This is a genomic window from Corynebacterium sp. HMSC058E07 (assembly GCF_001809885.1).
Classification (GTDB): domain Bacteria; phylum Actinomycetota; class Actinomycetes; order Mycobacteriales; family Mycobacteriaceae; genus Corynebacterium; species Corynebacterium macclintockiae.
This window is the reverse complement of record NZ_KV799281.1, coordinates 1-54,894: the sequence shown is the minus strand read 5'-3', so window position 1 is coordinate 54,894 and position 54,894 is coordinate 1. Positions and strand designations below refer to the sequence as shown.

General features: G+C 61.6%; 56 protein-coding genes and 4 pseudogenes. 33 read left to right on the top strand and 27 right to left on the bottom strand.

Going from position 1 to position 54,894, the window contains the following annotated elements; genetic code table 11:
- Positions 1-66: 66 nt before the first annotated feature.
- Both HMPREF2678_RS08345 and merA read right to left on the bottom strand, forming a co-directional pair.
- Positions 67-417, bottom strand: a complete 351-nt coding sequence (locus tag HMPREF2678_RS08345; RefSeq protein ID WP_005293255.1) for a hypothetical protein — start codon at positions 415-417, stop codon at positions 67-69.
- Positions 414-1,835 (bottom strand): mercury(II) reductase, encoded by a 1,422-nt coding sequence (gene merA, locus HMPREF2678_RS08340; RefSeq protein ID WP_070551962.1) that lies wholly within the window; start codon positions 1,833-1,835, stop codon positions 414-416. The genes HMPREF2678_RS08345 and merA overlap by 4 nt, the downstream gene beginning before the upstream one ends.
- A gap of 98 nt (positions 1,836-1,933) precedes the next feature.
- Here merA and HMPREF2678_RS08335 point away from each other — a divergent pair, with 98 nt between their 5' ends.
- Entirely contained in the window at positions 1,934-2,323 is a 390-nt protein-coding gene (locus HMPREF2678_RS08335; protein WP_005293249.1) for a heavy metal-responsive transcriptional regulator, read from the top strand.
- Between the two features lie 46 nt (positions 2,324-2,369).
- On the opposite strand, the pseudogene HMPREF2678_RS10650 reads toward HMPREF2678_RS08335, so the two are convergent.
- Positions 2,370-2,615, bottom strand: a pseudogene (locus HMPREF2678_RS10650) (alkane 1-monooxygenase); the annotation flags it as partial.
- A gap of 205 nt (positions 2,616-2,820) precedes the next feature.
- Between HMPREF2678_RS10650 and HMPREF2678_RS08325 the strand changes: the two are divergent.
- The 3 genes from HMPREF2678_RS08325 (at position 2,821) to HMPREF2678_RS08315 (ending at position 4,689) form a co-directional block, all read left to right on the top strand.
- On the top strand, positions 2,821-3,795 hold the full coding sequence (locus HMPREF2678_RS08325) for an NAD-dependent epimerase/dehydratase family protein (RefSeq protein ID WP_070551960.1): 975 nt from the start codon (positions 2,821-2,823) through the stop codon (positions 3,793-3,795).
- 301 nt (positions 3,796-4,096) lie between these two features.
- Positions 4,097-4,375, top strand: coding sequence for a type II toxin-antitoxin system RelE/ParE family toxin (locus HMPREF2678_RS08320; RefSeq protein WP_035012352.1), 279 nt, complete (start codon positions 4,097-4,099; stop codon positions 4,373-4,375).
- Positions 4,376-4,383: 8 nt separating this feature from the next.
- Complete coding sequence (locus HMPREF2678_RS08315) at positions 4,384-4,689, top strand: HigA family addiction module antitoxin (RefSeq protein WP_035012354.1); 306 nt, start codon at positions 4,384-4,386, stop codon at positions 4,687-4,689.
- 7 nt (positions 4,690-4,696) lie between these two features.
- Here HMPREF2678_RS08315 and arfB read toward each other — a convergent pair whose 3' ends face one another.
- The 4 genes from arfB to HMPREF2678_RS10095 are packed head-to-tail and all read right to left on the bottom strand — an operon-like array spanning position 4,697 to position 6,107.
- Positions 4,697-5,140: an alternative ribosome rescue aminoacyl-tRNA hydrolase ArfB gene (arfB, locus tag HMPREF2678_RS08310; protein WP_035012355.1), complete on the bottom strand. Its 444-nt coding sequence runs from the start codon at positions 5,138-5,140 to the stop codon at positions 4,697-4,699.
- A 19-nt stretch (positions 5,141-5,159) separates the two neighbouring features.
- Positions 5,160-5,420, bottom strand: coding sequence for a hypothetical protein (locus HMPREF2678_RS08305; protein WP_237745411.1), 261 nt, complete (start codon positions 5,418-5,420; stop codon positions 5,160-5,162).
- A 45-nt stretch (positions 5,421-5,465) separates the two neighbouring features.
- Positions 5,466-5,816 carry a VOC family protein gene (locus HMPREF2678_RS08300; RefSeq protein WP_035012356.1) on the bottom strand — a complete coding sequence of 117 codons (351 nt, stop codon included), beginning with the start codon at positions 5,814-5,816 and terminating at the stop codon, positions 5,466-5,468.
- Between the two features lie 45 nt (positions 5,817-5,861).
- Positions 5,862-6,107, bottom strand: a complete 246-nt coding sequence (locus HMPREF2678_RS10095; RefSeq protein WP_080716819.1) for a CopG family ribbon-helix-helix protein — start codon at positions 6,105-6,107, stop codon at positions 5,862-5,864.
- Positions 6,108-6,323: 216 nt separating this feature from the next.
- On the opposite strand from HMPREF2678_RS10095, the gene HMPREF2678_RS10090 reads away from it, so the two are divergent.
- A complete protein-coding gene (locus HMPREF2678_RS10090; protein ID WP_246817921.1) occupies positions 6,324-6,560 on the top strand; it encodes an oxidoreductase in 237 nt (78 codons plus the stop codon).
- A 78-nt stretch (positions 6,561-6,638) separates the two neighbouring features.
- Here the strand turns inward: HMPREF2678_RS10090 and HMPREF2678_RS08295 are convergent, their stop codons facing one another.
- The 4 genes and pseudogenes from HMPREF2678_RS08295 to HMPREF2678_RS08280 all read right to left on the bottom strand — a co-directional run bounded on the left by HMPREF2678_RS08295 (position 6,639) and on the right by HMPREF2678_RS08280 (position 11,308).
- Positions 6,639-8,531, bottom strand: a complete 1,893-nt coding sequence (locus HMPREF2678_RS08295; RefSeq protein ID WP_070551958.1) for a heavy metal translocating P-type ATPase — start codon at positions 8,529-8,531, stop codon at positions 6,639-6,641.
- Positions 8,528-8,887, bottom strand: coding sequence for a Cd(II)/Pb(II)-sensing metalloregulatory transcriptional regulator CmtR (locus HMPREF2678_RS08290; protein WP_012359887.1), 360 nt, complete (start codon positions 8,885-8,887; stop codon positions 8,528-8,530). Before HMPREF2678_RS08290 ends, HMPREF2678_RS08295 begins: the two co-directional genes overlap by 4 nt.
- Before the next feature lie 296 nt (positions 8,888-9,183).
- Positions 9,184-10,661 (bottom strand): annotated as a pseudogene (locus HMPREF2678_RS08285) (multicopper oxidase domain-containing protein).
- Positions 10,662-10,732: 71 nt separating this feature from the next.
- A complete protein-coding gene (locus HMPREF2678_RS08280) occupies positions 10,733-11,308 on the bottom strand; it encodes a CueP family metal-binding protein (RefSeq protein WP_070552202.1) in 576 nt (191 codons plus the stop codon).
- Positions 11,309-11,712: 404 nt separating this feature from the next.
- On the opposite strand from HMPREF2678_RS08280, the gene HMPREF2678_RS08275 reads away from it, so the two are divergent.
- From HMPREF2678_RS08275 to HMPREF2678_RS08235, 8 genes and pseudogenes are all read left to right on the top strand, one after another.
- Positions 11,713-12,435 carry a response regulator transcription factor gene (locus tag HMPREF2678_RS08275; protein WP_141747080.1) on the top strand — a complete coding sequence of 241 codons (723 nt, stop codon included), beginning with the start codon at positions 11,713-11,715 and terminating at the stop codon, positions 12,433-12,435.
- Complete coding sequence (locus HMPREF2678_RS08270) at positions 12,432-13,559, top strand: sensor histidine kinase (protein WP_070551954.1); 1,128 nt, start codon at positions 12,432-12,434, stop codon at positions 13,557-13,559. Before HMPREF2678_RS08275 ends, HMPREF2678_RS08270 begins: the two co-directional genes overlap by 4 nt.
- Positions 13,560-13,655: 96 nt before the next feature.
- The gene (locus HMPREF2678_RS08265) at positions 13,656-13,982 is read left to right on the top strand and encodes a heavy-metal-associated domain-containing protein (protein WP_070551952.1); all 327 of its coding nucleotides are present in this window, start codon (positions 13,656-13,658) and stop codon (positions 13,980-13,982) included.
- A 52-nt stretch (positions 13,983-14,034) separates the two neighbouring features.
- Positions 14,035-16,218, top strand: coding sequence for a copper-translocating P-type ATPase (locus tag HMPREF2678_RS08260; RefSeq protein ID WP_070551950.1), 2,184 nt, complete (start codon positions 14,035-14,037; stop codon positions 16,216-16,218).
- Positions 16,219-16,306: 88 nt separating this feature from the next.
- A pseudogene (locus HMPREF2678_RS10645) lies at positions 16,307-16,991 on the top strand (DUF305 domain-containing protein).
- Positions 16,992-17,499: 508 nt separating this feature from the next.
- Positions 17,500-17,781 carry a type II toxin-antitoxin system RelE/ParE family toxin gene (locus tag HMPREF2678_RS08245; protein WP_034973762.1) on the top strand — a complete coding sequence of 94 codons (282 nt, stop codon included), beginning with the start codon at positions 17,500-17,502 and terminating at the stop codon, positions 17,779-17,781.
- Between the two features lie 34 nt (positions 17,782-17,815).
- Positions 17,816-18,076 carry a HigA family addiction module antitoxin gene (locus HMPREF2678_RS08240; protein ID WP_051873987.1) on the top strand — a complete coding sequence of 87 codons (261 nt, stop codon included), beginning with the start codon at positions 17,816-17,818 and terminating at the stop codon, positions 18,074-18,076.
- Positions 18,077-18,263: 187 nt separating this feature from the next.
- Positions 18,264-18,920, top strand: a complete 657-nt coding sequence (locus HMPREF2678_RS08235; protein WP_141747078.1) for a DUF2625 family protein — start codon at positions 18,264-18,266, stop codon at positions 18,918-18,920.
- Positions 18,921-18,989: 69 nt separating this feature from the next.
- Here HMPREF2678_RS08235 and HMPREF2678_RS08230 read toward each other — a convergent pair whose 3' ends face one another.
- The 4 genes and pseudogenes from HMPREF2678_RS08230 to HMPREF2678_RS08215 all read right to left on the bottom strand — a co-directional run.
- Complete coding sequence (locus tag HMPREF2678_RS08230) at positions 18,990-19,811, bottom strand: hypothetical protein (RefSeq protein ID WP_034979313.1); 822 nt, start codon at positions 19,809-19,811, stop codon at positions 18,990-18,992.
- A gap of 98 nt (positions 19,812-19,909) precedes the next feature.
- Complete coding sequence (locus HMPREF2678_RS08225; RefSeq protein ID WP_034979311.1) at positions 19,910-20,536, bottom strand: hypothetical protein; 627 nt, start codon at positions 20,534-20,536, stop codon at positions 19,910-19,912.
- A 71-nt stretch (positions 20,537-20,607) separates the two neighbouring features.
- Positions 20,608-21,174 (bottom strand): TetR/AcrR family transcriptional regulator, encoded by a 567-nt coding sequence (locus tag HMPREF2678_RS08220; RefSeq protein ID WP_034979309.1) that lies wholly within the window; start codon positions 21,172-21,174, stop codon positions 20,608-20,610.
- 81 nt (positions 21,175-21,255) lie between these two features.
- Positions 21,256-21,623, bottom strand: a pseudogene (locus tag HMPREF2678_RS08215) (ATP-binding cassette domain-containing protein); the annotation flags it as partial.
- A gap of 305 nt (positions 21,624-21,928) precedes the next feature.
- Here HMPREF2678_RS08215 and HMPREF2678_RS08210 point away from each other — a divergent pair.
- Positions 21,929-22,168: a type II toxin-antitoxin system Phd/YefM family antitoxin gene (locus HMPREF2678_RS08210; protein ID WP_034994200.1), complete on the top strand. Its 240-nt coding sequence runs from the start codon at positions 21,929-21,931 to the stop codon at positions 22,166-22,168.
- A gap of 27 nt (positions 22,169-22,195) precedes the next feature.
- Here HMPREF2678_RS08210 and HMPREF2678_RS08205 read toward each other — a convergent pair whose 3' ends face one another.
- Complete coding sequence (locus HMPREF2678_RS08205; RefSeq protein WP_034994197.1) at positions 22,196-22,873, bottom strand: YoaK family protein; 678 nt, start codon at positions 22,871-22,873, stop codon at positions 22,196-22,198.
- Positions 22,874-22,934: 61 nt separating this feature from the next.
- A complete protein-coding gene (locus HMPREF2678_RS08200) occupies positions 22,935-23,711 on the bottom strand; it encodes a MerR family transcriptional regulator (protein ID WP_034970919.1) in 777 nt (258 codons plus the stop codon).
- A gap of 166 nt (positions 23,712-23,877) precedes the next feature.
- Between HMPREF2678_RS08200 and HMPREF2678_RS08195 the strand changes: the two genes are divergently transcribed.
- From HMPREF2678_RS08195 to HMPREF2678_RS08180, 4 genes are all read left to right on the top strand, one after another.
- On the top strand, positions 23,878-25,188 hold the full coding sequence (locus HMPREF2678_RS08195) for a metallophosphoesterase family protein (RefSeq protein WP_202805475.1): 1,311 nt from the start codon (positions 23,878-23,880) through the stop codon (positions 25,186-25,188).
- Between the two features lie 91 nt (positions 25,189-25,279).
- The gene (locus HMPREF2678_RS08190; protein WP_070551946.1) at positions 25,280-25,783 is read left to right on the top strand and encodes a 2'-5' RNA ligase family protein; all 504 of its coding nucleotides are present in this window, start codon (positions 25,280-25,282) and stop codon (positions 25,781-25,783) included.
- A 128-nt stretch (positions 25,784-25,911) separates the two neighbouring features.
- The gene (locus tag HMPREF2678_RS08185) at positions 25,912-27,111 is read left to right on the top strand and encodes an MFS transporter (protein ID WP_070551944.1); all 1,200 of its coding nucleotides are present in this window, start codon (positions 25,912-25,914) and stop codon (positions 27,109-27,111) included.
- Between the two features lie 75 nt (positions 27,112-27,186).
- Positions 27,187-27,843 (top strand): hypothetical protein, encoded by a 657-nt coding sequence (locus HMPREF2678_RS08180; RefSeq protein ID WP_034973741.1) that lies wholly within the window; start codon positions 27,187-27,189, stop codon positions 27,841-27,843.
- A gap of 20 nt (positions 27,844-27,863) precedes the next feature.
- Here the strand turns inward: HMPREF2678_RS08180 and HMPREF2678_RS08175 are convergent, their stop codons facing one another.
- From HMPREF2678_RS08175 to HMPREF2678_RS08155, 5 genes are all read right to left on the bottom strand, one after another.
- Positions 27,864-28,739, bottom strand: a complete 876-nt coding sequence (locus HMPREF2678_RS08175) for a patatin-like phospholipase family protein (protein WP_034973739.1) — start codon at positions 28,737-28,739, stop codon at positions 27,864-27,866.
- Positions 28,740-28,823: 84 nt separating this feature from the next.
- Positions 28,824-29,753 (bottom strand): DUF808 domain-containing protein, encoded by a 930-nt coding sequence (locus HMPREF2678_RS08170; RefSeq protein ID WP_035008527.1) that lies wholly within the window; start codon positions 29,751-29,753, stop codon positions 28,824-28,826.
- Positions 29,754-29,786: 33 nt separating this feature from the next.
- Positions 29,787-30,485 (bottom strand): NAD(P)H-binding protein, encoded by a 699-nt coding sequence (locus HMPREF2678_RS08165; RefSeq protein WP_034994184.1) that lies wholly within the window; start codon positions 30,483-30,485, stop codon positions 29,787-29,789.
- A gap of 79 nt (positions 30,486-30,564) precedes the next feature.
- Complete coding sequence (locus HMPREF2678_RS08160) at positions 30,565-32,430, bottom strand: hypothetical protein (RefSeq protein WP_246817920.1); 1,866 nt, start codon at positions 32,428-32,430, stop codon at positions 30,565-30,567.
- Between the two features lie 21 nt (positions 32,431-32,451).
- The gene (locus HMPREF2678_RS08155; RefSeq protein WP_070551942.1) at positions 32,452-33,174 is read right to left on the bottom strand and encodes a DUF4232 domain-containing protein; all 723 of its coding nucleotides are present in this window, start codon (positions 33,172-33,174) and stop codon (positions 32,452-32,454) included.
- A gap of 232 nt (positions 33,175-33,406) precedes the next feature.
- On the opposite strand from HMPREF2678_RS08155, the gene HMPREF2678_RS08150 reads away from it, so the two are divergent.
- The 3 genes from HMPREF2678_RS08150 to HMPREF2678_RS08135 all read left to right on the top strand — a co-directional run bounded on the left by HMPREF2678_RS08150 (position 33,407) and on the right by HMPREF2678_RS08135 (position 36,578).
- The gene (locus tag HMPREF2678_RS08150) at positions 33,407-34,576 is read left to right on the top strand and encodes an acyl-CoA dehydrogenase family protein (RefSeq protein ID WP_070551940.1); all 1,170 of its coding nucleotides are present in this window, start codon (positions 33,407-33,409) and stop codon (positions 34,574-34,576) included.
- Positions 34,577-34,664: 88 nt separating this feature from the next.
- Positions 34,665-34,964, top strand: a complete 300-nt coding sequence (locus tag HMPREF2678_RS08145; protein ID WP_034994178.1) for a hypothetical protein — start codon at positions 34,665-34,667, stop codon at positions 34,962-34,964.
- Between the two features lie 391 nt (positions 34,965-35,355).
- A protein-coding gene (locus HMPREF2678_RS08135) for an IS3 family transposase (RefSeq protein ID WP_141747076.1) occupies positions 35,356-36,578 on the top strand; the annotation gives its coding sequence in 2 pieces (ribosomal slippage) (positions 35,356-35,632 and positions 35,632-36,578; 1,224 coding nt in all).
- Here the strand turns inward: HMPREF2678_RS08135 and HMPREF2678_RS08130 are convergent.
- From HMPREF2678_RS08130 to HMPREF2678_RS08120, 3 genes are all read right to left on the bottom strand, one after another.
- A complete protein-coding gene (locus HMPREF2678_RS08130) occupies positions 36,545-37,210 on the bottom strand; it encodes a DUF3800 domain-containing protein (protein WP_051891410.1) in 666 nt (221 codons plus the stop codon). The two genes, HMPREF2678_RS08135 and HMPREF2678_RS08130, sit on opposite strands and share 34 nt — an antisense overlap.
- 281 nt (positions 37,211-37,491) lie before the next feature.
- Positions 37,492-38,127, bottom strand: coding sequence for a DUF402 domain-containing protein (locus HMPREF2678_RS08125; protein WP_070551936.1), 636 nt, complete (start codon positions 38,125-38,127; stop codon positions 37,492-37,494).
- A gap of 133 nt (positions 38,128-38,260) precedes the next feature.
- A complete protein-coding gene (locus tag HMPREF2678_RS08120; RefSeq protein WP_070551934.1) occupies positions 38,261-38,947 on the bottom strand; it encodes an Rv1157c family protein in 687 nt (228 codons plus the stop codon).
- A gap of 325 nt (positions 38,948-39,272) precedes the next feature.
- Here HMPREF2678_RS08120 and typA point away from each other — a divergent pair, with 325 nt between their 5' ends.
- From typA to HMPREF2678_RS08085, 7 genes are all read left to right on the top strand, one after another.
- A complete protein-coding gene (gene typA, locus HMPREF2678_RS08115) occupies positions 39,273-41,189 on the top strand; it encodes a translational GTPase TypA (RefSeq protein WP_034970910.1) in 1,917 nt (638 codons plus the stop codon).
- A gap of 8 nt (positions 41,190-41,197) precedes the next feature.
- Positions 41,198-43,093: an ABC transporter family substrate-binding protein gene (locus HMPREF2678_RS08110; protein ID WP_083303449.1), complete on the top strand. Its 1,896-nt coding sequence runs from the start codon at positions 41,198-41,200 to the stop codon at positions 43,091-43,093.
- Positions 43,094-43,096: 3 nt separating this feature from the next.
- Positions 43,097-44,128, top strand: coding sequence for a PIG-L family deacetylase (locus tag HMPREF2678_RS08105; RefSeq protein WP_070551931.1), 1,032 nt, complete (start codon positions 43,097-43,099; stop codon positions 44,126-44,128).
- 46 nt (positions 44,129-44,174) lie between these two features.
- On the top strand, positions 44,175-44,651 hold the full coding sequence (locus tag HMPREF2678_RS08100) for a hypothetical protein (RefSeq protein ID WP_070551929.1): 477 nt from the start codon (positions 44,175-44,177) through the stop codon (positions 44,649-44,651).
- A gap of 69 nt (positions 44,652-44,720) precedes the next feature.
- On the top strand, positions 44,721-45,038 hold the full coding sequence (gene fdxA, locus HMPREF2678_RS08095) for a ferredoxin (protein ID WP_034970907.1): 318 nt from the start codon (positions 44,721-44,723) through the stop codon (positions 45,036-45,038).
- A 76-nt stretch (positions 45,039-45,114) separates the two neighbouring features.
- On the top strand, positions 45,115-46,251 hold the full coding sequence (gene dapC, locus HMPREF2678_RS08090) for a succinyldiaminopimelate transaminase (protein WP_070551927.1): 1,137 nt from the start codon (positions 45,115-45,117) through the stop codon (positions 46,249-46,251).
- Positions 46,252-46,338: 87 nt separating this feature from the next.
- Positions 46,339-47,271 (top strand): pseudouridine synthase, encoded by a 933-nt coding sequence (locus HMPREF2678_RS08085; RefSeq protein ID WP_070551924.1) that lies wholly within the window; start codon positions 46,339-46,341, stop codon positions 47,269-47,271.
- Here the strand turns inward: HMPREF2678_RS08085 and dapD are convergent.
- Together dapD and HMPREF2678_RS08075 are read right to left on the bottom strand one after the other, a co-directional pair.
- Positions 47,268-48,275, bottom strand: coding sequence for a 2,3,4,5-tetrahydropyridine-2,6-dicarboxylate N-succinyltransferase (gene dapD / locus HMPREF2678_RS08080; protein ID WP_043012696.1), 1,008 nt, complete (start codon positions 48,273-48,275; stop codon positions 47,268-47,270). The genes HMPREF2678_RS08085 and dapD overlap by 4 nt on opposite strands.
- An 11-nt stretch (positions 48,276-48,286) precedes the next feature.
- A complete protein-coding gene (locus tag HMPREF2678_RS08075; protein ID WP_051879501.1) occupies positions 48,287-49,702 on the bottom strand; it encodes an amino acid permease in 1,416 nt (471 codons plus the stop codon).
- A 91-nt stretch (positions 49,703-49,793) separates the two neighbouring features.
- Between HMPREF2678_RS08075 and dapE the strand changes: the two genes are divergently transcribed.
- The 5 genes from dapE (at position 49,794) to HMPREF2678_RS08050 (ending at position 54,822) form a co-directional block, all read left to right on the top strand.
- Positions 49,794-50,921 (top strand): succinyl-diaminopimelate desuccinylase, encoded by a 1,128-nt coding sequence (gene dapE, locus HMPREF2678_RS08070; protein ID WP_070551922.1) that lies wholly within the window; start codon positions 49,794-49,796, stop codon positions 50,919-50,921.
- Positions 50,922-51,107: 186 nt separating this feature from the next.
- Positions 51,108-51,962, top strand: a complete 855-nt coding sequence (locus HMPREF2678_RS08065) for an LOG family protein (RefSeq protein WP_034979252.1) — start codon at positions 51,108-51,110, stop codon at positions 51,960-51,962.
- Between the two features lie 29 nt (positions 51,963-51,991).
- On the top strand, positions 51,992-52,366 hold the full coding sequence (locus HMPREF2678_RS08060) for a DivIVA domain-containing protein (RefSeq protein ID WP_083303448.1): 375 nt from the start codon (positions 51,992-51,994) through the stop codon (positions 52,364-52,366).
- A 2-nt stretch (positions 52,367-52,368) separates the two neighbouring features.
- Complete coding sequence (locus HMPREF2678_RS08055) at positions 52,369-53,847, top strand: leucyl aminopeptidase family protein (protein WP_070551920.1); 1,479 nt, start codon at positions 52,369-52,371, stop codon at positions 53,845-53,847.
- Positions 53,848-53,946: 99 nt separating this feature from the next.
- On the top strand, positions 53,947-54,822 hold the full coding sequence (locus tag HMPREF2678_RS08050) for a methyltransferase domain-containing protein (protein WP_043012698.1): 876 nt from the start codon (positions 53,947-53,949) through the stop codon (positions 54,820-54,822).
- Positions 54,823-54,894 lie beyond the last annotated feature (72 nt).

The following is a 54,894-nucleotide window of genomic DNA, read 5'->3' as shown; positions in this document are numbered from 1 at the left end:
CTTCTCCCGTCGGGCTTCGATTTCAGCGGCCTCCGCAGGTGGCAGTGATCGCTGGATCCGCTCGAACTACCGGTTCCGATCAGCGGTCGAAGGATTTTCGCAGCAGCCGGACCTGCGGCGCCGGTGCCGCCGCCGTAGCCTGACGAGCATCCCCGCCATGACGGCCATCACGACGGCGGTCCCGGCACCGATGATCCAGGGATTACCGAGGAGCCCACCGACGCCTGCGAGTGCTCCGCCCGCCGCGATGAACGGCAGGCCGCAGCAGAGCAGCGACGGAAGCGCGCAGCATGCCAGCAAGAGCAGCCCGGTCACTGCAGCGACGACGGGACCGGCGCGCCATTCGTCGCGGTCCTGATCGGCGCTCATCGTCTGCTTCAGGATGAGATCTCCCCGATTGCCTGCGTTGCCGTTCATGCGCAGCACGACAGCAGCGACGGGTCGGTGGTGAAGGCCTTCGCGGCGATCCGGATGCCCTCGGCCATGGTCAGGTAGGGGGCCCAGGCGTTGGCGACCTCGGCGACGGTCCTGCCGAGCACGTGGACGCCTGCGGCGGCGAGCTCCCCGGCGTCCTTGGCGACGGCGGTCAGGCCGAGGATCTCTTTCGTCTCGGCGTTCACGACGATCTTGATGAACCCGCGGGTGTCGCGGTTCACCAAGGCGCGGGGCACGTGGTGCAGGGGCAGGACGCGGCAGTCGCAGCGGATCCCCGCGGCGAGGACGTCCTTCTCGGTCATCCCGACCGCGCCGATCGCGGGCCCGGTGAACGTCACCCGCGGCAGGTGGGCGTAGTCGACGGACCGGTCGGCGTCGGCGAACGCGTTCTCGGCGACGAGGGTGCCGTGGTGGGCGGCGACGTAGACGAACTCGGGGTGCCCGGTCACGTCGCCCGCGGCCCAGACCCGCGGGTTCGAGGACTGCAGCCGGTCGGAGACGACCACCTCACCGGAGTCTCCGGTATTCACCCCGACCGCATCGAGGTTCAGGCCATCGGTGACGGGACGGCGTCCGAGGGCGACCAGGACCTGGTCGGCGCGTAACTCCTGCGAGCCGCCGGACAAGGCGGCGGTCACGACGGCCTCGCCTCCCGTGCCGCGGGAGACCCGGGTGGGCACTGCGCGGCTGACGACGCGGATGCCCTCGTCGGCGAACACCTCCTGGAGCGCCTTCGACACCTCCGGCTCCTCCTTCGACGCGAGCCGGGACCGCACGAGCAGCGTGACCTGCGAGCCGAGGCGGGCGAACAGCTGCGCCTGCTCCAGGGCGACGTAGCCGCCGCCGAGCACCAGCAGCGACTCGGGGACCTCCGTCAGCTCCATCGCCGTGGTCGAGGTCAGGTATCCGGTCTCCTCCAGGCCGTCGATCGGCGGTGCCCACGGGCGAGAACCAGTCGCGACCAGGTAGTGGTGGGCCTCGATGGTCTCGACGCTTCCGTCGGATCCGGCAACATCGAGAACCGGCGCATCAGGGGTGCCCACGAACGAGGCGTCGCCGCGGAGGACCTGCCAGCCGTAGGAGTCGGCGACGTCGGCGTACTTCTCGCCGCGCAGCGACTCCACCAACGCTTGCTTCCCAGCGATCAGCGCGGGCATGTCGACGGGATCCGCCGTCGTCGCGATCCCGGGGAACCGGGTTGCGGCGTCGACCGCGACGTGCCGCGCGCCGGCCGCGGCAATGAGCGCCTTCGACGGGACGCAGCCCGTGTTCACGCAGGTGCCGCCGAGCGTCCCGCGCTCGATCATCACCACCGACTTCCCGAGCGTGCTGGCGCGGATCGCAGCGGCGAACGCGCCGCCTCCCGATCCGATGATGGCGAGATCGTACTTCGTAGGCATCGCTACTCCTGTCAACTCTTGGCTTTCTGCTCTGTCTCAGCCATACTGGACCTTCCAGTGCAGGGGAAGGTCAAGCGCGGCCACGGAGGGAGACAGCAATGTGGATCGGAGAACTCGCCGAGAGGGCGGGCACTACCGCGAAGACCCTTCGCTTCTACGAGGAACAGGGCCTTCTACCCCCGACCGAGCGCACGCCGTCCGGATACCGCGACTACGCGCCCGAGACGGTCGCCCGGATCGACTTCATCCACCGCGGCCAGGCCGCGGGCCTCACCCTCGCCCAGATCCGCCAGATCCTCGACATCCGCGACGGCGGCCATGCGCCCTGCGGGCACGTGCGCGACCTGCTTGACGTGCGCCTCGCTGAGATCGAGCAGCAGATCGCGCAGCTCTCCGTGCTGCGCGACACTATCGCGGACCTTAGCCAGGACGCCGCGCACCCGGATCCTGAAACGTGCAGCACCGATCAAGTGTGTAGGTACTTGTAGACGGCGGGAGTCAATGACTCAAACGCTACAACCCCGATATGCGCTAGCGCATGTCGATGCCGCCGGTGCCCACCTCGATGATCTTGGTGGTGGCCGCGATAGCACACAGCAGCGGCATCGGGGCGGAGGCCTGCAGCGCGAAGTGGTGGACTCGGAAGGACGCGTTGTTCACGCCGATTTCGTCCGCAGCCTGGGTGATCTCCAGACGAGTCTTGGCGATCTTTTCCGCAGATGGCCCGCACTAGCTGCCGAAGGCGTAATGCCCGAAGCTTAAGAAGCCGATCGCTTTCATTGAATAACACTCCTTTTGATGGTGTTAACGAGAGGGGGTAACTTTGCAACGACATACCGTTGAATTTAAGTTCAATGTGCAGGTTAGCCGCATAAGAAGCTCTGGCAGATGGTGGGGTAACCCTGCTCTGACATCTGAATCTAGCTTTGATGCGCTGGGATTAAGACTGGTCACGTGTGAGAAGGTTTCGTGTACAACTAGGTACATGAACTTTTTATTGCTCGGTGGTACCGGTTTCCTTGGAGGACACATTGCGTTTGCAGCAGTCGAGCGAGGACATCAAGTTACTTGCCTTGCACGGGGTAACGGGAAGGTTCCCAACGGAGCTGAGTTTGTGAGTTCAGACCGTGACCGTGACGGTGCGTACGATGAGGTTGCGGGGAAAACTTGGGACACCATTGTGGATCTGACGAGTCAGCCGAAGCATGCGCGGGATGCGGCGGCGAAACTCCAGGCCAAGCATCGTATATTCGTGTCTTCGAGCAGCGTATATGAGGACCAGGGAAGTATTTCTTCCGAGTCTGATTCCGTAGTCGCACCGCTTGAAAATGACTACATGGAGAACATGGGGCAGTACCCAGCCGCAAAGTCTGCTTGCGAAACGATTTATCGCAGCACAAATCGGTCGGTAATGGTAGTTCGACCCGGTCTGATTGCCGGCTACGGCGACGAAACAGGGCGCAGTGGTTACTATCCGTGGCGTGTCGCGCATCCCACGGGTGAGAACGTGATCGTCCCAGACCCGGCGTTTCCCGTCGCTATGATTGATGTGAAAGACCTTGCAGGCTGGATAGTTGAGTCTGCAGAAGTTGGGACTTTCGGAACCTTTAACGCTACGGGGTTTGCTACTTCCTTGTCTGATGTGTTCAAGATTTCGCGTGAGTTAACCGCATCGGAGGCTACTGAGCGACCTTGCTCTGATGAACTGCTTCTCGCTAATGATGTAACCCCGTGGATGGGTCCAAAATCGTTGCCGTTGTGGGTACCAGGTGAACAGTTTCGCAACATCGCGCTACTCGATTGCGCCGCAGCCTACGAAGCTGGCCTGCGGATTCGCCCGTTGAAAGAAACATTGGCGGATGCGCTGCGATTCGAAGAAGAACGGCAGGGTGAAAGACTCGCTGGACTCAGCGATGAAGAGGAAGTCGTGCTTCGCCAGCGGTTAGAAGATGGTATTTAGCTTCGGAGGAACAGTTTTAGTTGCAGTCGGGACCGTGCTGAGTTGTTCTTGTTCCGCGACTGACTGTGAGGTTTCTTCAGGAACGTCCATTACACGCGAGTCTCAAATGGGGCCCACGAGCTGGCAGTCACGGGTAGAGCTTGAAGACCGTTTACGCTCCTGCCCCCGCAGCTGCCGGGCGACTGCGGCGGAAGCGCCACCTATCGATTCAGCGGTTACCCTGTACTGAAACGTGGTGGAGTTCAAATCTAACGTGTAGCGTTATTGACGCTTCGCGTTATGGGGGATAGGGTGAAGCACGATTCAGTCGTTCGGGAATCGACAAACAGAACTGGTGTTTCTGCGTGAGCCGGTTCCGAAATTGGATCCTCGGATCCACAAGTCGGCGAACAAGAAACTCCACCAGCTTGATGCGGCAGTCTCTCTTGACTCCCTCGGTGTGCCGCCTGGGAACCGTCTAGAGGCGCTCAAGGGCGACAGGAAAGGGACTTTCAGCATCCGGGTCAATGACCAGTGGAGAATCACTTTTCGCTGGACGAGCGCGGGGCCCGAGCAAGTGATCATCGAGGACTACCACTAAGGAACGCCATGTCGGAGAAGCTTTACCCACCGATTCATCCTGGAGAGATTCTTCTCGAGGATTTCATTGAGGGATTTGAAATCACTCAGCACAAGCTTGCCGTATCGATCGGGGTGCCCCCTCGTCGAATCAACGAGATCGTGCACGGGAAACGCGGAATTACAGCTGACACCGCGCTCAGGCTCGGAAAATACTTTGGCGTCGAGCCGATCTTCTGGATGAATCTGCAGAACCAGTATGAGATTGAGGTGGCGGAGGATAAGGCCCTCGCTGAGATCGAGCGGATTCAGCCGATCCAAGCTGCCTCGGCATAGGCCCGAATTAGGGAATCTGGGGCCGTCGCCTCGTCGACTTCAGCTCCGAGCGCCGTTTCTTCGCTTCGAGACGGCGCCGTACCGAGCCCCTCGTCGGCTTCGTTTTGCGCCGCGGGGGAGGGGGCGGAGCTAGGGCCTCGCGCAACAGGGCGGCCATGCGTTCGCGTGCCTCAGCTCGGTTGCGCACCTGCGACCGCTGGGTCGACGCAGACACGGTGAGGACGGAGCCGTCCAAGCGGTGCTCGAGGTTGCGCAAGATGCGGCGGCGTTGGGCGTCGGTAAGCGATGCGCTTTCAGTGATATCGATGGAAAGCTGGACCTTGCTGTCGGTCGTGTTGACGCCCTGGCCGCCCGGACCCGACGACTTCGCGAACCGCTCCGTTAGGTCGGCAGCGGCGATGACTGCACCGTCGGGGATCCCCGGGCCGGGCGCGATGGTCAGGTCGTTCATACAGCCCAGTCTAGGTGTCCTACGAGTCGTTCTTGTCTCGGCGGAAGCGGAGACCGCGTCGCGACGGACGGGGTTCAGCCTCAGAATTATTCTCGTCGTCGGTTGAGTCGAGTGCTTTTCGCTCTTCCTTCTCCCGTCGGGCTTCGATTTCAGCGGCCTTCGCAAGTAGCCGGTCGTCGTTCATGTCGCGAATTTTCTCGGTGGCTTTCTGCGCCTGATCCACCGCAGCCTGACGGGCGCAGTTCGCGACATTGACTGTGTCTCCCGCTAGCGACATCACAGATTGACGCCAGCCTTGGACCTAGAGACGCTCCGCGTAGTGTAGCTAGTCCCCGGGGTTACCCACGCAGAACTCGTTGCCTTCCGGGTCCTGCATGACAGTCCACACCAATCCCGGCGCCTCGTGGGTGGTGAGTTCGGTAGCGCCTAGGTCTTTGAGGCGTTCTATTAAAGTTTCGCGCTCCGCCCCGCCAACGTCGATGTGCATGCGGTTTTTCCCAGGTGTCGGATCCTTGACGCGCTGAAATCCCAGCGCCGGGGTGGAATCAACCATCACAAAATCGCCGTAATCCGCGGCGATTTCGCAACCGGTTGCGGCGGACCAAAACTTGGCGAGCTTTGAGGGATCGTGGCAGTCGAAGGTGATCTGCCCGATCGTGAGATTGGCATCATTCATGGTCTCTATTATGAGGATGGGATCTGACGCTTGCTACGTGCATTTCTAAATAGCATTCTTTAGCGCTTCGCGGATTGCCTGGGACCGTGACCATCCGTGGGCGGCTGCGTATTTGTCGAGGTCCAAGATTTCGCGAGGAGAGAGCCGAATGGAGATAACCTTCGCAGTATCTTCGTTGCGAGGTTTCCTTCCTCGTCGACGAAGTATTTCTACGTCGTAGCCTTTCTCGGCTTCGGTTACCCACGCATCGATTTGCTCTTCGCTGACTGGCTTTCCGTTGATAGTTTTCATGAACATAATCGTAATACGGAAAAGGGCTTGGCGGCTCGGGGGAGGTTATAGTCTTTCGACAATCCGTGGAGTTCAAGTTCAACGTTTAACGCGGGCAGCCACCGCCGGATTCTCGGTGGCGATTCCGGCCCGAACCTCGGGGACATTGTCGCGCTTCCTCATTTACGTGAGCTCCGCGACTCCGGCCAGCTCACCGCTACCCCCATCTTCGATAGCTTGAGCGAGCTCGACCACGACCATCTGATCTGGTGCACTGGTTTCCGTCCGGCCCTCAGTCCATTCCGCCACCTCATGCGTGGCCGCGAAACCGCAGTGAAGAATCTGCATCTAGTCGGTTATGGCAACTGGACAGGCGACGGATCGGCAACCCTGATGGATGTGGGGCTCTTTGCCAAACACACTGCCCAGGTAGTCGCGGACCGTGTCGATGAAGCTCGGCAGCAAAAGTTTTGAGGCGACGCTTGGTCCCTAAGCAGCTCGATCCTTCCAAGATCCGCGCTGGAGAGCCAGCGCGCTGGGCGAAAGTGTGTCTCAGCGCTTCGCTCGTGCAGCCCGCAGTCCGTTCAAGATCACGATGACTTCGGCGACTTCGTGTACCAACACGACGGCGGCCAGGCCCAGCACACCACTGATCGCCAGTGGCATCAACACGATGATGATGGCCAGAGACAGCACGATGTTTTGGTTGATGATCCTGCTGCCTCGGCGAGCGTGCTGCAGCGCCTGCGGGATCAGTCGGAGGTCGTGGCCGGTGAAGGCTACGTCAGCGGACTCGATTGCGGCGTCAGAGCCGGTCGCTCCCATCGCTATGCCCACCGTCGCGCCCGCCAGCGCAGGAGCGTCGTTGATGCCGTCGCCAATCATCGCCGTCGGCGTCTTGGAGGAGAGTTCGGCGACGATGCTTGCCTTGTCCTCCGGGCGAAGCTCGGCGCGCACGTCGTCGATTCCGGCGATTTCAGCCAGCGCCCGGGCGGTACGAGTGTTGTCGCCGGTGAGCATGCTCACTTCCACGTCGTTGGCGTGCAGGGTCTGCACGGCTTCGGGCACCTCGGGCCGCAGCTCGTCGCGGACCCCGATCGCCCCAGAGAGGGCGTCATCGACGGTGACAAGGACGCAGGTCTGGCCCTCGGACTCCATGCGCTCAACGTCTGCCTTTAGTGGCCCGGCGTCGATCCACCGGGGGCTGCCCACCAGCACCCGTCGACCTTCGATAGTGCCGCCGATGCCATGTCCGGCTTCCTCGCTGATGTCCTGGGCGGCGGGCGCTTCGGGCACCGCTGCCGCGATCGCCGCAGCGAGGGGGTGCGTCGATTGCTGCTCAACTGCCGCCGCGAAGGCAAGCACCTGCGCCGGATCGAATCCGTCTGCCGGGACCACGTCGGTAACCTCGGGCTGGTTGCGGGTAAGGGTTCCGGTCTTGTCCACCGCCAGGTGACGGATGCCACCGAGTCGCTCGAACGCCGCGCCGGACTTGATGACCACGCCGAACTGGCTGGCCGCGCCGATGGCGGCCACGACCGTCAGCGGCACGGAGATTGCCAGCGCACACGGGGATGCTGCGACCAGGACCACCAACGCGCGGGTGATCCACGTCTCGGGGTCGCCCAGCAGCGAGCCGATCACGCCGACCAGCACCGCCAGGATCATCACCCCGGGCACTAGGGGTTGGGCAATTCGGTCGGCGATCCGGGCGCGGTCGCCCTTTTCCGCCTGCGCCTGCTCGACCAGGTCCACGAGTGTGGTCAGCGAGTTGTCCGTTCCAGCTGCGGTCGTCTCGACCTCCAGCACGCCGGCGGAGTTGATTGCTCCCGCGGGCACCTCGTCGCCGGGCGCAACCTCCTCCGGAATGGATTCTCCGGTGATCGCTGAGGTGTCAAGGCTGGAGCGCCCAGACCGAATGATGCCATCCGTGGCGATCCGCTCTCCGGGGCGCACGAGCATCAGCTCGCCAGCCACGAGGTCCTTCGCGGCGACCTCGACCGCCGTGCCGTCGCGCAGCACCGTCGCGGTTTGCGGTACCAGCTTCAAGAGTGCCCGCAGTCCGCCCTGGGCCCGGTCCATCGCCTTGTTTTCCAGTGCCTCGGCGATCGAGTACAGGAACGCTAACGCCGCGGCCTCCCCGACGTAACCGAGGATCACCGCGCCGACCGCGCTGATCGTCATCAGCAAACCAATGCCGAGCTTGCGCTTCGTGGCAAGGTTCCGGATAGCGCCGGGCGCGAACGTATACGCCCCTAGCAGCAGGCCGACCCAGAACAGTACTGTCGCGGGTGTCTCTAGCCCGGACCAGCCCAGTGCCAATCCTATGCAGAGGGCTACGCCGGAGAAGATCGGCAGTAGCAACTCGGGGTCCTTCCACCATGGCCGATCGAGATCTTCGATCTCCGTGGCTGGTTCGTGTTCGCATCCACATGCTGAACTCATGCGTCCGCTCCTTTTCCGTCGCAGCCGGGCACCGAGCACTCAGGGTCGATGCACGGGGCGTTTTCGTCGACAGCCAACGTCGCGTTCACTAGCGCGTTGAGCGCTGTCGCGAGGTGCGGATCGGCGATTTCGTAGCGTGTCTTGCGGCCCTCCGGCTCGGCGACGACGATGCCGCAGTCACGCAAGCAGGTCAGGTGGTTCGAGACGTTCGAGCGGGTCAGGTCCAGGTCGCGCGAAAGCACGGCCGGGTAGCTCGGGCCGTCGAGTAGGGTGATTAGGATTCTGGAGCGCGTCGGATCCGCCATGGCCCGGCCGAGCCGGTTCATGACGTCGAGGCGTGAAGCAATGGTCAGCATGTGCTGAATAATACATCGTGTGCTGAACTATTCAAAATGCGCTGAACTGACAGTTACGCAAAGGTCCTGCGACCTGCAAGAATTAGTCGATGGGATAGCAGATGACTGATCCTTTGTGGTTCGGCTGCCACCCAACGCGGGAGCGACGTGGGCGGCGAGGTTCTCGAGAAAGTAACTTTGCGACTACATACCGTGGAGTTCAAGTTCAACGTAACCTAAGGCGCGCTAGTGTTAGTCGTATAACAACACGTGCTGCCATTTACCTTCGCATCTCGCTCGATACCCTGCTGTGGGGGTTACTCGTAGCGAAGCGAGCTGAGCATCCCGGTTGCCATGTGATAGGCGTTATGGCAGTGAAATGCCCACTCACCGGGGTTGTCAGCGATCAGGTCGGCGATCATGGTTTCACCGTGGCGGAGAAGGACGGTGTCCTTGCGTAGTCCGCCGCTGCCGGGCAGCGCCCACGTGTGGCCGTGGATGTGCATGGGGTGGGGCATCATGGTCCTGTTGCGCATGACCATCCGCAGGCGCTGGCCCTCCTGCACGGTCGCGGAGGAGGATTGGCCGTCGGTGAGAATGCTCCATTCATACGGCATCATCTGCCCGCCCAGGTCGATGCTGACTTCTCGGTCTGGTGTGTCCTCGGGTAGGAGTGCACGGTCTGCTGGCTTCAGGGAGGACAGAAGCAGTCCGGTGGACGACAACTCGGGGAAGTCGACATCGGGGTGGGGGGCCTGGCCGCCGGCGGTGCGGATGACAGCGAAGGCGCGGTCGTCCTTACCCACTGCCAAAGCCGTGAGCGGGAAGATGCCGTCGCCGAGGATGACCTCGACGTCGACACGCTCGCCCATCGACAGGTAGATCGATTCGGTCTCCCGGGGCTGGACGGGGAAGCCGTCGGTGTGGGTGACGGTCATGCGGTGACCACCGAGGGCCACCTTGAAGATGGTGTCACCGCCGGAGTTGATAAACCGCAGGCGGGCCTTGTCGCCCGGGCGAGCCTCGAAGGTCCGGTGAGCACGGGGGATACGTCCGTTGATGAGGTAGTGCGGATACATCACATCGCCGGCGTCCCCGCCCAGTACCCGGTCCGGGGTGCCGTGCATCATATGGCCGTGACCTCCCATCCCGTTCTTCCCGTTATGGTCGCCCGAACCCATTTTGGTGAGCTTGTCGAGCTCATCGTCGGGAGTGCCCTGAATGCCGTCGACCCAGTCGTCGAGCACGATGGTCCACTCGACGTCCTGGTCCTCAGCGTCTTGCGGGTCACGGATGATCAGTGGGGCGTGGAGGCCGCGATCAAGCTGCAGGCCGGAGTGGGAATGGTAGAAGTAGGTGCCACCGTGGGGGACTTCAAAAACATAGGAGAAAGACTCGCCAGGTTCAATGGGGTCCTGGGTCATGCCGGGCACACCGTCGGCTGCGTTGTGGAGTGCGATGCCATGCCAGTGGATGGAGGTGCTCTCAGGCAGTTCATTGATGATATCGACCTGGAGGACGTCGCCGGCGGTGGCCTCAATGGCCGCATCCCCGGTGTCAGAGACGTATCCCCACGTCTTGGCTTCGATACCGCCGATATCCAGAGAGAGAGGGGCCGGGCGGTCAGTGTCCTGCGCACCGTCGGCTCACCGAGCGCAGTGGGGGTGGGGCGAAGGGAGGGACCTGGTGCCGAGGCAGCGGGTCCAGGGGCGCTGGTGCAGGCGGCCACGGCCCCGGTGCCGGCGAGGACGAGCCCGCCGAGCAGAAACTGTCGTCGGGAAAACGCGTTCGTCATGATTTAACCTTTCTTGGTGCAAGATTTCAGTGACACGGGAGACAGGCGCAGGTGAGGATCCTGCTGAGCCATCACGTCAGGCGCAGGTCTGTGACACAGGTGGCACCGTCGTCGGTGGTGGAAAACTCCGTGGTGCCGGTACGCCCCTGGTAGCTGACCTCAATCAGGCCGGTGACATCATCGGGAAGCCAGAAGCCGACAAACCCGTTGTCGAAGGTGGTTGTCGCCTCGTCCACCAGCACCTCACCGGTCGCCTCATCGGTGATCGTGACCTGGATATCCTCATTGTCGAGTTCCCCCTGGCAGGTCGTGAGGCTGTGGTAGAAGCAGTCGTGGGTGGAGGTGAGATAGGGTGCGATCGAGACATACGTCTGATTGTCGGGAAGATCAACCACGACTTCCTGGTCATCGCTCGAGAGCAGCAGTTCATCGTTACGCACTGAGGCGATCAGATCCGTGGGACGCTCAGTGACCTTCTGCCGGTCGAGGTGATCAATAATCTCCACCGCGTCCATGCCGGCCAGGCCATGGGTAGTCAGGAATGTGCCCTGGGACACCGTCCCATCGGCGGTGGGTTCCGGGTCGGCGGCCGAACACCCCGTGAGGGCGAGGGCAAGGGCGGCGGCTGCGATCGCTGCTCGTTTCACGTCAATCTCCTTGGATCGTGGCTGGGCCATGAGAAGACACCGCCTCAAGGTCGATGCCATACCTTTATCTAGCACGGGTGCCTGACGGACTAGAATTCAAAAACCCTGCTCACAGTCTTATAACAGGGCGAAAAGGGGGGTGAATTCGGTGGGCTGGGTCACCACCGGAACACCACCCCACAGCTGTGGGCTATGGCCTTCTACCCGCCCCGGGTATGCGGTGCAGACAGTGAAATCCCTGGTGGCGCCTGCTGAACCGACCAGGGGAGGCGATGCCGCCGGCCCGGGGCGGGGCACAGGGGTGACGGCGGTCGAAGGGTGATGTTTGAAGATTTGATGAAGATTCCCCGCCGGGCACTGAGCGAGGATGGTATTCCCCCTTGGCCGGAGCGATACTGGGGTCTATGGCTGACCACACACCGACCACCGCCACGCCCCCGGGGCGGGTGCTGGTCGTCGATGATGAACAACCCCTGGCTCAGATGGTGGCCTCCTACCTCATCCGGGCCGGCTTCGATACCCGCCAGGCGCACACCGGCACCCAGGCCGTGGACGAGTCCCGTCGCTTTTCCCCCGATGTCGTGGTGCTGGATCTGGGGCTGCCCCAACTCGACGGCCTGGAGGTGTGCCGACGCATCCGCACCTTCTCGGACTGCTACATCCTCATGCTCACCGCGCGTGGCAGCGAGGACGACAAGATCAGCGGTTTGACCCTGGGGGCGGATGACTACATCACCAAACCTTTTAGCATCCGGGAACTGGTGACCCGGGTGCATGCGGTGCTGCGCCGTCCACGCACCAGCACCACCCCACCGCAGGTGACCACCCCCTTGATCGTTGGTGACCTCATCCTTGACCCCGTCGCCCATCAGGTGCGGGTGGGGGAGACGACCGTGGAGCTCACCGGCACGGAGTTCGAGCTGCTGGTTGCCCTGGCCCTGCGCCCCGGCCAGGTGCTGACCCGCCACGACCTGGTCACCGAGGTCTGGGACACCACCTGGGTCGGTGATGAACGCATCGTCGATGTCCACATCGGCAACTTGCGTCGCAAGCTCGGCACCGACACCCGGGGCCGGGGGTTTATCGACACCGTGCGTGGCGTGGGCTACCGGGTGGGGCAGCCATGAATCACGGACCCGGCCTGACCTTCCGCTTCCTGGCCGCCCAGGTGTTGGTCGTGGTGATTAGCCTGCTGGTGGCCGCGGCCGTGGCCACGATGGTGGGCCCGACCCTGTTCCACGATCATATGTTGATGACCGGCCGGGAGGACCCTTCGCTGGAGCTGTTCCATGCCGAGCAGGCCTACCGGGGCGCCAACCTGATCACCCTGGCCGTCGCCCTACCCACCGCCTTGATCAGTGCCCTGCTGGCCAGCCTGTGGTTATCGCGTCGTCTGCGCCCCCCCCTGCAGGATCTCACCCGCGCCGCTACCAGCCTAACGGCCGGCAACTCCCGTATCCGCGTGCCCGCCGGAAAAGCAGGCCCCGAGGTCACCACCCTGGCGCATGCCTTCAACACCATGGCCGACCGGCTGGAACACACCGAACAGGTCCGCCGCCAGATGCTCTCTGATCTGGCCCACGAAATGGGCACCCCCTTATCGGTGCTCACGGTCTACCTCGATGGTCTCCAGGACGGGGTCGTGGACTGGAATAATGCCACCCACACGATCATGGCTGACCAACTCACCCGCCTGACCCGGTTGATGGAAGACATCGACGATGTCTCCCGGGCCCAGGAACACCGGATCGATTTGGACCTGGCGGAGGAAGGGCTCGGGGATCTGCTCCATACCGCCGCTGCTGCCGCGGGGGAAGCTTATGCTGACAAAGGCGTCGATTTACAGGTCGAGACCATTACAGAAACCGCCCGGGTGCTCGTGGACCGGCAACGCTTCGGCCAGGTGATGAGCAATCTCCTGTCGAACGCGCTACGGCACACCCCGGCCGGCGGGCAGGTCCGGATTAGCGTCCACCGACAGGGGGCGTCCACCGCGCTCATCCACGTCGCCGATGACGGCGAGGGCATCCTACCTGACCAGCTCGGACACATCTTCGAACGCTTCTACCGGGGAGATGCCGCCCGCAGCCGGGACGCCGCCGGGGCCGGTATCGGTCTGACCATCTCCAAGGCATTGATCGAGGCCCACGGCGGCACTCTCACAGCCACCTCCCCCGGACCCGGTCGCGGAGCGGTGTTTGCCCTCCGCCTTCCGCTGTCCCCTCCCGACAGTGAGGAGGCTGCCCGGTGATCACACCCTGCCCCGCGCGAGGGCCGCGCCCTCCACCCCTTGAAGATATACCCCAGATAGCATCGCCGAATCCCACCGACCCGTAGGAGCTTTCTCATGATCACCTCCCCGCCCCGCCTCTTGCCGATGGCCTCCCACGGCTGCAGCTGTTGCGGACCTGCCTCACGTGCCGACACCGCCTCCATCCCTGCCGCCAGCGACTCGTCAGCAGGAGGATCCTCCCCTAGCTACCAGGTCACCGGCCTGACCTGCGGCCACTGCGCGAAAAGCGTGACCCAGGCCCTTCAGGCCCTCCCCCAGGTCGACGACGTCCAGGTTGATCTCGCTGCTGGTGGTGTTTCCACCGTCACGGTCACCGGTGTCGTACCTCCGGAGATGGTTCGCCGGGCCATCGAGGAGGCCGGCTACACCGTCTTATCCTGATCAGTTTTACCCATCATCTCGACCCCGACCGGGTTGAGTGGAAAGGAACGTCATGAGCACTCCCCACCATTCGGGTGATCACCCCGCTCCGGAAACAGACCACACCTATCACCCGGATCATGCCGGCCACGAACAGCACGCGGATGCCGACACCCACGGCCAGGCGATGCCCCACGATCACCCGCATTCCGCCCTGGACGACGACCACCACGTTCATGGTCACGGCGAACACGCCGGACACAGCACCGCAATGTTTCGGGACCGCTTCTGGTGGTCGCTGGTTTTGTCCATTCCCGTCGTTATTTTCAGCCCCATGGTCGCCCACCTGCTCGGCTACCACCTCCCGGCATTCCCCGGATCCACCTGGATCCCCCCGGTGCTGGGCACGATCATCTTCGTCTACGGCGGAACGCCTTTCCTCAAGGGCGGATGGAAAGAACTGAAATCCCGCCAACCCGGGATGATGCTCCTGATCGCCATGGCCATCACCGTGGCGTTTGTCGCCTCCTGGGTCACCACTCTGGGGCTGGGCGGTTTTGACCTGGACTTCTGGTGGGAGCTGGCTCTGCTGGTGACCATCATGCTGCTGGGCCATTGGCTGGAGATGCGCGCTCTCGGGGCCGCGTCCTCCGCGCTTGACGCGCTGGCTGCCCTGCTGCCGGATGAGGCCGAGAAAGTCATCGACGGGACCACCCGCACCGTGGCCATCTCCGAGCTGGCCGTCGACGACGTCGTGCTGGTGAGGGCCGGTGCCCGGGTGCCGGCCGACGGAACCATCCTCGACGGAGCCGCCGAATTCGATGAGGCGATGATCACCGGCGAATCCCGTCCCGTCTTCCGCGACACCGGTGACAAGGTGGTCGCCGGTACTGTGGCCACCGACAACACCGTCCGCATCCGGGTGGAGGCTACCGGCGGGGACACCGCCCTGGCCGGGATCCAACGCTTGGTTGCCGACGCCCAGGAGTCCTCCTCCCGGGCCCAGGCCCTGGCGGATCGGGCGGCGGCGTTATTGTTCTGGTTCGCGCTGATCTCCGCTCTGATCACCGCGGTGGTGTGGACCATCATCGGCAGCCCGGACGATGCCGTGGCGCGCACGGTCACGGTACTGGTCATCGCCTGCCCGCACGCCCTGGGCCTGGCGATTCCGCTGGTTATTGCGATCTCCACCGAGCGGGCCGCGAAATCCGGAGTGCTCATCAAGGACCGGATGGCGCTCGAGCGGATGCGCACCATCGACGTGATGCTCTTCGACAAAACCGGCACCTTGACCGAGGGAGCGCACGCGGTCACCGGTGTCGCGGCAGCTGGCGGCGTCACCGAGGGCGAGCTGCTGGCCCTGGCCGCCGCCGCGGAGGCCGACAGCGAGCACCCCGTGGCCCGCGCCATCGTGGCGGCCGCGGCCGCCCATCCCGAGGCCTCCCGTCGGCAAATCCGTGCAACTGGTTTCAGCGCCGCTTCCGGCCGGGGGGTCCGGGCCACTGTCGATGGCGCTGAGATCCTCGTGGGCGGGCCGAACATGCTGCGCGAGTTCAACCTCACCACCCCGGCCGAGCTCACCGACACCACCAGCGCCTGGACCGGGCGTGGGGCCGGTGTGCTCCATATTGTCCGCGACGGTCAGATCATCGGTGCGGTGGCCGTCGAGGACAAGATCCGCCCCGAATCCCACGCCGCCGTGAAAGCCCTGCAGGACCGCGGGGTGAAAGTCGCGATGATCACCGGTGACGCGCAGCAGGTGGCCCAGGCGGTTGGCCAGGACCTGGGGATCGATGAGGTCTTCGCCGAGGTCCTGCCCCAGGACAAGGACACCAAGGTCACCCAGTTACAGGAGCGTGGCCTGAGCGTGGCCATGGTCGGCGACGGTGTCAACGACGCCCCCGCTCTGACCCGCGCGGAGGTCGGTATCGCCATCGGTGCCGGCACGGATGTGGCCATGGAATCTGCCGGGGTGGTCCTAGCCAGTGATGACCCGCGGGCAGTGCTGTCGATGATTGAGCTGTCCCAGGCCAGCTACCGCAAGATGATCCAGAACCTGGTCTGGTCCTCTGGCTACAACATCCTTGCCGTGCCGCTGGCCGCCGGAGTGCTCGCCTCGATCGGGTTCGTGCTGTCCCCGGCCGTGGGCGCGATCTTGATGTCTGCCTCGACCATCGTGGTGGCCCTGAACGCCCAGCTGTTGCGCCGGATTGATCTGGACCCGGCCCACCTGGCTCCCACCAGTCCGAAGGAGTAACACACCACGCCTATTCCGAAATCCACCGCCGTCCACTGATCCATCACTTCTCTCCACTGACCCCATATGACCCTGAAAGGGCTCCACCATAAAGCGCACCCTTGTTCTTTCCGCTCTCGCCGTAGCCTCCATCCTGGCGCTGGCCGCCTGCGGTGAGGCCACCGACTCAGGCAACACCGACGCCACCACCTCGGCACCAGCACTGTGACGACTACCGCTGAGACGACCGAGACCACCAGGGCGGCGACTGAGGAGGACGGGGAGATCTCCGCCGATCACAACGACGCGGACATCATGTTTGCCCAGATGATGATCCCCCATCACAAGCAGGCCGTGGAAATGAGTGAGATGCTCCTGGCCAAGGAGGGCATCCCCGCCCAGGTCGTGGAGTTTGCCCAGGGGGTTATTGACGCCCAGGGACCGGAGATTGACCGGATGAACGCCATGCTCGAGGCCTGGGGCCAGCAGCCGGTCACCGACTCTGGGGCATGGGGACCATGGATGAGATAGGTGGAATGGATCACGGCGAGATGGGTGGCATGAGCGGGATGATGAGCCAGGAGGACATGACAGCCCTTGAGGAAGCCCAGGGCACCGGCGCCGCCCGCCTTTACCTGGAGCGGATGACCGCCCACCACGAAGGTGCGGTCGACATGGACCGTGACGAGGTGGCTGACGGCCAGAATCCCCATGCAACCACCCTGGCCGAACAAATTATCAACGACCAGGAGGCCGAGATCGCCCAGATGCAGCAAATGCTCACTGACCTATGACAGGTCCCCGTCTTTTTCTGATCCCGAGGACAGGAATCTGAAAAAGAGGGATAACCGTGACGATTGCCACCTGCTGCGGGCGATGGGTCGTTGTCACCGCAGCGGGTGCACCGGGGTGGATGCTTCTACTCCCTCTGGTCGCACCACTGAGGAAAGGGGAAAGCCCCTGTGTCCAGACCCTTGGAGGACTACGCATTATTGTCCGATACTCACACGGCCGCCCTGGTCTGCCGGCAGGGCAGCATTAATGTTGGGGGTGTCCTCCGAGTAGTGGACACGGCGTTGGTGTCAGTTAGGCAACGAGGCCTACGGTAGCAGCCGTCGTCGCGGTCTCGAAGGTTGTACTGCGATCCTAGCTATCGCTTTTTACTTCTTGTATCTACTCAATCTCTAGCAGCTTCTACTGTATGTCCATAGGGTAAAGTGTATCTAGCAACGACACGTCGTGGAGTTCAAGTTTAACGTGTAGCGTTATTGACGCTTCGCGTTATGGGGGATAGGGTGAAGCATGATCCAGTCGTTCGCCAACAAGGACACTGAGCGTTTGTGGAATCGAGAGCGTGTGCCCTCGATTGATCCCCGCATTCACTCAGTGGCGCTGCGTAAACTGCGCCAGCTTGGCTACGCACAGAGCCTTCAAGAGTTGCGGATTCCTCCGGGAAACCGTCTCGAGGCATTGAAAGACGATCGTCAGGGTCAGCACAGTATTCGAATCAACAACCAGTGGCGGATCTGTTTTCGGTGGTCCGCCGCAGGGCCAGAGGAGGTTGAGATCGTTGACTACCACTGACAAGCTCCCTCCGGTTCACCCCGGCGAGATCCTCATGGAGGATTTTCTCAAGGAGATGGGGATTACGCAGCACAAGCTTGCTGTTTCTATCGGCGTTCCCCCTCGTCGGATCAATGAGATCGTTCATGGAAAGCGCGCTGTTACCGCGGACACGGCCCTTCGTTTGGCGAAGTTTTTCGGGATGAGCCCCCAGTTCTGGCTCGGGTTACAGACCCAGTACGACTTGGATGTGGCCGAGGATAAAATCCTCACCGAGATTGAGCAGATTCAGCCGGTCCAAGCTGCCTCGGCATAGAACTGCGATCGCCACGGACAAGGTCGATCCGCCCAGGCGCGACTGCGCTGAGCTTAGGAGAACTCTGTTCTAGAATTCCGTTGCAATACCTGTCAGAAGCTATTCACTGGGAGATGGGCATGCTCGGAATGGTCGACTACCTGACGGGCATCGTCGACGACGAACAGGCCGCCCTCCAATTGGATATGTGACTACCACAAGCGAAGGAGCCCTAATGCGCGACACCGAAAGCCTCATCGCCGTCGACGATCCGGCCTGGCCCCACCTTCAGAAGGCGTTAGCTGAATCTGAGGCTATCGCGCTGTCCGTCGCCTCAGAGCAAGGGCAGCGTTCGCTGTGGGAGTTGCAGGTCACTGCCGCGTCGATGATGGGAGCCGTCGCGCTGCACACCGGCGGTATCGTCGCGGAGCACGGCTGGGTTCGTCTGTACGGCGGCGGTAGTGAGAGCCTGCCTAGCATCGCTGAAACAAACGGGCTGGGAGGCTCCGTTTCGGCACCGCCTGGTGCGCTCATCGTCGGACATGACGTCCTCGGTGGCCTATTCGCCATTGACGGCGGCGCGCTGGGTGTCTCGCCCGGCGAAGTCTGCTACTTCGGGCCGGACACCCTCACATGGGACGGGCTCGGTGGAGGCTACTCGGCGTTCCTTATGGCTGCGCTGGGCGGCGGACTGGGGGTGGTTTTCGAGGGGCTGCGCTGGCCTGGCTGGCAAGACGAGGTGGCGCCGTTGGCGCTGTCACAGGGCATTTCCCTCTATCCTCCGCCGTCTACCGTCGAGGGCAGAGACGTGAGCAAGGTGTCGAGGTCGGTTGTCAGCATCCGGGAGTTGCTGGGCACTAAGTGACGCGAGGGTGGTGAAGGATATGGGGCCAACTCCCTTGGTCAGGGTGAAGGGAAACTTAAAACTAGCCTGTTACCAATGAGCGAGTGTGATGTTGTAGCCCACTCGCCCATCTCCAGCAGTTCGCCGTTCAGCAAGAATCAGGAATTCTGCGCTGGATTCAATGGCTGAGGCTACATCCTTGTAGACCGAGTTACGTGCAGTTAGACGGAATACCTTTCGCCCCTCCGCTGAGGAAGCAAGAATGTGGGGCTTCGCGGATGATCCCTTGGGGACAGGGAGAAACTCCAATCTTGCATTTTCGAAGACCCAACTACTTCTTCCAGTGAGCTGTTCGAAGTCCTGCTCGTCCCATTCGTTAAATTGAATCCTTTGTGCACTCTTGGGAACTTTGCTGTTTACCTCATAGTTCTCAATTAATTGTCTAGTAGTGCTTCGGCTGGTTGGAAGGTGAAGAGTTAGAGCGCGGATATTGCCATAATCAGGTAATTGGCGGCCGACCGTTGCGGTAGCCAAAAGCCGGATTCCTTTGTCGTAAGCGAGCCGAACGTCGTTCCGATAGTCGAAAACCACGCCGACTGGCCGGCCCTTGTGGAGCAGGCAAACCGCCGCGTCTTTATGGGTATCCACCGCCGACCCTGACTTTTTACTCAACAGAGTTGCTTCGCCAGGGAAGAATTCAACCTGAATAGTGTCGCCGCGTTTGGCGGTGGAGAAAGGTGAGTCATCGTAAACATAGAGCGTGCGGTCGAACCCGCCGGGTAACTCCAGAATCTTAGTTTGTGGTTTGGCGGGCCATGGTTTCAGGAAGTTACCATTTTTGCGTGCAGGTTCGCGTTTCTGCGGCTTCGGCTTGGCTTGTTGCAGGCCGAGCAATTTAGATAGGAATCCCATTTTTCACCTCGGAGTAACCAGCAGCTTTCCAGGTACATGATCTCATGAACTCTGGATGCATCTGCCGAAAACTTGATGGGAATATAGCGGCATACCCCTTAGTCGAGGATCTCTGGCTTGTAGTCCGAGTTCTCGACCGTCACCGCCGTCGGGGGAGCGGATGGGTCCGTCGCGAAGGTCATGTTATCCCTGTGCGCGATGGCGCGGATCTTACGCCCGACCATAGAGTCCCAGTTCATTTCATTCGGCATACTGCTGCTGCCAACGATGGCCCATTCGGGAGTCTGGGTGCCAATGCCCGCCCCCAACTTCGCCGTCACGGGCTTCTTCGGGTCGAGCTTGATCGCGTAGTAGACCACGCTATCGTCCACGATGTCCGCCACACGTGCGAAGTCCTCCGGTGGGGTCATGTCGCTGAAACGCACCTTCATCAGCTCGCCCTCCAGGGCTGCTTCATTCGGAGCGAGCTCGACCTTATCGGGCTTCGGAGTGCTTGGTGCCGTGGGATTGGGGCGCTTTTTGGCCTTGTTATCTGTGTTATCTGCGGCCTCATCATCTTGCCCTTCTTCCGAAGTGTCTCCTTGTCCTTCGGCGGCGGAAGTTTCGCCAGACTCCTTCGAAGACTGAGCCGCGCTCTGCTCAGGTGGATTCTCATCATCCGAACAGGCTGCAAGCGAGAGGGCCGTCAATGCGGCAACGGAGAGTGCAACAAGGCGATTTCGCATGAGGTTAAGCGTACAACGTCGCCGGGGATTGTCCCCGCCGAACTAAGGAATTGGGGGCTCGTTGCGACGGTCTATCCCGACACGATCGCGCGCGCCATGCGGTGCAGTGTTGCCGTCGCCTGTTCTAGGTCTTCGGGGGTTTTTGCCATTTCTGACGCCCTCACCACCGCCGCATTCAGCAATCCAATATCGATGGAGGAAACGCCGGGGCAGAAGCTATCCACGATCTCCTTAAAACCAGCGTGTGATTTCTGCACCTTTTCCTCGGCGAACGCTTCCGGGAAGTGCTGGGCGGCGGCCATTAGGGGGCCGTGGGAGCCGTGAACGAAGAGATCGAGCATCGCGTCCACATAGGCGCAGATGCGCTCTTCGTGCTCTGGCGGAGCGGCCTTGACCTTGTCTTCCAGCTGGTCATGCCAGGTTTCGCTGTTAAGTACCAGCAGTTGAACCATCAGATCATGTTGGGAGGAGACGTAGCGGTAGACGCTGGGGCGGGCTAGGCCAACCTCGGCTGCCACCTCTGCCAGTGAGGGAACCTTGCCGCCGCCAGCAACGATCAGCCGCTCGGCGGCCTCCAGCACCGCGCGGTGCTGAACCGCGCGGTGCTCCGCTACTGTCGTCTCCGTGATCTTCGGCATGGTTCCCTAGTTTACTACCCGCTTTTCGGCCTGCGTACAGGCCTATTTGGGTGCCTAGATGGAGGCAGCGCTCAGGCGTCCGTCGACCAGCAACACCTGTGGGTCGCCGACGAGAGCTCGGGCGATGCCCACCCGCTGACGTTCGCCACCCGACAGACTTCCTGGGCGGTGCTTAGCTCGGGGCGTCATACCAACCTTCTCCAACAGCTCCGCACCAGAGTAACGACCGTGCCTACCCATAACGCGCGCGGCGAGCTCCAGTTGTTCCTCGGCGGTGAGGGCGCCCGGCAGGCTGTCGGAGGCCGGGTTGGTTAGCGCTCCAGCAACGGCCAGCAGTGTGGACTTACCGGAACCGGAGGGGCCGACGAGGGCGACGAACTCTCCGGGCTCGACGGTCAGGTTCACCTTGTCCACGCGGTGATCTGGGAATCACCATCGGTGTAGGTCACCGTAACGTTTTTAAGTTCCGGCTGTGAGTCCGGAGATGATGACGACCAGCAAGGACATGAGTGTCAACACGACGCTCATGAGAAGAAATCGGGTGCGCGCAAAAAAGCATTTCGCGCAAGGCTAGAAACATGATGAAAATTCCTGGGGTTGGGGTTGGGGAGGTGAGCGGTTGATCAGTCGCTACGCAGACTTGAGCAACAATGTGTTGCCACGATGAAAACAGAGTGTTTCTAACGTTCTATTGAAGGCACCCAGACATCTTTGCGCTATTTTGTGGTTACGTTGGTGAGTAAGGAGGCCTGCTATGGCGAGCTTGAGTGCCCACGAGTTCAACCAGGATGTGAGTTACGCGAAAAGGAAGGCCAGTGAGGGGCCCGTTGTGATTACAGATCGAGGTGAGCCAGCCTTCGTATTGCTATCCATTGATGACTACCGGAAGATCTCTGGCTCGAATGAAGGCTGGGCTTCGCGGTTGCAAATGGAAGAGGACATTGACCTCGAGGACGAAAGGATGGACTTCGAACCGCGAGGGTGCAATATTTGAACCCCTGGGAGCTCTAGTCCACTAGCGCTAAACCGCCAGCCCACGGTTGCGCCGCCATTGGCGGTACGCCAGCGCCGTTGCCGTTCCCGCGTACAGCATGCCCGTCACCACCAGCACCGCGTGCAGACCCACCTGGACATACATCCAACCGCCTAGCAGTGCCCCGCAGGCAAGTGACATCCACAGCGCGAAATAGCGCAGCCAATCCATGTGCGGGCCGCCGAAGAGCGCGGCCACGAATCGCTGAGACATTTTCACCAGCGTGCCGGTCATGTACGTCAGGGAAATACTCACTTCGCCGTCGCGCTCGAAAGTGGAATTCATAGCGCCCACGGTGAACGACAGGCTGTACACCGCCCACTGCTCGTGCCCGGTCAGTACCATTACTGAGGCAATTGTCGAGGTGGCGCAGATGAACAGCAGAATCGCCTCGCGCGTTCGCGTCCGTGGCAAGTACCGCTGCCCCAGCTGACTGATCAGCGCCCCAATCCCCACGCCGACGAGGAATAGCACCATCACTCCGCCCGCAGTGGCTGCGACCTCCCATTTCCCAGCATTCACTGCCGCTGTCAGGCGCGTGGTGTTACCCGACATAAAAGATAGGAAGTACCCGCCCAGATACAAAAAGCCCAGCGTATCTACGAACCCTGCAATGGAGGATAAGTAGATAGCCAGTGCGTGTTCTCCGGTGCGGTAGCCTTTCATGGCGCAATCGTAGCAACCATGGTGCAGTCCGGCGCCTCGTCGTCCCGGTTAGCTGCGTCAGCTAGTCATCCCAACTGGGGTCTGTGATTCCCTCCTGCTGCGCCCGGTACTCCACCAGCGAAAGCAGGTAGTCCTGTGCGCCCTGGTACGCCTCGGCAAAACGCTCGTCGTCTACGTACATCCGCGCCAGTATCAACTGCCGCGAGGTCGTAACCTCGTACCACTGGTTGATCGTGGCACGGTGCCGCTCCACGAGTTCTTGTGCTTCCTCGCTATTGGGTGTGACGCCACCGTCTCGGGCGGCTACCAAATCCGCCACGAAGCGGTCGTGGTTGGCCTTAACCTCCTGGAAGTCGCCGTCACTCATAGAGGCCAGCTTTTCCTGAGACTGCTGGTATTCAGGGGTGTCGCCCCAACGTTCGCGAGCTTCCTCCTGGTAGGCAGGCATTTTCTCGCCGAAGTACTGCTTGATCTTGTCCATCTGTTCCATGGTGTATCCCTCCACTCGGGTTGTTGTTATCAAATCCTCGACCGCACGCAATTGGCTCTCCACCTCTTCGCGCTTGCGCGCCAAGGCTTCCCGGTGGGCGCGGAGGGCGCGGTCGAGGGCTGCATCGGAAGGCGCCTCGATGAGGGCGGGGATCTCCGCCAGCTTGAAGCCCATGTTCCGGTACAGCACAATGGCCGCGCCGATGCGCAGATCATCCTCGGTATAGAGGCGGTAGTCGCCCAATGTGCGCCACTGTGGGCTGAGCAGCCCAATGGAATCCCAATGGCGCAACGCTTTGGGCGTCACTCCCAAAAAATCTGCAGCATCACCAATCGTGTATTCGGTCATGGGCTACATCCTTTCGGTTGCCGCAACGGCAAGGTCAAGCGAAGTGGTCAAACGGCAAGGTCAAGCGGTGAGGTTGTTATGAATTCATCTTTAGGCAACCTCGCGCTTACCTTTGGCCGATAACTTGTGATGGTTCAATTCTCGCAGGAAAAGGAACTCAATTACCTTGTCTAGTAATTCATCTAAAAAATCGCAGCAGCTGGAAGGCCAGAATGCGTCCAAGCAGTTCAATGTGAATCGCCGTAACTTCTTGGCAGGAACGGGGGCGCTGGGCGTCACCGCTGCACTTGCCCCGGCTGCGCAGGCACAGGGGTGGAACTCGTCGGCAGGCTCGCTGGCAGGATCCAGTTTCGGCCCGGGGCGCGGAAACGGCGGTAACGGCGGCGACAACAACGGCGGCAACGGCGCAGACATGCCGCTGAAGTTCAACGGCGACGGCAAGTTCAAGATCGTCCAGTTCAACGACACTCAAGACGATCACCTCACTGATCGTCGCACCATCGAGTTCATGGGCAAGGTGTTGGATCAGGAAAAGCCGGACTTTGCGCTGATCAACGGCGACGTGATCTCCTCTGGGCCCAAGACCACCGAGCAGGCATTCCAGGCGGTAAACAACGTGGTGCTGCCGATGGAATCCCGCAAGATCCCGTGGGCCATCACCTTCGGTAACCACGACGAAGACTCGATGGAAGACGGCACCCAAGCCAACGAGGTCGCGCTGCTGAATTTCGTGCGCAAGTACAAGTACAACCTCAACGTCGCTGACGATCCGATTCACGGCGAATCCAACGTATCGCTGCTGGTACAGGGCAACGCAAACTCGAACCCGGCATTCGCCATCTGGCTGCTGGACTCCGGCAATTACATAGGCGAGGAACTGGCGGGGCAGGAGACGAAGGAGATCCCCGGCTACGACTACATCCACAGTGACCAGATCCAGTGGTACCGCGATACCTCCCGGGGCTATGAGGAACGCTACGGCAAGAAGATCCCGGGTCTGATGTACTTCCACATCCCGACATACGAGCACCGCGATATGTGGTTCGGCGGCCCGTACCACAACGACCTGATCAAGCACGGTCAGGCCAAGAAGCGCCACAGCATCGAGGGCGTGAAGAACGAGGACGTCTACGTCGGTGCCTTCAACCCCGGCATCTACTCCGCCGTCCGCGAGCGCGGCGACGTGCTGGGAATCTACTGCGGCCACGACCACATCAATTCCTTCAACGGCAACTACTTCGGCGTGGAGTTGGGGTACTGCCCGGGAACCGGTTTCGGCCCCTACGGGTTGAAAGACGGTACCTGGTCCATGCACACCCTGCGTGGCGCCCGCGTGTTCGAGCTGGACGAGGCCGACGAGCGGGTCTACAAGTCCACCCGCCTGGTTTTCGCCAAGGAGCTGGGGCTGGACATGAACCCGAAGAAGCAACCGCTGGAAAAGCCAGCCGATCTGCCGGAGTACGTGTCCTTCAAGTAGTGCGCCGCCAGGTAGAGCGCCGCCGGGTTGCGTGCTGCCAAGCGGCGCGACGCACCGGTGGTCTCGGTGCAGCCAGTTAGGATAGGGGGCAATGTCCGTCAATTCCCCTGAGAACATCCTGCTGAACCTGCCCGCTGAGCAGTGCGCCACCATCCGCGGGATCTTCGACGAGCTCGCCGCCCGCGGATTCCCGCCGCAGCGGCAGACCCCGCACATCACGGTCACGTTCTCCCCGAACATGGCCCCGCACGTCGTGGAGCGCGCCCGCGAGATCCTGCCTTCCGCCGTCCCCTCGGAGCTCAGTCGCCGGGGCGTGGTCGTCTTCGGCACAGGCAAGAAGCAGACCGTGGCGTGGCTGCTCGAAGCCACGGATGAGCTGGAGAATGCCGCCCGCGAACTCAGCGCGCTGAATCCCGATGGTCGCGGTCCGCGCTGGGTGCCGCACCTCACGGTCGGCTTAAGGCTGCCGCGGGATATTGTTCCTTCTTATATTGACGCCCTGTCCCAGATCACACCGCGCGAGCTCAAGTCCATCACCGCAGCCGAGGCAGCGTATTGGAGGCCCAGTGCGGGGGAGCGCGTGGTGCTTTCCTGATGCCTGATTGCGGGCTGGATGCGTAGGGGGCGTCACGAAGAAAGAACACAGAAAAAGTGACCCCTGCCTCACCGGGGCTGCAGATGTTTGGTAACGTGCTGCGCGGTATAAAATATAAAAACAATTAAATGAAGAAGGTGTTCCTAACGTCCGCACCAACGAAAGAGCCGGTTGTCACACCGGCTTTTGTCTTTGCATGGTTAGTTAATTTTGCCCAGTTCATGATCTTCTACGTCCTCGTGACGACCATGGCGGGCTACGCAGTCAAGGAATTCGCGGCCAATAACGCGAGCGCAGGTCTGGCCTCCAGTGCCTTCGTTATCGGCGCAACAGGGGCGCGTGTGTTCTCGGGCTTCCTAGTCGATGCGGTGGGGCGGCGGCGAGTGCTTTTCACAGCGCTGGTGCTGATCATCGTGACCTGTGCTTTTTACATTCCCGCACATTCGCTGGGGCTATTGATTACCGTGCGCATCTTCCACGGCATTGGGTACGCCTTCGCTAGCACCGCAGTGATGGCCGTCGCGCAGTCCGTGATTCCCAGCTCACGGCGCGCGGAAGGAACCGGCTACTTTGCGCTGGGTACCACCCTGGCCACCGCGATTGGGCCAGCACTGGGCCTGTGGCTGGTCGGTTCCGTCGGTTACACCACTATGTTCCAGGTCGTCATCGGAATGTCCATCGTGGCATTCCTGCTTTCCTTGCTGGTGCGTTCCCCAGAGGCTCATGGGCACAGTGAACATGCGCACCCGCACCGCCCGACCTTCAACCTTTCCGCCATCGTCCATCCGAAGGTCGCACCCATCGGCTTCTTTATGCTGCTGGTCGGTATCTGCTACGCAGGCGTGATCACCTACTTAAACAGCTATTCCGAGGACAACAACCTGGTCACCGGCGCGAAGTACTTCTTCTTGGCCTATGCGTTGGTCACGCTCGTGATGCGTTTCGTGCTGGGAAAAATCCAGGATCAGAAGGGTGACAACATCGTTATCTACCTGGGGCTGGTCACTTTCGCTATCGCGCTGGTTGTCCTCGCATTCTCTACCCAGGACTGGATGGTGATTCTGGCAGGTGCACTAACCGGCTTGGGCTACGGTTCACTTATGCCGGCGGCGCAGGCGATCTCCGTCAAGGCTGTTGAACCACATCAGATGGGTGCAGGGATCTCCACGCTCTTTTTGCCTCTGGACGTCGGTGTGGGCTTCGGTCCGATCCTGCTGGGCATGATCGTTTCGGCCACTAGCTACCAGGTGATGTACACGATGTTGGCCGGGCTGGTTGTCATCAGTGCTGCCGTGTACTTCCTTGTTCACGGCCGGAAGGTTAGCTAGAGTTCGCAAGAGTTCAAACCTTCCCCTTTGCAACGGTCTTTACGCGAAGGGGATCTGCCGAAAGGACCCCACCGCATGCTGCACGCCGTGAGTTTCGCGTTGGCCGATTCTGTCAACGTTCTACTCATCGGAGTGCTTTTCGCTATCGCGGTGATGCATCCGAAGCCACGGCGCTATGCGACTATCGCCGCGGTGTTGGTGGCGGGGGACTGGTGCGGGGTGTTCTTGCTCTCGCTGGTCACATTGCTGCTTTTTAACGGCATAGAGGATGCGGTGCAGGCGGCCTTGGCCTCGCCGATCTTCGGTCTGGTGCTGATTGCTATTGGCCTTCTTAGTATCTTTTTGACGCTACGAGGCGGCGACCCTGCTCCGATGATCAATCGCCTGGCCCGCCCCCTTCGCAGAGCGTCGTTGGGCACCTTTCTTTCCGGCATGGTTCTAGGGCTGGTGCAGTCCGCGACATCGGCGCCCTTCTTCGCTGGCTTGGCTTATCTGAGCACCGTGGAGATCAGCGCGGCTGGAAAGTACTTGACCGTGTTTCTATATGCCAGCCTCGCGCTGAGCTTGCCGGCGTTGTCTGCGCTGGCGTTGGGAATAGTGCTGCGCAAGCCCGAAAGCAGGCTGGCGGTATTCATTGACGGATTGCGCCACCGCAAGGAACAGATGGTGGCACTGGCGGGCTATGTAGTGGCGGCGATGCTGATAGTCCTGGGACTGCTGAGCATCTTCTAGCAGGGGCTAGGCCTCGTCATTTAGGCCTCGCCCAGGAACTCCATCCACGTATCCCACTCGCGCTTGGTCTGCTCTAATCCGTCGTTCCAGGATTGCTTCAGCCGATCCATTCGTCGCTCTGTGTTGCTCACCTGCATTTTCTCCGGATAGAACACTAGCGCCTGGCCCTTGGATTCCAGTTCCGCGATCTTGTCGGAGGCCAGATTGTACTTCGGCGGGCGGTCGATCATCGCCTGGGCGACGGCGGGACGCTTGCGTAGCAGGGCGCGTACCAGGTGTGGGCTGCGCAAAGCCGGGCGGACGTATCCCTTTGGCTTGGTACGCAGTACCAGGAACTTCTCAAAGCCATCCTCGATAGCTGCGTCGATCAGCAGGCCACCGGAAGAACCCAGCGCACCGTCGACATAGTCCACCCCGTCGATGGTGGGCACGGGCATAAGGCCCGGCAGAGTCGAGCTGGCGCGCACTTTACGCATGAGATCCGGAAGATCCTTGATGTCCTCGCGGCGCCAGTAGACCGTCTCGCCGTTATCCGCGCGGGTCGCGCCGATGCACACCTGGGAAGTGGAGCGCTGGAAGGTTTCCCAGTCGAAGGGCAGATCGTTGCCGGGGGCGCCCGCAGTCTCGTAGATGTACTCCGCGTTGAAGTAGCCAGTGCCGCGCACCAAAGACTTCATTCCGCCGGTCTTAGGATGGCCGCCAAATTCCACGAAGGATTCGCGGGCGCGCTTCCTGTCCCCGGAAAGGAAGTTCACGGTATGTGAGGCTCCTGCACTGATGCCGCCGACCCAGCCGAAGTGGATGTTGTGTTCCAGAAGCTGGTCGATGCAGGCGGCGGTGTAACTATTGCGCATTCCACCGCCCTCGAGAATGAGGGCGACTTCTTGGGCAGACACGGCGGTGGGGCCTCCTTATGTTGATCGGGTGTTTGCGTGCGTTAGTGGTGCTTGTGCGGATACATGGTGGTTACGGACGGAGATTTAGTGGGTGCGCAGCTTTTTGATGCCCGCGATCACAGCCACGATGATCGCACCGATGAGCAGGCCGCAGACCAGGCTAAAGCCGGTTTCCACAAGCCAGGTCACGGCCCCGCCAAGGTGCTCAACGAGTTCCACCACGTGGTGGACCGTGTGATACGGCCAGTGTAGCCCTAGCTCGTCCGAGCCGACCAGCAGAATATGCCCGCCGACCCACAGCATGGCAAGGGTGCCGATGATTCCAATGACGGTGAGGAGCTTCGGCATTCCCTTGACCAGGAACAGGCCGAACTTCTTTGTGCCCTCGCTAGCGCCCTGCTTGTCTGCCAGTGCCAGGCCGATGTCGTCGATCTTGATCAGTACGCCCACCAGGCCGTACACGGCGAAAGTGATCAAGAGCCCCACCACGATCAGCACCAGGGCGCGGGTCAGTAGCGGTTCGTGAGCCACCTCGTTGAGGGAGATCACCATGATTTCCGCAGACAGGATGAGGTCCGTGAACACTGCGCCGCGAACCATTGCGTCCTCGGACTGGCCTGCTGCCTCGTCCTTGCCTTCGGCCTCCTCGTTCTCAACGAGGCCGACCTTCTGCAGGACCTTCTCTGCGCCCTCGAAAGAAAGATAGAAACCACCGAGCATCAACAGGGGAGTCAGCGCTCCTGGCAGCAGCCAACTGAGCAGCAAGATGATCGGCAGGATAATGACCAACTTGTTGACTAGGCTGCCCTTGGTGATCCTCCAAATGATCGGCAGCTCGCGCGCCGGGCTTACCCCAGCGACGAACTTCGGTGTGACGGCGGCGTCATCAATAACAACCCCAGCCGCCTTCGTCGAGGTACGACCGGCCATGGCAGCGACATCATCAGTGGTGGCCGCAGCCTTCTTGGCGATAAGTGCAATGTCGTCCAACAGTGCTGCAAGGCCAGCTGCCATGGGGATTTCTCTTTTCTGTGCGGTGGGGTTTGTTTAGCTTTCGGCGTGTGCGTCGAGAGCCTCGGCAATGGGGGTATCGCCGTTATTGAATTCAATGAAATGGCCGACCAGGTTCGGGCGATCCACTACCTCGGCGATCACAGTGGCGACGTCTGCGCGGGAGACCTGACTGGACTGCAGCTCATCGTCTCCATTGGCGGTGCCGTCGGCTTTCGGCGCGCGAGTTTCAATCTTAGCGGTCGGTTCGTCCAAGGTCAGCGCAGACGGCCCGACAATAGTCCACTGCGTTGCCGAGGCACGCAGGTGGTCATCCGCCGCAGCCTTGGACTCGCAGTAGGTGAACATGGAGTGATCCTCCGGTACACCGTGGTCAGCACGCGAGTTGAAGTAGCTGACCATGATGTAGCGCTTGCTACCCGCCGCATCGATCGAGCGGATCGCCGCATCGCGATCCACGCGGTAGGTGCGCGCATCATCGCCACCGCCCACGCCTGCGGACCAGATAATTACGTCCTGATCAGCGAATAGCTCTTCGAAACCTGCGACATCCAGCTGCTCGATGTCCTGCACTACAGCCTTGGCTCCGGTGGCCTCCACATCCGCCACCTGGTCGGGGTTACGCACCACGGACGTTAGTGTGTGGCCGGCCTCTACGATCTTTGGGGACGCCTTCAGCGCCACCTTGCCGTGGCCTCCGAGGATCATGACGTTCCGTGCGTTCTGGGTCGACATAGCTTCAATGCCTCCTTGAGGTGGGTTTGGTTCTTTCCTAGCCACCCTCAACGGTACGGAAAGGCGCACTATTCCAGCTTTAGCCTGCCTTCGCCACAAGCGGGCCGATGCCACCCGCCCCGATGCACACGTATTCATCAGATGTACCGGAATCCGCCTCCGCCCGCACCAGCAAGATTCCGCCGCCACCGGAAACCCGCACCCAACGCGGCTTCAACTCCGAATCGACCTGCACCTTCGTGGCGCGGCTTTTAGTCTCCTTGGCGTCCTCCAGACCATTGGGGGTGGTGATGGTCAGCGTCATGTCCGTGCTTGCCGTCGCGTTGAGCTGCCATGTCCAATCCCCAAAAGGCAGCGGTTTATCCAGCAGGATTGGTTGGGACTCTCCCGCGGTGATGCGCACGCCGCACTCTGGTTCTTTTCCTTGCTGTGTTGTTGCGGACGCCACCACCTCCGCATCCACAATCTGGCCCGATTCGTCGATGATCCGGGGCTCGTGGTCTAGCTGCGTGACAGGCGGCTGGCCAGTGAGCGTAGAGACTTGGTCGTGCGGGTGCACCACTGGAGTGAGGATATCCAGCGGTACCGGCTGCCCCAGGAGGGGCGGGGGAGGCCCAGAGCCGTCCAGTTTGGTGGATGCACGCAGGTTAGCCAGGTAATCGGCTGTCCTATCGTCGCGCCAGGCTCCCACCCAGGTGAACGTCGAGATCAGACTGATTGCCACTGCGCACACGACTGTGCAGACTCCTAGCCACTGGGCTCCGCGAGCGTGCGCGGAGCTGACATCGGGGCGGGCGGGGGCGTGGGGGCGTCCTAAAGAAAACAGGCAACAACCTACGACCAGCACGGCGAAGCTAAACCAGTCGGCGAAGTAGTGCATCGAGCGCAGCAACAAGTCGGAGGTGCCGGTGGTGCTTCGCGCACGGCTGAGCAGCAGGTAGATGATGGCGAGGTAACCCACGATCACCAGCAGCCCCAGGGCGCGGCGGCGGGTATCGCGGCGCAACCAGATAGAGGCGGCGATGAGGAGCAGCGCGGCGCTGGTGATGCTCCACCAGGTGGGGGCGGTGGCGAAGGCGCTTGACGGTGACCAGCGATCCCAGGACAGTGGACCGCCGAGCGCGCCGGGAAGAACTGTGGAGAAAAGGCTGGTGGGAATGCCAGACCATAGGGACTCGCGCGCGGGCTCTTCTGCGGGGAGCGGGCAGAGCGTGAGGTATAGCACGCACCATAATAGGAAAAGCGCGCCGGGAGCAGCGAAGAAGCGTGTAATGGTACTGCGGGAAGAATCGTGGGCCCCTTCAACAGACCAGTCGACGAGAAACGCGAGGGCTACGGCAGCCGGGACGATGGTGAGGGACTTCTCGGTGAAGCACAGCGCCAGCAGCAGGATGGCTGTGGCGATGAGGGAGTGGCGCCAGGGATTGGGGGAACTTCGGGCGGAAAGGAAGCAGAGCGTGAAGCCTGCCATTCCGACCTGCCAAGCCAGAGCGTTGAGGCCTGCGGACCACCAACCGGCGGCGTCCATAAGGAAGGGGCTGAACAGTAGAGCGGTGTAGAGCCCCAAGGTGGTGAGGGAACGGCCGGTCAAGCGCACACAGACCCGCGCCCATAACGCAGCCGTGACAGCACTGAGCACAAGCAACAGGGTTGCGGGGAGTGCCCAGTTCAGCGGCGCGATCCGATGCGCCACAACCTGTACCAGCGCGGAGGCGGGCATCAGGTGGCCGTCGTAACTGGTGAAGTAATCGCCGATGGAACCGCCACGGAAGGTCGCGGGGATGATGAAGTCATCCCAATAGAACGTGCGCTGGCTCAGCTGCCAACCGCGCACGCCGAGCGCCACGATGGCCACCAGTGTGAGTAGGGCGGTGAAGCGGGCGCGCTTGACAGTGCTTGTGCTGGCGCGCGTGACAGTGAGGTGAGTGGGAATAGAGAGTCGCACTAGTGAGTAGCGTTCGGCGGTTTAGCTTTTCGGCCCAACGGGTTGCACGGACAGGAACTCGACGTCGCCGCTGCAGCCTTCCAGACCCTTCATCGGCACGTAAGCGGCTTTGGTCTGCTCTGGTGGGTAGACGCGCAGGCCGTCAGCTTGCTGCGGCTTGCACTGCTCGGGATCCATAACACCCGGGTTGGAGATCTTTAGCCCAGCAACGGCGGACGCGCCCGGAGCGAGCTTCACCGTTTCGTCCGGAGCGCCGGTTTCGCGCTTGGTGGGCTTACCCAGCTGGGTGCCGTTGTTATTCGTGACGAGGGAAACGCCGGGGAAGCCGCGCATGGAGCACGGTTCGTTTGAGGTGTTCGTGAATACGACGTTGATCAAGGTGGAGCCCGCCGCGCCTTGCTGGTCGGCGGTTGTGATCTTGAGACTGTTGGTGGCGCACATGCCGTTTTTGCCGACGGAGCCGTCGTCGGCCCTGCTGTTGTTGCCGTTGCCGTTGCCGTTGCCGTTGGAGGCGGGGGCTGTGGGGTTGGCGCTGCCGTCACCATCGGCAGGGGACTGTCCTGCGTTGCCTTCGGCTTCGGCGCTACTTGTTGAGGCGGCTTCGGAAGGAGTTGTGTCCTCATCGTCGCAGGCGGCCATCGTGAGGGCGGAGCCTGCCAACAGGATCGTGGTTGCTCCCGCGAGGAAAGTTGCACGCGGAGAGCGGGAACTGGGGGAATTGCGGCGGGGGCTGAAGTGCTTCATGGTTATTACTGTAAATGTGAAGTGCTAGTGGGGCTAGAGTGATTCACATTTTGTTATCAAAAGGTGAGCGGGCAGTGATATGCGCACGGGCAGACCACAGGGAAGGGGGAGCGCAACTCGCAAACTTCTTTATGTAAATATGGCCTTTAGGATCACCGACTTGCCGGAGAGCACTACACTCGGTGGGAAAGAACGTTCTGAACTTCATTGCTAGAGAGGCGAAGAGTTAACCATGGGTTTCAACCCCGATTTCGAACCATTCCGTCTGCCTGACGAGTACATCGCTCTGCGCGAGGCCATCCGCGATCTGGCGGAGCAGCAGATCGCTCCATACGCCAAGGACGTTGACGAAAACGAGCGCTTCCCGCAGGAAGCCCTGGACGCTCTGAACGCTGCCGGCTTCAACGCCATTCACGTCCCGGAGGAGTTCGGTGGACAGGGCGGCGACTCCCTCGCAGCGGTCATCGTCATCGAAGAGGTTGCCCGCGTCTGTGGTTCCTCCTCCCTTATCCCGGCTGTGAACAAGCTGGGCACGATGGGCCTGATCCTGCAGGGCTCCGACGAGCTGAAGAAGGAAGTTCTGCCGGATATCGCTAACGGTGCTCTGGCCTCTTACGCGCTTACGGAGCGCGAAGCTGGTTCTGACGCCGCAGCGATGAAGACCCGCGCTGTCCGCGACGGCGACGAGTGGGTTATTAACGGCTCCAAGTGCTTCATCACCAACGGTGGTAAGTCCACCTGGTACACCGTGATGGCCGTAACTGATCCGGAGGCCGGCGCGCGCGGCATTTCCGCGTTCATGGTGAACAAGGACGACCCGGGCTTCAGTGTTTCCGGCTACGAACACAAGCTGGGCATCAAGGGTTCCCCGACGGCTGAGCTGTTGTTCGAGGACTGCCGCGTTCCGGCTTCCCGCATGATCGGCGAAGAAGGAACCGGCTTCAAGACCGCTCTGCAGACCCTGGACCACACTCGCCCGACTATTGGTGCGCAGGCCTTGGGTATCGCGCAGGGTGCGTTCGACCAGGCTGTGGCTTATGTCAAGGAGCGCAAGCAGTTCGGCAAGGCGATCGCGGACTTCCAGAACACCCAGTTCATGCTGGCGGACATGAAGATGAAGATCGACGCCGCACGCCTGATGATCTACACCGCTGCGTCCAATGCAGAGCGTGGCGTGGCTGAGGATGGTGCCAAGCTGGGCCTCATGGCTGCAGGCTCCAAGGCGTTTGCTTCCGACGTTGCCATGCAGGTCACGGTTGACGCTGTTCAGCTGCTCGGCGGCTACGGTTTCACCCGCGACTTCCCGCTGGAGCGCATGATGCGCGATGCGAAGATTACCCAGATCTACGAGGGCACCAACCAGATTTGCCGTATGGTGATGGGCCGCCAGATCCTGGCGTAGCGGGCCGCAGCCCGTTCCCAGGGGGGGGGGAGGGCTTCCGCAAAGTAGCTACAGCGACAAAGAGTCCGAGCAGGATTGGAGATAGGCGATGGGGTTTGGGGTATTTGAAGATCCTGCTCGGGATATCTACGAAGAGTTCCTCTCTCGCTACGAACAGCAGTATTACGCAGCAGGCTTGGATGATGCGTTCGATGCAGATCTAGGCGGCGAATGTGAGTATGCGTTGATGTTTGCGGTGTTATTCAACGACGGCACAGAGGTGGTTATCGCACCTGACATGCTGGACAAGATTCTTTCTCTATTCTCCCCACAGAGCGAGAACGGCGAGATCCTGCGCGAGCATCTGCAGGAATGCCGCCCTGACTATGTAGAACGACCTGTGCAGTAAGACGCCCTGTCAGTTCGGTAGTCCGCCCAACCAGACGGTGATCTGAACTGAGTCGTTGTAATACCTGGCTCGAGTTCCAGGAGAACTAAACGCCATGCCGGACGGCTTTTGCACCCCGCGTGGATGTATGAGAAAAGCACTTTCTCTTACTTCCGAGATGGTTGGAGTACATGTCCTTGCCATCGCCATTGGCTCTGATCTTGGCGTGCTTGCTGGAAATGTGAGATAGGCGGTTTCCGAAGTATGTCACCGCCCACTCGAACTCATCAAAGTCGGGGTCGTATTTGTAAGCAGCAATTCTTCCCAGAAGCGCGCACAGCCAGTCTGCGCACTGCACAGTTTGAAGCGTCCTGGGTTTAGTTCCTACCTCTGCTAAGGAAGGATTGGCACTATGCCCAGAAAGTATTCCGCCGAATTCAAGGAGAAGGCGGTCCATCAAGTCCTAGAGATGGTCCGTCTGGAGTCTTGCTCACGGCAACGTGCGTACGAGGAAGTCGGAGAGCTCCTTGGCGTGTCCCACCACACGTTGCGCGCCTGGTATCGCGACAGCGTCGCCCATGAGCAGGCCGCACCAACAGGTGGCGAAACCATGGAAGAAGAGCTTAAACGGCTACGCCGGGAAAACCGCGAGCTGAAGCGAGCCAACGGAATCCTCAAGACTGCCTCGGCTTTTTTCGCAGCGGAGCTCGACCGACCCACGACCAGATGATCTCCTACATTGACGAGTACAAGGAGCAATTTGGGGCCTGGGCCATCTGCCGTGTTTTGAAACAGGCAGATCGTGGATTCATCACCTCTCGCGGCTACCGTAAAGCCATCACCCGCGCCCCGAGCGCCAGGGCTTTAAGCGATAGCCTGCTTATCCCAGAGATTCAGCGCGTCCATGCGGAAAACTTCTCGGTCTACGGCATTCGTAAGATGTGGCACGCCATGAACCGTGAGGGCTTTCATATCGGCCGCGACAAGACCGCGCGCCTGGTGAAACTTGCAGGTGTGTCTGGTCGACGACGTGGACGCACCCCGGTCACCACGATCAGTCCTAAAGTTCCGGATCATCGTCCGGATCTTGTGCAGCGAAACTTCCGGGCAACAGCCCCCGGGCGGCTTTGGGTTGCCGACATTACCTATGTTCGCACCCTGTCAGGATTTGCGTACACCGCGTTTGTCATTGATGTCTACAGCCGCAAAATAGTTGGTGTTGCCACCCGCTCTACGATGCGCACCGATGCGCTGCCGATGGAGGCACTGGAACATGCATTAACGACTGCCGGTCGAATCCATGGCGACCAGCTGATACACCACAGTGACCGGGGAAGTCAGTACGTGTCACTGAAGTACTCCACCGCTTTGGCCGAAGCCGAGATCCGGCCGAGTGTCGGCACAGTCGGAGATTCCTATGACAACGCGCTGGCCGAGACTGTTAACGGTCTCTACAAGGCTGAACTTATCCATCCTCAAAGCCCGTGGACATCAGTAGGAGAAGTTGAGCTCGCCACCCTGCGGTGGGTGCACTGGTGGAACACCAAACGTCTTCACGAGGCGTTGGACTACGCCACCCCACAGGAAGTAGAAACCGAGTATTATCTCACCGAGCCCATCAACACAGGGCCGTAAAAGAAGCGGAACCAAACCCAGGACGCTTCAGTTTGATAGAGGTGACTTTCCACCTCGAGAGGAGGTTCGAGGAGCTTTTCCGCGCTCTCATTGGTGAACATGAAAGCAGCGCTAGACGCGAAAATCTCTGCACGTTCTCTGGGGCCCTGTTTATCGAGAATCAGGAGGTGATTCTCATCCCTTGGGAGGCTCCAGCCAATACGCTGGATCAGCTGTTTCATAGCATGGTCGTACCGATCCTTTTCATTCTCTCCAGTATCTTCGTTCGTTCCTCGAGGTTTCTCCTGTCCGTAGAAGACAACTTGGGCGTCTAGCTTGTCGAGGATGTTGAGAAGTCGGTTAAAAAGGCGGCGCAGTTCAGAGTATTTCTGGGCGTTGCGGGTGGTGAGTAGTGCTGCACCCTTCTTCTCCCAATGCTCTACCTTTTTGCCTTTAGCCCTAACTTTGGCTTCTATTTCCGCTCTGAGCCCCGTTTCTTTTAGGTGTTTGAAAGAGCCGGAGAGTCGTCGGACATTCTGAGCGGGGATTATGAATCCACCGATGCCGAAAACTGGGTGGGTCTTGAAATGCGTATCGTATCGATTGACGTATGCGCCGTTGTGCCCAAATTCGTCGAAGTATCCGATGTGCATTGATTCCCCCTAATATGCACGAAAGCCCGTGTGGTGTTCACACGAGCCTCGGAAGTGGAGCACCTAGGTGCGTCCTCTACCGAGTCTAGTGTGGCTAGCTATCTGTGGTCAATATGCAGTGCGGGTTATGGCGTATTCAAATCGCCATTCGTCCGGGGCTGTGTAAGAGCTTCGCAGAGCTTTAGTTTCAAGGTTGCCTGGACATAATGATTATGTCCTCCGCACCCGACAGAGGAGTAAAGGTGTTCGATTTCGGGTTGATGGCATGGCTGTCGAGGGCGCTAGTAACCCAAACGCACGCCCTGGGTGGCCAGCCAATCGACCACGCTGCCGTGTTCGTGCAGTCCATCCAGCAGCCGCTGCGTGGAATCCAGCGCTCTGTGGGCTTCGTCGGCGGTGATGTAACCCGCCAGGAGTGCTTCGCCCAACTCGTCCAGGTCCAGCACCTGGACTTTTGTCTTTGAAGATGTGCCCGGGGCGTATTTAGAACTCAACTGGGATTGTTCCTGGGAGGGAGCCTCCGGGAGGTGCGTCACCACATCCACGTACAGGTCACGGGTACGCCAGGTTGCTGGGGTGGTGGCGTCATCAATATCGATAAAGGCGATGTCGATGTAGAGGTCCTGCGTGGGCTCGATGCCCTCGAAGAAGTGGAACTTGTTGAGGCGTATGTCTAGGTGGGGGACTAGCCAAGATTCGAGGTAATGGAAGCGTGGGTGGCCGGGTGTGGGGCGGCGCATGTAGAGCATGGGGCTTGGGTGCTCTGGGCTGGGCTGCTCGGGGCTGGGCCGCTCAATGGCGAGCTGTACGGAAGACAGTTCGTAGGCGTCCACGGCGCGCTCGAATCCCTTGGGGTCGATGTTGATTGCGCGGGCGATGTCGAAGGTCTCTTGCTTTACTTTGTGCAGATCGGCCATGGCTTGTGCGATTGTGGTGAGCAGGATGCGGTGTACCCAGGGGGAGCGGGGTGCGGGTAGAGGAAAAGGGTATGAAAAAGGCCGCGCGGGGGCGCGGCCAAGGGCGGAAACCCGGGTGTCTAGGCGAAAGCTACTAGACGTGCAGCAGTGCCGCGGTGGGCAGGAAGTTGCAGTTGGAGTTGCCGGACTCCTTCTCGTGAGTGGTTACGCCACCCTCGAGAAGGGCGATGACGGTGCCCTTGCCAGTCTTGGCAACGCCGTTGACGGTGGCCGGACCCTTCGGATTGATGCCGGTGTAGCCCAGCGGGGTGCGGCCCATCTTGCCGGTGTTGATGTTGATCCAGTGCACGTTCATGGCGGTGTTCTGCTTCTTAGCCACGGTGCCGGTGCCCATGGCGGTGAACACGAAGTTGACCTCGCCAGCGCCGATGCCCGGCAGTGGAAGCTTAGCGGGGCCGGGTACGCCCATGGCGGTGCCGACGGCCTTGTTCTTGCCGCCGATGCACTTGCCGGAAACGGTCGGCCAGCCGAACTGGGTGAAGACCGGGGCGTTCTTCGGGATGTCAACACCCGGCTTGCCATCGCCGCGGAAGAAGCCAACCAGCTTCTTCAGGGACGCCTTAACGTTCGGCGGCAGCTGCGGGTTGTTAGCGAAAGTCTCGATCTGGTTCAGGATGTGCGGCGCAGGGCGGCCGAGGTGATCGATGGAACCCTGGACCTGAGCGCCAGCCGTTGCAGGGGCCACCACGGTCGGGACAGCAAGCGCGCAGGCGGTCGTCAGTGCTGCAGCAGCACGGGTCAAGCGTCGGGAGAAAGCCATGGCGTACCTTTCAGGTTTTGTCGCTGTTTCTAAAGTTGCTCGAGCATATACCCGAACCACATTAGTCACATTATTCACATTTGTCACATTAGTAACGTTCATTAGGAACCTTTTGTAAACAATAACACCGGCTTCAGTGCACGTCTTGCGGTTTTGAGAAAAACTTCTTCATGTCCTATGCGTTATCCTGGTGAACTAAAGGAGTAGGCTGTGAAAGGTTCCCGTAGGCAATGTTCTAGGCCAGGTTCTAAGCAATGTTCTAGGCCATGTACTGCCTTACGCTGCACTACTAAAACTGACCCCAATTTAAGGAAAGATCGGATCTGTGTCTTTGACTGAATTCCGTAATGTCGCCATCGTCGCGCACGTCGATCACGGCAAGACCACCCTCGTCGACGCCATGCTGCACCAGTCCGGCGCCTTCTCTTCGCACGGCGAAGTGGAAGAGCGCGTGATGGACTCGGGCGACCTGGAAAAGGAAAAGGGCATCACGATCCTGGCGAAAAACACCGCCATTCACCGCAAGGGTCTGGGCAAGGACGGCAGCGACCTCATCATCAACGTGATCGATACGCCCGGCCACGCTGACTTCGGCGGTGAGGTCGAGCGCGCCCTGTCCATGGTCGACGGTGTGGTTCTTCTTGTTGACGCCTCTGAGGGTCCGCTGCCGCAGACCCGTTTCGTGCTGGGCAAGGCCCTGGCTGCGAAAATGCCGGTGATCATCTGTGTGAACAAGACCGACCGCCCCGATGCCCGCATTGACGAGGTTGTTGAGGAATCACAGGATCTGCTGCTAGAGCTCGCCTCCACCCTGGAGGACGAAGAGGCGGCAGAGGCTGCCGAACAGCTGCTGGATCTGCCGGTTCTGTATACCTCCGGTCGTGAGGGCAAGGCTTCCACCGAGAACCCGGGCAACGGCAACGTCCCGGACTCCGAGGATCTGCAGCCACTGTTCGACGTTCTCTACGACGTGCTGCCGGAGCCTTCCGCAGACGTAGACGGCCCGCTGCAGGCGCACGTCACTAACCTGGACTCATCTTCCTTCCTGGGACGTATCGGCCTGGTGCGTATTCACGCTGGCCGCCTGCGCAAGGGGCAGCAGGTTGCGTGGATCCACTACGACGAAGATGGAAACCAGCACACCAAGACCGCCAAGGTTGCGGAGCTGCTGCGCACCGAAGGCGTGACGCGCGTGCCGGCCGAGGAGATGATCGCTGGCGACATCGCCGCTATCTCCGGCATCGAGGACATCATGATCGGCGACACTCTGGCCGATCCGGAAAACCCGGTCGCTCTGCCGCGCATCACCGTGGATGAGCCCGCGATTTCTATGACCATCGGCGTGAACACTTCTCCGATGGCAGGCCGTGGCGGTGGCGACAAGCTGACTGCCCGTATGGTCAAGGCCCGCCTGGACCAGGAGTTGATCGGTAACGTTTCTCTGCGCGTGTTGCCCACTGAGCGCCCGGATGCCTGGGAAGTTCAGGGCCGTGGCGAGATGGCTCTGTCCGTCCTGGTGGAGACCATGCGTCGTGAAGGCTTCGAGCTGACCGTCGGTAAGCCGCAGGTGGTTACCCGCACCATCGACGGTACGGTTCACGAGCCCTACGAAAACCTGATTATCGACGTCCCGGAGGAGCACCTCGGAGCCGTCACTCAGCTGCTGGCCGCCCGCAAGGGGCGCATGGAGTCCATGGACAACACCGGCACCGGCTGGATCCGCATGAAGTTCATTGTTCCGGCCCGTGGCCTGATCGGCTTCCGCACCGTCTTTATGACCGAAACCCGCGGCACCGGCATCGCCAACAGCTACTCCGCTGGCTACGAGCCGTGGGCGGGCGAGATCAAGGGCCGTGCCTCCGGCTCCCTGGTTGCCGACCGCTCTGGCCAGATCACCGCCTACGCGCTGATCCAGCTGGCCGACCGTGGCACCTTCTTCGTCGAGCCGGGTGCAGAGGCCTACGAGGGCATGGTCGTCGGCGCTAACAACCGCGACGAGGACATGGACATCAACATCACCAAGGAAAAGAAGCTGACGAACATGCGTTCGGCTACCGCCGATGCGACGGTGACCTTGGCTAAGGCTCGCACCCTGACCCTGGAAGAGGCTATGGAGTTCTGTGGTTTCGACGAGTGTGTCGAGGTTACCCCGGAGGTCGTCCGTGTGCGTAAGGTGATCCTGAACGCCACCGACCGCGCCCGCGCTCGTTCCCGCGAGAAGCAGCGCAATAACAACTCCTAGAAGCGCTCTTGTACTCTTTCTTCCCACCATCTGATCCTTCGTCGCGCCACCGTTCCGGCTGGGCGCGTCGTCGGCGTTTTTGGGGTTCGACGCCCACCGTTGCGGCTGCGCTGACCTCTGCGGCTCTCGCGCTGACGCTTTCCGCGTGTCAGGCGAACCCCGGGGAGGCTCCGACGGTGGAAGACCCCTCTGCCACCACGCAGTCTCAGCCGCCCAAGCCGGTGGATGAGAGCCTGCGAGAGATCACGGTGGGAGTCGATCGCTTCACCAGTAACCTCAATCCGCACCTGGTGGGTAACCGCAACCCGGTGGTCGCGGCGGTAGCGGATCTGACTCTGCCGAGCGTGTACATGCAAGGTACTGAGGGGGAGGGCCTCAATAGTGACCTGATTAGTTCGATCGCGCCAAACGATGAGGAGTTTCCGACAGAGGTGACCTACACCCTCAATCCGGAAGCGCAGTGGTCGGACGGCACCCCCATCACGATCTCGGACTTTCAGTACCTGCGCGAGGCGATCCTAAAGGAACCGCTAGCGGAGTCCAAGGGGCTGTACCGGCATGTGACTTCCATCAAACCGGGTGATAAAGAAAAGAGCGTGAAGGTCACTTTCGATCGTCCGCTGGGCGCATGGAAGCGACTGTTTATGCACCTGCTGCCTAGCCACATTTATCGGGCCGAGGGGCGCACGTTCACCACGATGATGGCTGAAGGCTCAGTCGCCTCGGCGGGACAGTACTCCGTGAAGTCGGTAGACGAAGGCCGAGGGCTGCTGGAACTGCAGCGCAACGACCGCTACTGGGGCAAGAAGGCGGCGAAGACGGACATCATTCGTTTCACTGCGGTTCCCAATGAGTCGACGGGCGCGCAGATGATGCGCACCCAGCAGATCCAGATGTACATGACGCACACCTCGGCCACCACCGACCTGGCCATGGAGCAGTTGCCCTATGCCCAGGTGCGAAAAACTACCCGTGAAGTGCAGCTGAACCTGCAGCTGAATCAGGCAAGCCCACTCTTGCGGAACCGCGCTCTGCGGCGCCAGTTGCTGGGTGCGATCGATTCTGAAAGAATCGCCCGGATCGTTTCCGGGGACCCTGATGTCGACTCCCCGCACTGGAACGTCAAGCCGAAGATGGAAAAGGAAGTACCGGACAATCTGGTGGCCGATGACCGACCCGATGGAATTGTCATCGGTGCGGTCAACGACGATCAGCTGGCTGTGGACGCTGCCCGTTCGGTGGTGGATCAGCTATTGCAGGCCGGTATTCCCGCAGTGGTGCGCACCGGGGAAGCCTCAGACATTCTGGGTACGTCGGTGCAACAGGGCACCGTCGACGGCGTGATCACTTGGCAGCGCAGCCCGCAGCTTATCGCCGATTATGTGCAGCAATACGGCTGCACGAACAGCTCGCAGACTGCGGACGCGCGCACGTCGAATAACAACTCCGGCTCCGAAGCCAAGGGTGGGGAAGGCAAACGCTCAGGCAAGAACGCTGGCGAAGGGGCAAGCGCGAGAGCCAACGAAGGTGCCGACGGGAGCGCCGATGAGAAGTCCGGCGCGGAAGCGCGCCTGGATAACACGCCAAGCGGCGGCAACCTCAGCGGAACGTGCGACCAAGAACTGGAACAGCGCCTCACCAAGCTCCGCGAAGGCGAGACGAAACTGGATGATGAACGTCCTCAGGTGGACGATCGCATCGCGGAACTCTCGACGGTCCTACCGATCCTGTCGGATCGTTTCACCGTGGTGGCGTCGAATAGGCTCAGTGGGCCGACCCGGAAGCTGGAGGACTGGCCGTTGGACGACAGTAGTTCGTTGCTGATCTCCGCGCCTTTGTGGACTCTGATGCCGATGGAGGAGCTGGATCGCAGCGCCGCCGATAACGCCCGCAAGGAGGACTAGACCGTGAGCAGCAATCCGGAACCAGCGCACGCGATCACTGTGATGGCGGTGCATGCGCACCCCGACGACGAAACTCTGTGGACGGGTCTGGCGTTAGCTAAGGCACGCAGGCTCGGCCATGAGGTAGCCGTGGTGACCTGCACCCTCGGCGAAGAGGGCGAGGTGATCGGGGAGAAGTACCAAGCTCTTCTGGACGCCCAACAGTACGAACACGGCACGGGAATGCTCGGCGGTTACCGCATCGCCGAGCTCCAGCGAGCACTTAGCGTGCTGGGGATTCATCATGGCCCGAACCTGCTGGGTGGTTGCGGTGCCTGGCGGGATTCGGGAATGGAAGGAAGCGACTCGATTCGCCACCCGCGGGCATTCGCACGCGCGCCGGAAAGCCCCAGCGACGGCGCCGATGGAATCGCGGACGCGGGGTTCGAGGCACAGGTTGCGCAGCTTATCCAGCTTATCCAGCAGATCTGCCCGCAGGTCATCCTGACCTACGCCGCCGACGGTGGCTACGGCCACCCGGATCACAAGCGGGCGCACCAGATCGTGCACGAGGCAGTGCGGCGGCTGGAGGCAGCAGGGGCAGGTACAGAAGCGGAGAGCTTCGTGCCTAGCCAAGTGTTGTGGTGCGTGACGGAGGACGAGAAGTTCGCCGAGGGCATGCAGGGTATGGAAAGCGTGCAGGCACCGGAGGGATGGAAGCTCCCCAGTGCGGGCGACATCGCCACTGTCCCTTCCTCCGAGGTGGACCTGGTGGTTCACGGTTCTGCAGAAGACGTGGCCGCGAAGCAGGCCGCCATGCGCGCCCATGCCACACAGATTTGGGTGGCGGATGGGTCGACCTCGGACGTAAACGATCAGGCGCGGGAATCCAACCCGCCCGCACGCACAGCCGCCACGTTGTTCTGCCTTTCCAACCTGATCACCCAGCCCCTACTGGACAACGAAAGCTATCGCGTCGCGTGGACTAAACCTGGCGTGCCGGAGGACTTCTTCGCCCGCGCAGTGGGGGAGCGCCTGGTGGGTGGGAAGTCTTAAACGGCGCGGCCTGGGGCGTCAATAAGAAGAGCAAGCACTAGGATAGATCGACGTGAATGCGAAAAAGAGCACCGGAACAGGCCGGGACGAAGAGCCGAACTGGGGGCACCCCACGAAAAGCCAGGCGCGCAAGGATACGACGCGCGCGGAGCGCATGTCCGGCATCGTGTGGCTCTCTATCGGCGCACTGTTTGGGCTGTTCATCAGCGTTTTATACATCGGCTCCCGCATCACGGTGGGGGACGTCGAGGTGCCGCTGCCGTGGACACTGCTTTTTGCCCTGGTGTTCAACCGCGCACTGACTAAAACCGCACTGCTGTGGACCGATAACAAGCTGATCGCCGGCATTCCCGCGCTGGTGTGGCTAGCCGGGTACTTGCTGGCGGGGATGTGGCCGGAGCTGTCTTTCGGTGAGGCGACGTTAATGCCACAGACCGTGTGGTCTATGCTGCTGCTTGTGGTCGGTTTGGCAGCGGCCGCGTGGCCACTTCGGCCTCAGTTTTCTCTGGAACCGCTGAAGTGACAGAATAGAAGCTCATAGAGAGCTCTGTGGAGTATGACGAACTTTCCAGAAAGGGTAGGTATTTAGACGATGACCTACACGATCGCGCAGCCTTGTGTAGACGTGATGGACCGCGCTTGCGTTGAAGAGTGCCCCGTTGACTGCATCTACGAGGGCAAGCGTTCCCTGTACATTCACCCCGACGAGTGCGTTGACTGCGGTGCTTGTGAGCCTGTCTGCCCGGTCGAGGCCATTTTCTACGAGGATGACGTGCCGGACGAGTGGGAAGAGTACAACGACGCTAACGCTGCCTTCTTCGACGACCTGGGCTCCCCGGGCGGTGCTGCGAAGCTGGGGCCGCAGGACTTCGATGCGGAGCTGATCGCTAACCTGCCGCCGCAGGCTTAGGTCTTCTTCTTTATTGACGCCCGCAGTTGCGCCGGTTAGCGCCGAGCGCACAGAGCAGGCGGTATAGAGTACAAGCATGACCCTGAAGCGCACCAAAGTAGCCGACCGACTGCCCGACTTCCCCTGGGATTCGCTTGCCGAGGCCAAAGCCACGGCGGCGAAGCACCCCGACGGGATCGTGGATTTGTCGGTCGGTACTCCTGTAGATCCGGTCTCCCCGGCGATTCAGCTGGCGCTGACGGAATCCGCCGCGGAGCCGGGCTACCCGCAGACTAAGGGCACCCTGGAACTGCGTAAAGCCATCGTGGGGGCGATGGAGCGCCGCTTTAAGGTGACCAGCCTGGATGCCGATAGCCAAGTGCTGCCGGTGATCGGCACCAAGGAGGCCATCGCGTGGATGCCCACCCTGCTGGGGCTAGGTGCAGGCCACACGGTAGTGATTCCGGAGCTGGCTTACCCGACCTACGAGGTCTCCGCCCGCCTGGCTGGGGCGGACGTGCTGCGCAGTGATTCTTTGCTGAAGTTGGGGCCGCAGACCCCGGCGCTGATCTACCTGAACTCCCCGGCCAACCCGCACGGCCAGGTGCTGGGAGTGGAGCACCTGCGCAAGTTCGTGGAATTCGCCCGCGAGCGCGGCACCATCATCGTCTCCGACGAGTGTTACCTGGGTCTGGGCTGGGGCGAGGAACGCCCCGTGTCGATCCTGGATCCCGAGGTATGCGGCGGTGACTTCACTAACCTCATCGCCGTCCACTCGCTGTCGAAGACCTCCAACTTGGCCTCTTATCGTGCGGGCTGGCTGGCCGGCGACGGTGCGCTGATCCAGGAGCTGCTGGGAATCCGCCGCCACGCAGGCCTGATGAACCCCGGCCCGATCCAGTCCGCCATGGTCGCCGCCCTGGAGGAAGACGGCCACGAAGTTTTGCAGAAGCAGTTGTACCACGAACGCCGCGAGCTGCTGAAGGCTGCCCTGCTGCAGGCCGGTTTCGATATCGAGTACTCCGACGGTGGTCTGTACCTGTGGGCCACCCAGGGGCGTGACGGCCGCGAGACCGTCGCAGAGCTGGCCGACAAGGGCATCCTGGTTGCCCCGGGCGATTTCTATGGCCCGAAGGGGAAGAACTTTGTCCGCGTGGGGCTGACCGCCACCGACGAGCGGATTGAGGCAGCCGCCCGCCGCCTCACCGGTGACGAATCGGCAGCCGCGCAGTAGCGCGCAGAAATTGGAGCTCTGGCGCCGATTCCTGCCCTACAACGCTGGCGCCCACCGCCGCGCCACGGCGTATCTGCCGTCAAGACCATGCTGACTGGCCGCGTCCCCGACGACGGTCGGGCCTACCTGGCCGCCGCGGCGGGCGATTCCCCTTTCGCGCCCGGCACCCCGCTGGAACCAGGGCTTGCTCTTGTGGATCCGACGCCCACATGGGTCTATCCCGACTTTCCAGAAGAACCCGCCGAGCTCCTGGCAGCTGATATTCCGATTCTGTACTCCGGACCGGATGCATTGGTGGTGGACAAGCCCCACGGGCTGCCGTCTACGCCCAATGGCAGACTCTTGCGGGCCACCGTGCAGTCGTTGATGCGCGTGCGCCTGAGGGAGCCGGAATTAGTGGCAGCTCACCGCCTGGATCGGGACACTCGCGGCCTGTTGGTGCTATCCCGCAACCCCGCCACGCGCGGGTTCCTGCAGTCACAGTTCCAGCGTAGGGAAGTGGAAAAGACCTACCAGGCGATGGCGCCGGACATTCCGGAGATCGGGGCGCAGTGGCAAGAAGTAGCACTGCCGATGCTGAAGGTGAAGGACGACCCGCAGGTGCGGGTGGGCAGCGCCGCAGCGTTGCCTACACAGCCCACGCTGTCCACACAGCTCAAAACGCAGGGCCGGGCGAAGTCCACGGTGACGCGCATTCGGAAGCTGGCGACCCGTCGCTGCGTGGCAACCTCAGAAACCAATGCTGCCGCTGGCACAGCCGCTACCGCTGTCTATGAGCTGCAACCGCGGACCGGGCACACGCACCAGCTACGGGCGTTGATGAATCACCTGGGTGCTCCCATCTACGGCGACGACACGTACCCGGAATACCATCCCGGGACGGGGGCGTTACAGCTGCGCGCGGTCGCTATCGAGTTGGCGCTGGAGGCGTCACAAGAAAAGGGCGAATTAAAAAACAGGCAGCGCATCGCGATCGAGCGCTGCCTGGAAGATCCCTGGTCGCAGTGGAACAAGGGTTAGTTGGCGTGTAGAGCCTCGTTGAGCTCGACGGTGTTGGCGTTGGCGACGGCCTCTACCGCGCCGCTGACGGAGTTGCGGCGGAACAGGATGCCGCTGGCGCCGGAGAGCTCGGCGGCCTTCACAGCCTCGCCCTCCTGCTTGCCCAGCTGCCGGGCGACTTCGCCGGTCAGCGTGACCTTGGTACCGAAGGTGACGTACAGGCCGGCCTCGACGGTGACATCATCGCCCAGGGAGATGCCCACGCCGGAGTTGGCGCCCAGCAAGCAGCGCTCGCCGATGGAAATGACCTGCTTGCCGCCACCGGATAGGGTGCCCATGATGGAGGCGCCACCACCGATGTCGGAGCCATCACCGACGACAACACCGCCGGAGATACGGCCTTCAACCATTGAAGAGCCCAGGGTGCCGGCGTTGAAGTTCACGAAGCCCTCGTGCATGACCGTGGTGCCCTCGGCCAGGTGAGCGCCCAGACGCACGCGGTCGGCATCGCCGATACGTACGCCGGTGGGAACCACGTAGTCGACCATGCGGGGGAACTTATCCACGCTGTAGATCGTCACCGGGCCACGCTCGGCCTGTAGGCGGGCGCGAACAGCCTCGAAACCGGGGACCGCGCACGGGCCGTGGTTGGTCCACACAACGTTGCTGAGCAGCCCGAATAGGCCATCCAGGTTGCAGCCGTGGGGCTTGATCTTGCGGCCGGAGATCAGGTGCAGGCGCAGGTAGGCGTCGTGCGCATCCTCCGCCGGGGCATCCAGGTCAGTAATGGTGGTGGTCACCGCAACGCGGCGGGTGCCGCGGACCTCGTCCGTACCGGCCAGATTGGCCAGGGGACGGAAGGATTCGGGGGCGGAGGTGGTGGCGTCATCAAGATCGAACACTTGGGTTCCAGCCTTATCGCCAGCGGCGTCAGATGTACCGAGGTCGAACTCGAAGAACCAGGTATCCAGCACATCGCCGGAATCGGTCAGAGTGGCAAATCCATTTCCATAAGCAGCAGTCATGCTTTTCGATCCTACCTTTCAGCGGTCGTTGATTCTGGGCTGCTGTGACCCTTCTGGGTGTTCTGCAGAACAAAGCCGATCACGCTCAGTACTGCGAAGGCAATAGTGACCGTCAGAACCTGCATGCGAGCGCCTTCGTCGAAGAGCATCAGGACGGTCAGCGCAACGAGTGCGAGGAAAGTCAGCCACGGCAGAACCGGGTAGCCCCACATACGCACGGTGAGGGTGCCATCTTGCTCGAAGGTCGGGCGCAGCTTGATCTGCGCCAGCACAATCACCATCCAGATCACCAGCAGGGTGCCGCCGACGGCGTTGAACAGTATGTTGATGAGGTCCTTCGGACCCCATACCTGCAGGGCGACAGAAACGAAGGCGAAGAACAGCGAGCACCACACGGCGCGGAAAGGAACCTTCTGCGCGTTGGTTTTGCCGAACCAGCGGGGGACGTTGCCCTCCTGGGAGAAGCTGTACATCAGGCGGCTGGTTGCGTAGATCTGCGCGTTGAAAGCGGACAGCAGGGCCAGGACGATCACGCCCTCCATGATCTCCACGACGCCCGGGATCTGCGCGAGAGCCAGGATGCGGGTGAAGGGGGATTCTTCGGCGGACTCTGCCTCACCGAGCGTTTCGAAGGGCAGCAGGGCCGAGATGAGGAACACACTGCCCAGGTAGAAGATCGAGATTCGCCAGATCACGGCACGCACAGCCGCGGCAATAGATGAGGCCGGATCCTTGGACTCCGCGGCGGCGATCGTCACAATCTCAATGCCACCGAAGGCGAAAGCCACGGCCAGCAGACCCACGGCCATGCCGGAAACGCCGTTGGGGGCGAAGTCGGCGAAGTTGCTGAGCCCCGGGGACTCGTAGTTCGGGAACAGGTTGAACAGCAGACCCGCACCCACGAACAAGAAGACAACGATGACCGCGACCTTGATGAACGCGAACCAGTACTCGAATTCACCGAAGCCACGCACGCCCACGAGGTTCACAATGGTAAACAGCACCACGCATATCAATCCAGGGATCCAGCCCTCTACGCCGAACCACGAACCCATGATCGCGCCCGCACCGGTGATTTCCGCGCCCATCACCATGATCAGCATGAACCAGTACAGCCAACCCAAGGCGAAGCCATTCCAGCGACCGAAAGCCATCTGGCCGTACGTGGCGAAGGTGCCGGACGCGGGGCGGGCGGCGGCCAGCTCGCCAAGCATCTGCATCACGGCGATCACTACGATGCCGGCGACGATGTAGGACAGCAGCACCGCCGGGCCGGCGGCCTGGATGCCTACACCGGTGCCTAGGAACAGCCCGGCGCCGATGGCAGAGCCGAGGCCCATCATCGTCAGGTGGCGGGTTTCTAGGCTGTGACCCAGCTGGTTCGAGGCGCCCTCGCTAGCACCTGTGTCGGAATCTCGAGTTTTCATAACAGAATTAGAACACAACGGGCTTTCCCACAGGCCAGCATGGGCAGTTTTAACCCCGTAGGTATTTGGAATTCGTCTAGGATCGCAAGCGATGAGTACACCAGAGACGTCCATTGACCTGACCGCTGGCGCGGTGGCGCTCACCCGTCAGCTTGTCGATATTTACAGCGAATCGCACCACGAGCAGCAGATCGCCGACTCTGTCGAGCCCGCCCTGCGTGCCATCGAGAACGTGGAGGTTACCCGCCGGGGCAACACCCTGGTCGCTCGTACCCACCGCGACCTGGGCGATCGGGTGGTGCTGGCCGGCCACCTGGATACGGTGCCGCCGGCAGAAAACCTGCCTTCCCGCGTAGGACCGGATCCGGAGACGGGGGAGGAGACCATCTTCGGCCTCGGCTCGGTGGACATGAAATCCGGCGCGGCCTGCTACGCACATGCGTTTGCGACGTTGGCGAACTCCCCGGATCTGGCCTGCGACCTGACGTTGGTGCTTTACGAAGGCGAGGAAGTAGCCACCAAATACAACGGGCTGAACCACCTGGTGCAGTCCGATCCCGAGTTGCTGGAGGGTGACCTGGCGCTGCTGGGCGAGCCTTCCGGTGGGATGATCGAAGCCGGCTGTCAGGGCACCTTGCGGGTGAAGGTCACCGCCCTGGGTGCCCGCGCGCACTCCGCCCGCAGCTGGCTGGGGCACAACGCGTTGCATGATCTGGCTCGGGTGCTGGTGCGGGTGGCGGATTACGAGCCCCAGGATGTAGAGATCGACGGCCTGGTCTACAAGGAGGGCCTCAACGCCGTGATGGCTGAGTCCGGCGTGGCCACCAACACCATCCCCGACGAGGCCTGGGCTTTCATCAACTTCCGCTACGCTCCGCACCGCAGCGTCGACGAGGCTCTGGAGCACCTGTACGACGTGCTGCAGGTAGGTACGCCCGATGCGCCTGCCGAGGGTTTCTCTGTTCTTCTTGATGACGCCGCAGCCGCGGCGAGCCCCGGCCTCAACCAACCCTTCGCGGCAAGGTTGGTGGAGGCCACCGGAGGGCGCGTGCGCCCGAAGTACGGCTGGACCGACGTTGCACGTTTCACCCAGCTGGGCATCCCCGCCGTGAACTTCGGCCCCGGCGACCCCGGCTTATGCCATACGAAGGACGAGCGGTGCCCGGTCGCGCAGATCGAGGACGTCAGTAGGGAACTAATCCAGTTTCTTACCCGCTAACCGCACGCTGGCACCTGAGCTAACCCCGACCACCCGCGCTCCCGGTGCGTGGCACCTAGAGGGGGGTGTGAACTGGGTGGAAGTGAGGTGGCGTCAATTAGAACGAGCGTCAGAGGCCGCCAAGCAGTAGCGTGAAAAGCACACAGAAACATAAAGATCTAGAAGACAATTAAGGCAAACTCCCGCATGAACAACAGCGAGAACAACCGAGACTTCCGCCTCCGCGGCCCCGTGCTGCTGCGCGGCAAGAAGCACAGCCAGAAGCAGAAGTCGACCACGGATCAGCGACTGCTGGGCGAGCAGGCCAACATCGACTGGCTGCACACCGATCCGTGGCGCGTGATGCGCATCCAGTCCGAGTTCGTCGATGGCTTCGGCGCGCTGGCGAAGATCCCCAAGGCCATCACAGTGTTCGGCTCCGCGCGGGTAAAACCCGACCACGAGTACTACGCAAAGGGTCGAGAGCTGGGACGGTTGATCCACGAGGCCGGCTACGCGACGATCACCGGCGGCGGGCCAGGTCTGATGGAAGCCCCTAACCGGGGCGCGCAGGAATCCGGCGGCATGTCCATCGGCCTGGGCATTGAACTGCCGATGGAACAGAGCCTGAATCACTGGGTGGATCTGGGGCTGAACTTCCGCTACTTCTTCGTGCGCAAGACCATGTTCCTGAAGTACTCCCAGGCCTTCATCTGCCTGCCCGGTGGCTACGGCACGCTGGACGAGCTGTTCGAGGCCCTGGTGATGGTGCAGACCGAGAAGATCCGGAAGTTCCCGATTATCCTGATCGGCAAGGAATTCTGGGGCGGGCTGGTCGATTGGATCACCACACGTCTGGTCGACGAGGGCATGATCTCCCCGGAGGACGTGGATCTTTTCCACGTGACCGACGACCCGGCGGAGGCCGTGCAGATCTGCGTGGACGCACACGCCAACCACGTGCGGAAGCTGAAGATCCGCCAGGAGGAGCTGTCCATCGAGCAGGAGCGGATCAACGCGCAGCTGGAGCGCTTTGAGGGCGAAGAGCCCCGCGCGGACTAGGGCTGGCGCAAGGCGGTAGATTAAGAATCATGTTTTGGTTGTTGTCTCTTGTCGGAGCGTTCCTGGTGGGCGCGCTCCTGGTTTTCTTACTAGGCACCGTTTTTGGGCGTGGGGAGGCGCTACCGCCCGTCACGGAGGGAGCGGCGAAACGACAGCACTGGGATGACCTACAGAACAGCCCGCTGACCGCCGACGGGATCCGAGAGACCAGTTTCTCCCTGGCATTCCGTGGCTACAACCAGGCTGAGGTGGACCTCTACATCGAGCGCCTGGCAGCGCGCATCGAAGAGCTGGAAGGCCACAGCGAACAGCCCGACGCGACGGAAGTAGACGCGAGCGCAACCAAAGTAGACACGAGCGCAACCACAGTAAATACAGCAGAAACTCTGGAACAGGAGCGTTAACGATGGCACCGATCCCAAACATCCCGCAGAAAGTGACCAGCGTGACGATCGGCCCGCGCGCCGAAGGTTCCGAGATCATCGAAACCGAAATTAAGGTCGCGCCGGGGCAGACCGCGCCTGGGGACGTCGAGCTTGATACCTCTGGACGTTGGGTTGCGTGGGTTCCCACCGAGCCGACCCGCCCATTGGACCTGAGCGACGGCCGGGAGTTCTTGGAAGACGGCTGGCGCGGCGCTGGTGCGAAGCTGGTGCGCCGGATCGGCAAGGTGGTAGACGGCCACCCCGTGCGCGCAAAGAAGCACATCGTACAGGTGAACCTGCCGGCGGAGTTTACACCGGACAACGTCCGTTCCCTGGTCACCGGCCTGATCGTCGGTAACCACTCCTTCGTGACGACCAACAAGCGCAAGCCCGCCCGCGTGCGCAACGTGCATGTGGTGTTGCCGGAGGGATATGAGTTCTCTGGGTTCGAGACCTCCGACTACGTTGACGCGGTCCAGCAAGGCACGGCGCTGGGTAAGGCCACCTGCCTATCCCGCGATCTTGCCAACGCCCCGGCAAACGTGAAGTCCCCAGAGTGGTTGGCCAACCAGGCCAAGCAAGCTGTCGCTGGCCTGGACGGGGTCAAGGTGCGCCTGCGCGACGCGGGCTGGCTGGAGGACAAGGGCTTCGGCGGCATCCTCGCCGTCGGCCGGGGATCGTCCCGCCCGCCGATGTTGATTGAACTGGTCTGGGATCCGCAGAAGATCGACAAGCCACGTCGCCGCCGCACCGTCGTCCTGGTTGGCAAGGGCGTGACCTTCGATACCGGTGGCATCAGCGTGAAGCCCGCTGCGGGGATGGACACGATGCGCACCGACATGACCGGTGGCGCCAGCGTGATTGCTGCCTTCCGAGCGCTGGCGGAGCAGCAGGTGCCGCGCAAGATAGTGGCCCTCATCCCGACCGCGGAAAACATGATCGATGGCAAGTCCTACCGCCCCGGTGACGTGGTGGAGCACTACGGTGGACTGACCTCCGAGGTGACGAACACCGACGCCGAGGGGCGCATGATCCTGGCCGATGCCATCAGTTATGGCGCAAAGAAGTACAAGCCGACTGCCGTGGTGACAATCGCTACCCTCACGGGCGCGGCGAAGCTCGCCCTGGGCACGCGTACTGGTGCTGTGTTTTCCGACAACTGGGGAGCAGGCGTCAAGCTTGCCCGTCGCGGTGCGACCGTCGGTGAAAACTGGTGGCCGATGCCGATGCAGGAGTACCTGGAGGATAACGTCTCCTCCAAGATCGCCGACGTGCGTCAAACCCCCAAGGGGCCGGGCGCGACGACCGCTGCGATGTTCCTGCGTCGCTTCACCCGCGATCTGCCTCTGATTCACCTGGATATTGCCGGTCCGGGGCGCGCGGAATCTACCTACGACGAAGTCACTCCGGTGGGTACGGGCTTTGGCGCCCGCACACTCGTGCAGTGGCTGTTGCACTAGCCCTCCGCGAAAAGGCAGTGGACGGTTTACCATGGGGGAGTCGTTTATTAGCTCCCTCTCAAGAGAGCTATCTAGAAATTTTCAGGAAGGAATCTGTTCGTGCTTGCAGATGTCATTGACCTCCTCGCCGATCCAGTAGACGGTTCCCGCTTGAGCGCTGGCGACGAAGAGTGGCGCACCCTGGTTTCCGAATCGGGCCACAGCTATGACGTCGCACGGCAGGGCTATGTGACTCTTGCCGGTGGCTCTGGGCTGCGCTATTCGGGTGATGACGCCTCGATGATCGATGCGCGCGAGACCTTCCTCTCCGGTGGCCACTTCGCCCCCTTCGTCGAGGCCGTGACTGCCGATGTCGAGAACGTCCTCGACGATGGCAATGTTGCCGCTGAGCACGCCCCATCCATCGTGGAGATCGGCGCGGGTACGGGCTACTACCTGGCTCACGCCCTGGACACGATCGAGCGCTCTCGCGGCGTGGGCATCGATGTCTCGACCGCGGCGGCGAAGCGTTTGGCTTCTTCCCACTCGCGGGTCGGTGCGGTTGTTGCCGACGCCTGGTCGCGCCTGCCTATTCTTTCGGAAAGTGTGGACGCCATCATGGTTGTCTTCGCTCCACGCAATGCGGCAGAGTTCGCCCGCATCCTTACGCCGGAGGGACAGGTGGTTGTCCTTACCGCAGAGGTTGGCCACCTGGGTGAGCTGCGCGAACCCCTGGGCATTCTGGATGTGGAAGAGGGCAAGGTTGAGCGGATGATCAACCAGGCCTCCGGCCACCTGGTGCCGGTGGGGGATCCGGAGCACATCGAGTTCCCGATGGTGCTGGATCAGGCCTCCATTGCCGCCCAGATCGGCATGAGCCCCTCTGCGCGCCACATCCACCCAGATGTGCTGCAGGAGCGCATCGCTGCACTGCCGGAGACCATGGAGGTCACCGCCCGCGCGGCCATCACGCGCTTGGCGAAGGCCAACCGCTAGGCTCTTGCTCGGTCGCGACTAGCGGCCAGTTAGTCTTCGTCTGTGATGTCTAGCGACATTTTGGACACGGAG

Bases quoted from the DNA above. Each gene is read 5' to 3' on its own strand.
- HMPREF2678_RS10095 (WP_080716819.1), bottom strand. From the start codon at position 6,107: ATGAAAACTATCAACGGAAAGCCAGTCAGCGAAGAGCAAATCGATGCG.
- HMPREF2678_RS08200 (WP_034970919.1), bottom strand. From the start codon at position 23,711: ATGACCGAATACACGATTGGTGATGCTGCAGATTTTTTGGGAGTGACG.
- HMPREF2678_RS08120 (WP_070551934.1), bottom strand. From the start codon at position 38,947: ATGGCTTTCTCCCGACGCTTGACCCGTGCTGCTGCAGCACTGACGACC.
- HMPREF2678_RS08220 (WP_034979309.1), bottom strand. From the start codon at position 21,174: ATGCCGAAGATCACGGAGACGACAGTAGCGGAGCACCGCGCGGTTCAG.
- HMPREF2678_RS08130 (WP_051891410.1), bottom strand. From the start codon at position 37,210: ATGCACATCGGATACTTCGACGAATTTGGGCACAACGGCGCATACGTC.
- HMPREF2678_RS08275 (WP_141747080.1), top strand. From the start codon at position 11,713: ATGGCTGACCACACACCGACCACCGCCACGCCCCCGGGGCGGGTGCTG.
- HMPREF2678_RS08190 (WP_070551946.1), top strand. From the start codon at position 25,280: ATGTCCGTCAATTCCCCTGAGAACATCCTGCTGAACCTGCCCGCTGAG.
- HMPREF2678_RS08325 (WP_070551960.1), top strand. From the start codon at position 2,821: ATGAACTTTTTATTGCTCGGTGGTACCGGTTTCCTTGGAGGACACATT.
- HMPREF2678_RS08300 (WP_035012356.1), bottom strand. From the start codon at position 5,816: ATGAATGATGCCAATCTCACGATCGGGCAGATCACCTTCGACTGCCAC.
- dapE (WP_070551922.1), top strand. From the start codon at position 49,794: ATGAGTACACCAGAGACGTCCATTGACCTGACCGCTGGCGCGGTGGCG.
- HMPREF2678_RS08060 (WP_083303448.1), top strand. From the start codon at position 51,992: ATGTTTTGGTTGTTGTCTCTTGTCGGAGCGTTCCTGGTGGGCGCGCTC.
- HMPREF2678_RS08290 (WP_012359887.1), bottom strand. From the start codon at position 8,887: ATGCTGACCATTGCTTCACGCCTCGACGTCATGAACCGGCTCGGCCGG.
- HMPREF2678_RS08150 (WP_070551940.1), top strand. From the start codon at position 33,407: ATGGGTTTCAACCCCGATTTCGAACCATTCCGTCTGCCTGACGAGTAC.
- HMPREF2678_RS08065 (WP_034979252.1), top strand. From the start codon at position 51,108: ATGAACAACAGCGAGAACAACCGAGACTTCCGCCTCCGCGGCCCCGTG.
- dapC (WP_070551927.1), top strand. From the start codon at position 45,115: ATGACCCTGAAGCGCACCAAAGTAGCCGACCGACTGCCCGACTTCCCC.
- HMPREF2678_RS08335 (WP_005293249.1), top strand. From the start codon at position 1,934: ATGTGGATCGGAGAACTCGCCGAGAGGGCGGGCACTACCGCGAAGACC.
- HMPREF2678_RS08085 (WP_070551924.1), top strand. From the start codon at position 46,339: ATGCTGACTGGCCGCGTCCCCGACGACGGTCGGGCCTACCTGGCCGCC.
- HMPREF2678_RS08240 (WP_051873987.1), top strand. From the start codon at position 17,816: ATGGAGGATTTTCTCAAGGAGATGGGGATTACGCAGCACAAGCTTGCT.
- HMPREF2678_RS08185 (WP_070551944.1), top strand. From the start codon at position 25,912: ATGAAGAAGGTGTTCCTAACGTCCGCACCAACGAAAGAGCCGGTTGTC.
- HMPREF2678_RS08245 (WP_034973762.1), top strand. From the start codon at position 17,500: ATGATCCAGTCGTTCGCCAACAAGGACACTGAGCGTTTGTGGAATCGA.
- HMPREF2678_RS08170 (WP_035008527.1), bottom strand. From the start codon at position 29,753: ATGGCAGCTGGCCTTGCAGCACTGTTGGACGACATTGCACTTATCGCC.
- HMPREF2678_RS08125 (WP_070551936.1), bottom strand. From the start codon at position 38,127: ATGGCCGATCTGCACAAAGTAAAGCAAGAGACCTTCGACATCGCCCGC.
- HMPREF2678_RS08270 (WP_070551954.1), top strand. From the start codon at position 12,432: ATGAATCACGGACCCGGCCTGACCTTCCGCTTCCTGGCCGCCCAGGTG.
- fdxA (WP_034970907.1), top strand. From the start codon at position 44,721: ATGACCTACACGATCGCGCAGCCTTGTGTAGACGTGATGGACCGCGCT.
- HMPREF2678_RS08230 (WP_034979313.1), bottom strand. From the start codon at position 19,811: ATGGGATTCCTATCTAAATTGCTCGGCCTGCAACAAGCCAAGCCGAAG.
- HMPREF2678_RS08315 (WP_035012354.1), top strand. From the start codon at position 4,384: ATGTCGGAGAAGCTTTACCCACCGATTCATCCTGGAGAGATTCTTCTC.
- HMPREF2678_RS08210 (WP_034994200.1), top strand. From the start codon at position 21,929: ATGGCGAGCTTGAGTGCCCACGAGTTCAACCAGGATGTGAGTTACGCG.
- arfB (WP_035012355.1), bottom strand. From the start codon at position 5,140: ATGAACGACCTGACCATCGCGCCCGGCCCGGGGATCCCCGACGGTGCA.
- HMPREF2678_RS08345 (WP_005293255.1), bottom strand. From the start codon at position 417: ATGAACGGCAACGCAGGCAATCGGGGAGATCTCATCCTGAAGCAGACG.
- HMPREF2678_RS08145 (WP_034994178.1), top strand. From the start codon at position 34,665: ATGGGGTTTGGGGTATTTGAAGATCCTGCTCGGGATATCTACGAAGAG.
- merA (WP_070551962.1), bottom strand. From the start codon at position 1,835: ATGCCTACGAAGTACGATCTCGCCATCATCGGATCGGGAGGCGGCGCG.
- HMPREF2678_RS08260 (WP_070551950.1), top strand. From the start codon at position 14,035: ATGAGCACTCCCCACCATTCGGGTGATCACCCCGCTCCGGAAACAGAC.
- HMPREF2678_RS08165 (WP_034994184.1), bottom strand. From the start codon at position 30,485: ATGTCGACCCAGAACGCACGGAACGTCATGATCCTCGGAGGCCACGGC.
- dapD (WP_043012696.1), bottom strand. From the start codon at position 48,275: ATGACTGCTGCTTATGGAAATGGATTTGCCACTCTGACCGATTCCGGC.
- HMPREF2678_RS08225 (WP_034979311.1), bottom strand. From the start codon at position 20,536: ATGCGAAATCGCCTTGTTGCACTCTCCGTTGCCGCATTGACGGCCCTC.
- HMPREF2678_RS08205 (WP_034994197.1), bottom strand. From the start codon at position 22,873: ATGAAAGGCTACCGCACCGGAGAACACGCACTGGCTATCTACTTATCC.
- HMPREF2678_RS08265 (WP_070551952.1), top strand. From the start codon at position 13,656: ATGATCACCTCCCCGCCCCGCCTCTTGCCGATGGCCTCCCACGGCTGC.
- HMPREF2678_RS08055 (WP_070551920.1), top strand. From the start codon at position 52,369: ATGGCACCGATCCCAAACATCCCGCAGAAAGTGACCAGCGTGACGATC.
- HMPREF2678_RS08075 (WP_051879501.1), bottom strand. From the start codon at position 49,702: ATGAAAACTCGAGATTCCGACACAGGTGCTAGCGAGGGCGCCTCGAAC.
- HMPREF2678_RS08155 (WP_070551942.1), bottom strand. From the start codon at position 33,174: ATGAAGCACTTCAGCCCCCGCCGCAATTCCCCCAGTTCCCGCTCTCCG.
- HMPREF2678_RS08180 (WP_034973741.1), top strand. From the start codon at position 27,187: ATGCTGCACGCCGTGAGTTTCGCGTTGGCCGATTCTGTCAACGTTCTA.
- HMPREF2678_RS08295 (WP_070551958.1), bottom strand. From the start codon at position 8,531: ATGAGTTCAGCATGTGGATGCGAACACGAACCAGCCACGGAGATCGAA.